Annotated in this window: 44 protein-coding genes, 14 tRNA genes and 1 rRNA gene; 5 read left to right on the plus strand and 54 right to left on the minus strand. The window is 45.4% G+C overall.

The window, feature by feature from the left end:
* The 4 genes from A7K50_RS01085 to A7K50_RS01100 form a co-directional block, all read right to left on the minus strand.
* Window positions 1-232 (minus strand): 16S ribosomal RNA (locus tag A7K50_RS01085); the annotation flags it as partial.
* A gap of 231 nt (window positions 233-463) precedes the next feature.
* Window positions 464-1,063 (minus strand): class D sortase, encoded by a 600-nt coding sequence (locus A7K50_RS01090; protein WP_119774456.1) that lies wholly within the window; start codon window positions 1,061-1,063, stop codon window positions 464-466.
* Window positions 1,064-1,139: 76 nt separating this feature from the next.
* Complete coding sequence (locus A7K50_RS01095) at window positions 1,140-1,874, minus strand: LPXTG cell wall anchor domain-containing protein (protein WP_119774457.1); 735 nt, start codon at window positions 1,872-1,874, stop codon at window positions 1,140-1,142.
* 136 nt (window positions 1,875-2,010) lie between these two features.
* The gene (locus tag A7K50_RS01100) at window positions 2,011-3,042 is read right to left on the minus strand and encodes a DUF5305 family protein (protein WP_119774458.1); all 1,032 of its coding nucleotides are present in this window, start codon (window positions 3,040-3,042) and stop codon (window positions 2,011-2,013) included.
* A 269-nt stretch (window positions 3,043-3,311) separates the two neighbouring features.
* On the opposite strand from A7K50_RS01100, the gene A7K50_RS01105 reads away from it, so the two are divergent.
* Window positions 3,312-3,989, plus strand: coding sequence for a hypothetical protein (locus A7K50_RS01105; RefSeq protein ID WP_119774459.1), 678 nt, complete (start codon window positions 3,312-3,314; stop codon window positions 3,987-3,989).
* 135 nt (window positions 3,990-4,124) lie between these two features.
* Here A7K50_RS01105 and A7K50_RS01110 read toward each other — a convergent pair whose 3' ends face one another.
* The 6 genes from A7K50_RS01110 to A7K50_RS01135 form a co-directional block, all read right to left on the minus strand.
* A complete protein-coding gene (locus A7K50_RS01110; protein ID WP_243103599.1) occupies window positions 4,125-5,180 on the minus strand; it encodes a signal peptidase I in 1,056 nt (351 codons plus the stop codon).
* A 159-nt stretch (window positions 5,181-5,339) separates the two neighbouring features.
* Window positions 5,340-5,609, minus strand: coding sequence for a hypothetical protein (locus A7K50_RS01115; RefSeq protein ID WP_119774461.1), 270 nt, complete (start codon window positions 5,607-5,609; stop codon window positions 5,340-5,342).
* A 25-nt stretch (window positions 5,610-5,634) separates the two neighbouring features.
* The gene (locus tag A7K50_RS01120) at window positions 5,635-6,159 is read right to left on the minus strand and encodes a hypothetical protein (RefSeq protein WP_119774462.1); all 525 of its coding nucleotides are present in this window, start codon (window positions 6,157-6,159) and stop codon (window positions 5,635-5,637) included.
* Between the two features lie 19 nt (window positions 6,160-6,178).
* On the minus strand, window positions 6,179-6,802 hold the full coding sequence (locus A7K50_RS01125) for a response regulator transcription factor (RefSeq protein WP_119774463.1): 624 nt from the start codon (window positions 6,800-6,802) through the stop codon (window positions 6,179-6,181).
* Window positions 6,799-8,448 (minus strand): ATP-binding protein, encoded by a 1,650-nt coding sequence (locus tag A7K50_RS01130; protein WP_158582029.1) that lies wholly within the window; start codon window positions 8,446-8,448, stop codon window positions 6,799-6,801. The genes A7K50_RS01125 and A7K50_RS01130 overlap by 4 nt, the downstream gene beginning before the upstream one ends.
* 274 nt (window positions 8,449-8,722) lie before the next feature.
* A complete protein-coding gene (locus A7K50_RS01135; protein WP_119774465.1) occupies window positions 8,723-9,388 on the minus strand; it encodes an A24 family peptidase in 666 nt (221 codons plus the stop codon).
* Between the two features lie 155 nt (window positions 9,389-9,543).
* Here A7K50_RS01135 and A7K50_RS01140 point away from each other — a divergent pair, with 155 nt between their 5' ends.
* Together A7K50_RS01140 and A7K50_RS01145 are read left to right on the plus strand one after the other, a co-directional pair.
* Window positions 9,544-11,223, plus strand: a complete 1,680-nt coding sequence (locus A7K50_RS01140; protein WP_119774466.1) for a GspE/PulE family protein — start codon at window positions 9,544-9,546, stop codon at window positions 11,221-11,223.
* Window positions 11,224-11,258: 35 nt separating this feature from the next.
* Entirely contained in the window at window positions 11,259-12,335 is a 1,077-nt protein-coding gene (locus A7K50_RS01145) for a type IV pilus twitching motility protein PilT (RefSeq protein ID WP_119774467.1), read from the plus strand.
* A 288-nt stretch (window positions 12,336-12,623) separates the two neighbouring features.
* Here A7K50_RS01145 and A7K50_RS01150 read toward each other — a convergent pair whose 3' ends face one another.
* Both A7K50_RS01150 and A7K50_RS01155 read right to left on the minus strand, forming a co-directional pair.
* The gene (locus tag A7K50_RS01150; protein ID WP_020493038.1) at window positions 12,624-13,835 is read right to left on the minus strand and encodes a hypothetical protein; all 1,212 of its coding nucleotides are present in this window, start codon (window positions 13,833-13,835) and stop codon (window positions 12,624-12,626) included.
* Window positions 13,836-13,848: 13 nt separating this feature from the next.
* Window positions 13,849-16,602 carry a hypothetical protein gene (locus A7K50_RS01155; protein ID WP_020493039.1) on the minus strand — a complete coding sequence of 918 codons (2,754 nt, stop codon included), beginning with the start codon at window positions 16,600-16,602 and terminating at the stop codon, window positions 13,849-13,851.
* Between the two features lie 228 nt (window positions 16,603-16,830).
* Here A7K50_RS01155 and A7K50_RS01160 point away from each other — a divergent pair, with 228 nt between their 5' ends.
* Entirely contained in the window at window positions 16,831-17,223 is a 393-nt protein-coding gene (locus A7K50_RS01160; protein WP_083916834.1) for a type II secretion system protein, read from the plus strand.
* A 355-nt stretch (window positions 17,224-17,578) separates the two neighbouring features.
* On the opposite strand, the gene A7K50_RS01165 is transcribed toward A7K50_RS01160, so the two are convergent.
* From A7K50_RS01165 to A7K50_RS01315, 31 genes are all read right to left on the minus strand, one after another.
* The gene (locus A7K50_RS01165; protein WP_020493041.1) at window positions 17,579-18,292 is read right to left on the minus strand and encodes a sigma-70 family RNA polymerase sigma factor; all 714 of its coding nucleotides are present in this window, start codon (window positions 18,290-18,292) and stop codon (window positions 17,579-17,581) included.
* A 68-nt stretch (window positions 18,293-18,360) separates the two neighbouring features.
* On the minus strand, window positions 18,361-18,894 hold the full coding sequence (locus A7K50_RS01170; protein ID WP_020493042.1) for a type II secretion system protein: 534 nt from the start codon (window positions 18,892-18,894) through the stop codon (window positions 18,361-18,363).
* A 26-nt stretch (window positions 18,895-18,920) separates the two neighbouring features.
* Window positions 18,921-19,247, minus strand: a complete 327-nt coding sequence (locus A7K50_RS01175; protein WP_020493043.1) for a type II secretion system protein — start codon at window positions 19,245-19,247, stop codon at window positions 18,921-18,923.
* 48 nt (window positions 19,248-19,295) lie between these two features.
* Window positions 19,296-20,462 (minus strand): pilus assembly PilX N-terminal domain-containing protein, encoded by a 1,167-nt coding sequence (locus A7K50_RS01180; protein WP_020493044.1) that lies wholly within the window; start codon window positions 20,460-20,462, stop codon window positions 19,296-19,298.
* A 53-nt stretch (window positions 20,463-20,515) separates the two neighbouring features.
* Window positions 20,516-21,349, minus strand: a complete 834-nt coding sequence (gene pilO, locus A7K50_RS01185) for a type 4a pilus biogenesis protein PilO (RefSeq protein WP_020493045.1) — start codon at window positions 21,347-21,349, stop codon at window positions 20,516-20,518.
* On the minus strand, window positions 21,349-21,906 hold the full coding sequence (locus A7K50_RS01190; protein WP_020493046.1) for a PilN domain-containing protein: 558 nt from the start codon (window positions 21,904-21,906) through the stop codon (window positions 21,349-21,351). Before A7K50_RS01190 ends, pilO begins: the two co-directional genes overlap by 1 nt.
* Window positions 21,907-21,921: 15 nt before the next feature.
* Entirely contained in the window at window positions 21,922-23,124 is a 1,203-nt protein-coding gene (gene pilM, locus A7K50_RS01195; protein WP_026156642.1) for a type IV pilus assembly protein PilM, read from the minus strand.
* A 29-nt stretch (window positions 23,125-23,153) separates the two neighbouring features.
* Complete coding sequence (locus tag A7K50_RS01200) at window positions 23,154-24,362, minus strand: type II secretion system F family protein (RefSeq protein WP_020493048.1); 1,209 nt, start codon at window positions 24,360-24,362, stop codon at window positions 23,154-23,156.
* Window positions 24,363-24,776: 414 nt separating this feature from the next.
* Window positions 24,777-24,850, minus strand: a tRNA-Gly gene (locus A7K50_RS01205).
* A gap of 5 nt (window positions 24,851-24,855) precedes the next feature.
* A tRNA-Ile gene (locus tag A7K50_RS01210) sits at window positions 24,856-24,932 on the minus strand.
* A 1-nt stretch (window position 24,933) separates the two neighbouring features.
* Window positions 24,934-25,008, minus strand: a tRNA-Asn gene (locus A7K50_RS01215).
* A 6-nt stretch (window positions 25,009-25,014) separates the two neighbouring features.
* Window positions 25,015-25,105, minus strand: a tRNA-Ser gene (locus A7K50_RS01220).
* A 13-nt stretch (window positions 25,106-25,118) separates the two neighbouring features.
* Window positions 25,119-25,203: transfer RNA gene (locus A7K50_RS01225), tRNA-Leu, on the minus strand.
* Between the two features lie 7 nt (window positions 25,204-25,210).
* A tRNA-Thr gene (locus tag A7K50_RS01230) sits at window positions 25,211-25,286 on the minus strand.
* A 16-nt stretch (window positions 25,287-25,302) separates the two neighbouring features.
* A tRNA-Arg gene (locus tag A7K50_RS01235) sits at window positions 25,303-25,379 on the minus strand.
* Between the two features lie 9 nt (window positions 25,380-25,388).
* Window positions 25,389-25,463, minus strand: a tRNA-Gly gene (locus A7K50_RS01240).
* Between the two features lie 8 nt (window positions 25,464-25,471).
* Window positions 25,472-25,547, minus strand: a tRNA-Lys gene (locus tag A7K50_RS01245).
* 30 nt (window positions 25,548-25,577) lie between these two features.
* Window positions 25,578-25,653: transfer RNA gene (locus tag A7K50_RS01250), tRNA-Lys, on the minus strand.
* 3 nt (window positions 25,654-25,656) lie between these two features.
* Window positions 25,657-25,731 (minus strand) — tRNA-Gln (locus A7K50_RS01255).
* Between the two features lie 35 nt (window positions 25,732-25,766).
* Window positions 25,767-25,843: transfer RNA gene (locus A7K50_RS01260), tRNA-Asp, on the minus strand.
* Between the two features lie 152 nt (window positions 25,844-25,995).
* Window positions 25,996-26,071: transfer RNA gene (locus A7K50_RS01265), tRNA-Val, on the minus strand.
* 42 nt (window positions 26,072-26,113) lie between these two features.
* A tRNA-Glu gene (locus A7K50_RS01270) sits at window positions 26,114-26,189 on the minus strand.
* Between the two features lie 85 nt (window positions 26,190-26,274).
* Window positions 26,275-27,939, minus strand: a complete 1,665-nt coding sequence (locus A7K50_RS01275; RefSeq protein ID WP_026156643.1) for a ribonuclease J — start codon at window positions 27,937-27,939, stop codon at window positions 26,275-26,277.
* A 372-nt stretch (window positions 27,940-28,311) separates the two neighbouring features.
* On the minus strand, window positions 28,312-29,196 hold the full coding sequence (gene dapA / locus A7K50_RS01280; RefSeq protein ID WP_119774468.1) for a 4-hydroxy-tetrahydrodipicolinate synthase: 885 nt from the start codon (window positions 29,194-29,196) through the stop codon (window positions 28,312-28,314).
* 41 nt (window positions 29,197-29,237) lie between these two features.
* Window positions 29,238-30,464 (minus strand): aspartate kinase, encoded by a 1,227-nt coding sequence (gene dapG, locus A7K50_RS01285; RefSeq protein WP_020493051.1) that lies wholly within the window; start codon window positions 30,462-30,464, stop codon window positions 29,238-29,240.
* A gap of 53 nt (window positions 30,465-30,517) precedes the next feature.
* Window positions 30,518-31,513: an aspartate-semialdehyde dehydrogenase gene (locus A7K50_RS01290; RefSeq protein ID WP_119774469.1), complete on the minus strand. Its 996-nt coding sequence runs from the start codon at window positions 31,511-31,513 to the stop codon at window positions 30,518-30,520.
* Window positions 31,514-31,623: 110 nt separating this feature from the next.
* A complete protein-coding gene (locus A7K50_RS01295; protein WP_020493053.1) occupies window positions 31,624-32,220 on the minus strand; it encodes a dipicolinate synthase subunit B in 597 nt (198 codons plus the stop codon).
* Window positions 32,210-33,139 carry a dipicolinate synthase subunit DpsA gene (gene dpsA / locus A7K50_RS01300; RefSeq protein WP_119774470.1) on the minus strand — a complete coding sequence of 310 codons (930 nt, stop codon included), beginning with the start codon at window positions 33,137-33,139 and terminating at the stop codon, window positions 32,210-32,212. Before dpsA ends, A7K50_RS01295 begins: the two co-directional genes overlap by 11 nt.
* Window positions 33,140-33,216: 77 nt before the next feature.
* Window positions 33,217-34,020, minus strand: a complete 804-nt coding sequence (dapB, locus tag A7K50_RS01305) for a 4-hydroxy-tetrahydrodipicolinate reductase (protein WP_119774471.1) — start codon at window positions 34,018-34,020, stop codon at window positions 33,217-33,219.
* A gap of 153 nt (window positions 34,021-34,173) precedes the next feature.
* A complete protein-coding gene (locus tag A7K50_RS01310) occupies window positions 34,174-34,425 on the minus strand; it encodes a YlmC/YmxH family sporulation protein (RefSeq protein WP_020493056.1) in 252 nt (83 codons plus the stop codon).
* A 1-nt stretch (window position 34,426) separates the two neighbouring features.
* Complete coding sequence (locus A7K50_RS01315) at window positions 34,427-34,741, minus strand: hypothetical protein (protein ID WP_020493057.1); 315 nt, start codon at window positions 34,739-34,741, stop codon at window positions 34,427-34,429.
* Window positions 34,742-34,974: 233 nt separating this feature from the next.
* On the opposite strand from A7K50_RS01315, the gene A7K50_RS01320 reads away from it, so the two are divergent.
* Complete coding sequence (locus tag A7K50_RS01320; RefSeq protein WP_119774472.1) at window positions 34,975-36,183, plus strand: OFA family MFS transporter; 1,209 nt, start codon at window positions 34,975-34,977, stop codon at window positions 36,181-36,183.
* A gap of 23 nt (window positions 36,184-36,206) precedes the next feature.
* On the opposite strand, the gene dut is transcribed toward A7K50_RS01320, so the two are convergent.
* The 11 genes from dut to infB form a co-directional block, all read right to left on the minus strand.
* Window positions 36,207-36,671 carry a dUTP diphosphatase gene (gene dut, locus A7K50_RS01325; protein WP_119774473.1) on the minus strand — a complete coding sequence of 155 codons (465 nt, stop codon included), beginning with the start codon at window positions 36,669-36,671 and terminating at the stop codon, window positions 36,207-36,209.
* A gap of 42 nt (window positions 36,672-36,713) precedes the next feature.
* Window positions 36,714-37,982 carry a pitrilysin family protein gene (locus A7K50_RS01330; RefSeq protein ID WP_119774474.1) on the minus strand — a complete coding sequence of 423 codons (1,269 nt, stop codon included), beginning with the start codon at window positions 37,980-37,982 and terminating at the stop codon, window positions 36,714-36,716.
* 41 nt (window positions 37,983-38,023) lie between these two features.
* Window positions 38,024-39,232, minus strand: a complete 1,209-nt coding sequence (locus A7K50_RS01335; protein ID WP_243103600.1) for a D-alanyl-D-alanine carboxypeptidase family protein — start codon at window positions 39,230-39,232, stop codon at window positions 38,024-38,026.
* A 13-nt stretch (window positions 39,233-39,245) separates the two neighbouring features.
* The gene (locus tag A7K50_RS01340) at window positions 39,246-40,001 is read right to left on the minus strand and encodes a polysaccharide deacetylase family protein (RefSeq protein WP_119774476.1); all 756 of its coding nucleotides are present in this window, start codon (window positions 39,999-40,001) and stop codon (window positions 39,246-39,248) included.
* A 400-nt stretch (window positions 40,002-40,401) separates the two neighbouring features.
* Complete coding sequence (locus A7K50_RS01345; RefSeq protein WP_119774477.1) at window positions 40,402-42,540, minus strand: polyribonucleotide nucleotidyltransferase; 2,139 nt, start codon at window positions 42,538-42,540, stop codon at window positions 40,402-40,404.
* A 219-nt stretch (window positions 42,541-42,759) separates the two neighbouring features.
* Complete coding sequence (rpsO, locus tag A7K50_RS01350; protein ID WP_019226874.1) at window positions 42,760-43,026, minus strand: 30S ribosomal protein S15; 267 nt, start codon at window positions 43,024-43,026, stop codon at window positions 42,760-42,762.
* A 95-nt stretch (window positions 43,027-43,121) separates the two neighbouring features.
* Window positions 43,122-44,066 carry a bifunctional riboflavin kinase/FAD synthetase gene (locus A7K50_RS01355; protein ID WP_119774478.1) on the minus strand — a complete coding sequence of 315 codons (945 nt, stop codon included), beginning with the start codon at window positions 44,064-44,066 and terminating at the stop codon, window positions 43,122-43,124.
* A gap of 34 nt (window positions 44,067-44,100) precedes the next feature.
* Entirely contained in the window at window positions 44,101-44,985 is an 885-nt protein-coding gene (gene truB / locus A7K50_RS01360) for a tRNA pseudouridine(55) synthase TruB (RefSeq protein WP_119774479.1), read from the minus strand.
* Entirely contained in the window at window positions 44,969-45,964 is a 996-nt protein-coding gene (locus tag A7K50_RS01365) for a bifunctional oligoribonuclease/PAP phosphatase NrnA (protein ID WP_119774480.1), read from the minus strand. Before A7K50_RS01365 ends, truB begins: the two co-directional genes overlap by 17 nt.
* Window positions 45,945-46,319 carry a 30S ribosome-binding factor RbfA gene (gene rbfA, locus A7K50_RS01370; protein ID WP_015044118.1) on the minus strand — a complete coding sequence of 125 codons (375 nt, stop codon included), beginning with the start codon at window positions 46,317-46,319 and terminating at the stop codon, window positions 45,945-45,947. Before rbfA ends, A7K50_RS01365 begins: the two co-directional genes overlap by 20 nt.
* Window positions 46,320-46,341: 22 nt before the next feature.
* Window positions 46,342-48,582 (minus strand): translation initiation factor IF-2 (gene infB / locus A7K50_RS01375; protein ID WP_199698209.1); only part of this gene is annotated, 2,241 nt, incomplete at its 5' end.

The raw sequence follows: 48,582 nt of genomic DNA on the forward strand, positions 1-48,582 counted from the left end.
GTTACTCACCCGTTCGCCACTATCCAATACCCAACACCGATTTCTCCACTCCTATTTTGCTCCGCCTGTGTTGGCACTTTTTAAAAGTGTGGTGCGCTCTCTTCGTTCGCGCACTCGCAGGCTCCTCAAAATTCCTTTGAAGCGCTCGGTGTTGGATACCGGACCGTTCGACTTGCATGTGTTAGGCACGCCGCCAGCGTTCGTCCTGAGCCAGGATCAAACTCTCCATAAAAACTATTTACGGAGCTTGATTCAAGCTCGTTTGTTTACCAAATTTCATTGACGAGTCTAGCTTTTTATTTCATTCTTGTTGTTCAGTTTTCAATGACCTTTGCGCTTCTTTCAGGCGTTCCCGCCCCGAGACGCTTTATTATAATATCATGCTGTTTCGACACTGTCAACAGCAAAAACTGCGATTCCAGAAAGAATTTATTGCCTAAATTTCGAGATGTTTTATCTCAGATTAATCACCCAATTCTCCTTTTACAATAAAACGCAGATACGGTTTTGTACGATAATCACAAGTGATCAGTGTAATTTGTTTTTTCTGGCCGTCGTTTTGAAGCACCTCGACTTTGTCGGGCTCGACAATCATACTTTCCGTTACAATATAAGTATAGGATTGATTGTTTGTTTCAATTATGATCGCGTCGCCCTTGATCAACTCGTCGAGACGATTAAACTGAATACCATACGTTCTGCTGCGATGTGCCGCAATACAGTAATTCCCTATTTCTCCAGGCTTCCCAGTTCCAATTATACTTGCTGCTGCCTGTTTTAAATTGTGGTCAGTCACGCCAGTCAAAACAGGAATTCGCAAACCGATTTTCTCTATGATCAGCAGTGCTTCCATATCCTCCGTTAGATCTGGTTGCATCGTATTATCCTGATCATCAGAATCGGTCTGTCCAAGTGCTCCATCGCTCACTTGCATGAGACTAGATCGCCATTGATTAATCATATTATTCTGCTGATATTTCAAATAGCCATCCCGAGCCATAGGAAAAATGATGACACTGAGTCCACATAAGATCAAAGTGACTGCGAATACTTTTCTCCACATAATTCCCCCAGCCTGATCTTGTTAAAAAATAGCCGAGAAATCTCAGCTATTTTTTCTCACTTATATAAATGTGTATTTAGCTTTTCTTTTTCTTTATTAAGAAGATTCCTGCAGTGACCACTACTGAACCGACAGCATAGTAAGGGAAAGCACTTGCAACTCCTGTTAATGGTAACATGGTCTCAGTATCTTGCGGAACTTCCAATGCATCAGGTTTCTGTGTTTCGACCGTCGGCGTATTTACCGGTTCTTCCTCTATCGTAGCTGGTTCCACTTCAGTGTAAATCGTGTAATTGCCGCCACCGTTGTTCCCGCCATTATATTCTTCAGCACTGATCAGAAAATCAAAGCTGATCTCTTGTGATTCGTATTCATTTCCACTTTCTGAGGGAAGCCCCAGAGATAAATCAAACGTCTCACTGCCGCCGGGCATCAAAGAACCTAATACAAGATTCAGATCTTGAAGTTTTCCGGCATACAGTGTTTGGTCGGCTTTGGTTACCTTAAAGACCAGGGCCTGATAGAGGATATTCTCTTGATCGTTTGTAATAACCTTCATTCCATACGTGAAAGCCTTTTGCCCCTCGTTGTTGACCGTTAATGTTTGATGATCGGTACAACCGGGAGCCATTCCCGAAATTTGAAAAAGCTGGCCTTCAGGCTCTATGACAATCCCGTATTCATTGCTGTCTGTTTGGATTGCATACGCTACCTGAAATGAGGATGTGCCACCCAGGAGGATCACTGCCGTCATGATCACCAGGATAAAGGGATACTTTACACGGTTAAGGATACCCATCTTCTTGATCAATTTACATCTTCCTCAATAAAGTATTTTATTTGTATGCCGTTTCTACACTGCTAATTGAATTATAACAGGTGTTTTCTTCGTGCACATACTCCTTTGGTACCAATGTATATTCACCATTATGTTAGTTTTTGGGGTTTCATGTTAGATCAAAATAATAGGTGCATTTCTCATCAAAGACATAGAATGTTGTGATCTTTTTCAAATCGGCAAATGTCCTGTAAAGTATCGGCTTCCCGAGTTCATCACTGAGTTTCACCAGGTCGTCCACCGATTGAACCTGATAATTGTCTCCTCTTTGGATAATGTCTGAATCTAATGCAACCATTCGATTGCTAAACTGCTTCATGATCATTTTCAACTTTTTGAGGTAAGGATCTTCTGGTATCTCTTTTGTAAGCAGGATCAAACAAACGAGCCCGGCTAACAAAATGAAACCCAGCAAGGCCAAACCAATAACGGAAAACTTTTGATCGACTGGTACTTGCTTGACATTCTCGATGGCACCAGGCTGATCACCGATACCCATATTTGTGATTTCAAAGTAGCTCGTTTTCAGCGGCAAAAACATCGATGAAGCAACTTGATCCTGAATTCGCCCGTACTCCGTCATACTATCCAAATTCACATTCATCGCGGTGGTTAAGGAAACGTCAGCATCCACTTTTGCTTCCTCCTTGATGGCGTTGGCAAATGCTCTATACTGCTCCAAATTCAGATTGACATCCTTTGTTAGGTTGAATTGTGTATCTTTTTTTTCAAAACTCGTTTTTGGCACGAGGACAACCTGTTTCTTCCAAATAGAAACCCGTTTATTATTTTGAATGCTGGATCCTTCCAGCACAGCGATGATTTCATAATCACCTTGGATGTCGATCTGACTTTTACCTGAAAACGCATACGAAAATGTCGCCGTAATGGTGTCAACCAAATTGGTTAAGTACACCTGACCCTCTTCCTGCGTCGTTTGGGCAAATAGATTATTGGGTTTCAGACTCACTTTATAGTGAATATCCATTTTATTCATATATTCGTACAGTGTCGTCTTTACGACTTGTACTTCCGGTAACGCAATTTTCCGGTACAGCATATAAACATCTGCAATCAGCAATATCGCAAATAGCAAAATAAGGCCAACACGTAGTCTTTTCTTTAATTCTTTTTTTATCATTGAACACGCTCCATCCATCTTTTTTCCCGATATTCTGCAAAGACCCGAGATTTCCTCTGCAGACTGTGAAATATGGTACTTTCGTCTACGTTGTCCTCTACTTTATTACCATAAATACTACCTCCAAATAGATAAAACAAGTATACCAATGAGTGGCTAAAATTGTTTCCGAAGACAGTATACTTAGATCAAAATCCCGATTAAAGGTTTTCAACAGCGCGCATTGAGAACGTATCGGTACAAGAATGAACAAAAGGAGAAAAAATCAAATGAAAAAACATAAGCTTCTAGTTGCCGCCCTGGCAGTAGCCGTCATGTTAATGGGAGCAGGCTACGCGTATTGGACCCAGACCATTACGATCGCGAATACCGTATCCACCGGCTATTTGGATGTTCAGTTTGTGGATGCCGATGAGTCCGACTGGGACGACGGCTATATTGCCCATATTTCCGATGATTTGGTCACTGTTGATTCAGTGATCGCCACAGATAAACAAAACCTAAGCTTCACGGTCGGAAATTTCTACCCCGGAGCCGGTGCCTACCTGAGTTTCGTTGTTAAAAATAGCGGTACCGTTCCTGCCAAAGTTACTTCCGTCACTGGAAGCATTACTGAAAACGCCGATTTGGCTAATGCCTTAAATTATAAATTTGATGCTGTGGTCATCAGAACATTGAACGCTGGTTTCTGGAGCTATCGCTATGAGGATATTGATGCAATCGATGCGAATAACGTTTCCGATCTGGCTACAGGCCTGACTTCCGCATTGCAGAATATCGTTCTCCAGCCTGGCGAGGAACTCATGCTGACGACCCATAACTTTATCTTTAACGAAACGCAGGATCCTGGTTACCAAGTCCTTATGCCTTCGGCAATCACGGGCAGCCAATTTGAAGATACTACGACAAAATTTGATTTAGCGATTGCTTTCACGCAAGTGAACTAGTTATCAAAACACCAATTGGGAAATTAGTCTTTAACATACCCTTCCATAAGGGCGGTATTGCAAAACTACGGAGAAATCGTAGTTGCGCGATACCGCCTTCTTTTACCTATAGAAGAATCCTTTTGAACAGTTTTTCTATATTTCTTTATTCGTCGACCAAATCTCTTGATCACTTTTGAGGAGAAGGGTTGGCCAGCCGATTTTAGGGACGACCTTAACGACTTCTCCCTTGATATCTTCCGGTTTTACCCATTGACTATCCGCGCTGTTATTGTTATCTCCTTTGGTCAAATAATGTTTTGTTCCATCTTTCTCAACGACTTCTCCAATGATCCGGTGTGAGATCAGGATGTCGTCTCTTTGAAACTGAATTACCGTCCCAACACTCATTTTCATCCGGTCCACCCCCTTATCTACTAGGATCACATCTCCTGGATAAATCATCGGAATCATGCTGCCTGTGGCGATCACTGACGGATAAACCGGAAATACCCCCACTGTAAACCAGATAATGGTGATGGAAATCAGTGTGGTTACCATCCACCCCAGAAGGCCCTCCTCACTCTTGAATCGGTGTTTTCGAATCCTGTTCTCCTGCAGATAAATTCTCTCCAACGCACTAAAAAGGAACACAGGGGTTAGGATGCCGATGAGCGCAGCGGTAATCCATTTCAAATTGGGTAGAACCGGAGAAAACCAATGGAAAAAGTCAAGCACTCCCATAAAAATGATCGCTGGAAGCGGTCCACCATAAAAAGCAAAGCATGTTGCTAATAGATTTTTGGTAAACTGCGGTGCAAAATACTGTGCCACAAATTGAACAAGTTCCTGGATATTTTTCAGTTCGGTATACTTAGAGATCGGAAAAACGATCACTGTCATCAGCAAGGCGACTGCAACCAATACCTTATAGTTTTGCTTCCGTGTCCAGCTATTTACCAATACGTGTCTCGTTAGTTCCCGACCTGCCAATGCCGCACAAACCGTGAAAAAGTTAATGAGGATACCCAGAAAAGAGTTGCTATAGGGGCTTTTCCCGAATCCATCTAAAAATCCGGCCAGCACTTGGACGGTGATCATGATGATGGCAAAGTTGATCGCCCATAAACAAAGAGATTTTCGCAATCGGAGCTTTCCTGCCGCCCGGACCACAGGAAACCACCAGATTATTAATCCAACCCCGATCCACATCAAAGGTTGAAACACATTTTGATAGAGGTTTTGTCCCGTGACGGATTTCACCAACGCGTTGTCAGAAAGATAGATAAAAAAAACGAGGCCTACTAATAGAATTAGTCGGCGCTTAAACAGAGTTTGTTTAATTATCTGTAATTTCATTGCATTTTTTCCCTAATTACCTGTTTCCGTTAGAATCTCTTCGCTTCCGGGTTCTTCCGTCCCTGGATTATCTGTCCCAGGATCATCCGTCCCTGGATCATCTGTTCCTGAACCCCTCATTAATGGTTTGACTGCATCTAAATCTTCGGGATCTTCCTCCGACTGCGTGACACTGATATTCCCCTTGATAACCAAATCCTTTTGCCAGTACCCATAGCCTCCGGACGTAAGCAGACATCCAGCCAACAAACAAATGGCTACAACGATTACTTTTTCTTTCATTTCTATGGCCTCCACTCCTGATAATCTAATTTTTGACCCATTGTTCATACGGAATTCTTATTTCGAATTGAACATTCTCTTCGCCAACCTCAACGGCCAGCTTCCCTGTCCCGGTGCCGTTCTGTTTAAGCAAATATGTTCCGTCACCCAGCGCAGTGACCTGTTCACCTTCAAAAGATAACGTGTTGTCTATACCGCCTGAACTTGGCGTATCAGGGCTGAATCTCACCGGAAGTTGACCCTGATTGACAATCGTGTATTCCACGCTTCCGAGATACCCCGGATCCACCGTTCCTTCAATGGATAGCGTCGTTCTTTCCGGGTCATAAGTTACCTGCAAGTTCCCGTTTCCGCTCTCGTTTGTCACCAGATTTGCAGCTTCCTGATCACTGAACACAACATCCAATCCATCCGTTGAGATATTCCCGCTCACACCCAGTCCATTTGTCCAATAGGCATAACTTATGCCGGATAAACCCAGTGTAAATATGCACGTAATAAAGAGTATTCCTTTCCCCAATTGATTCTTTTTCTTTGCTTGCATTGGCATTCTTCCTTTCTCCTTTCTCTTACCTGCTATTCCCGAGCCCATGATCCCTGGCATATAATGCTGCCTGGGTCCTGTCAGCCAGCTCTAGTTTTGCCAGGATCTGGCTTACATGCTTCTTTACTGTAAATTCAGTGATGACCAGCTTTTTCGCAATCTCTTTATTACTAAGTCCTTCACTCAATGTGATGAGTACGTCGCGTTCCCGTGAGGTCAGCTGCTGCATGCTGTTACTCGTTTCTTTTTTCATCATAAATTCAATCACCAGCGGATCATAGAACTTCCTACCGCGATAGATCAAGCGGATCGCCGATATCAGTTCTTCCGGAAAAGCTTCCTTCAGAATATAACCGTCTGCGCCAATCTGATCTGCTGTTTGAAAATCGTCCTGGCTAACTGAAGATGTCAGCACAATATACTTACACGTTGATACCTTTTCTTTGCAGGTTTTTATCACATCCAACCCCGAAGAACCCGAAAGCATTAAATCCACCAGGACAATGTCCGGAAACACAGAGCAAATCAGGTCAACGGCTTCTCCCGCATTTGATGCCTTTCCAACAATGGTCATGTCCGTTTCGGTTGAGAGAACGGCCTCCAATCCCTGTCGAACTAAGGGATGATCATCCACAATCACGATCTTCATGCCACGCCTCCTTTCTGTTCCGTAACGAAATTGGCAATTTGGTAGATCGGGAATTCAAACCGGAGTGTCGTTCCGTGCTCGGGTTCACTTTGAATAGCAAATGAACCGCAATAGGTTTGAGCGATGGCTTTCATATTATGAAGTCCCAAGCCCTTATTGTTTTTATCACACTGTACGTCTTCGTAATTGAAGCCAATTCCATTGTCCTGGATCATCAGTTCACACGTATGCTGATCAATCTTTACCTGCATCTTCAATTCGTCACATTGTCCATGCCACACGGCATTCCCGCAACCTTCGCGGATAATGCGAAACATCGCATGCTTTAACGGATATGTAATTTGCTCTTCCTCACCATGAAAATCAACATGAACATGAATTTCATTCAGTGTTGAGAAATCACTCAGATAATTTCGGATGCTCGTTTCAAATACTTTTTCGCCCCTTTTGCGCGGACTGAGCCCATAAATTGAAGCCCTCAGTTCTGTACTGACATTTTTGGCAGACTGCTCGAGTATTTTTAGTTTTCGTTCAATTTGATCTCGGCTCAAATTGGACCAGTTGCCGCCCAGCGCATGGAGTCCATATACAATGCTGAAAAGAATTTGGGATACGTTGTCATGGATTTCATTGCCGATCCGATTTTGTTCTTCGAGAATCAGCAGTTGTGAAGACATGGCTTCGAAGTGATTTCGTTCCAGGATCATTGTGATAATATCCGCCAAAAATTGAACCAGTTCCTTATCCATTTCCACTTTTATGCTTGCTGCCAGGGAAAATCCCAATATTCCGTAAAGTCTGGAGGCAGATTGCAGCGGAATCAGGTCATTGACCGCGTAAAATATGTGGTTTCTCAGTATTTCATCAACGTTTACTCCATCATTTTCCCATGATTGTGCTTGAAAAAACTGATACAGAATTTCTCTTTCCGCTTCGGAAATATTCGCCGTAACCATACTTGCCGGCACATCCTTACAGGGTACAAGAAAGATGAAAGATGCACGGGACCCGATGATCTCATTGGCAAGCTTGAGCATATTTTCCAGGACATTCCGATTGTCTTCCCTTGCTGAATAAGCTTCGACGATTCGGTATAACGACATGATATGTTCTTTTTGGTTCTTTAAAGCCTCCGCCTGACGATCAAGATGCTGGACTAAAGCCAGCAACAAGCGTATGGCAATCGTAATTAGGATGAAAACCATGATTACATAGATTTTTTCTAAGATAAGCTCATTGAGCCGCAAATGATCGGGATTAAACAACATCTGGCTGGTGATGCTGCCGACGATCAGGTAAAAACAGAGATATACCCAATACGCGGCTCCCAGAAATGTACCCGCAATTAACACAGGGTTGATGGCATACCATATGAACGGACTGTCCAATCCGCCGGTCAGCGTCAGCAAAATGGCAATAACCAGTGTTTCGGCAATATTGACGCGCTGAGTATACGCTTTCGAATGACTCTTCAAGTAGAGATCATTGAGGCTGACTGTGATCACGAGTAAAGAAACAACAACCGCAATGGTGTATTTAAAAATGTTTTCCGGACTTTCCATGATGTAAATCAAAGAAGTCAGAAGCCAAGATATTAATCTGTACGCTGTGATCGCCTTGTGTTTTGCATTCACCACTTTTTTCACATCCACGTTAACATTTTTTCAAGTGTTTAGGCATAAAAAAGCACACTGCATCCAATGCAGTGTGCAGGGTTCACTACTCGCTCCATACAATACACAAGTAACCAAATCAGCACTGTACTTCATCACTTCACACTTTACAGAAATTTTACATATGTAAATTATTTGTAAATTTTGTCTCTTTCTTATTATGCAAGGAATTGGTATTTTTGGCAATCATAAAATTTCACCTTTATTCGACATATTCTTCCATCATTCAACATGCCGCTATCAAGTTCTACATCAGAAACAAATTAAAGTACCATGCAATTAATTCCTGACCAAAAAGAATGCAAAGGAGTATCCCGCAGACCAAAAATGGTCCATAAGGGATCGCCGTTTTCAAATTTCCTTTGCCAGTAGCAAGGATCAATACCCCACAGATACCGCCAATTATGGAGCCGACAAACATCGCCAGCAGCGTCAGCTTCCAGCCCAAGTAAAAGCCGACAGCGGCCATCAGCTTGATATCTCCACCGCCTATGCCGCCTCTCGAGAATATATAGATCAGCAGCAAACCCAATCCAGCTCCAAAGAAGCCAATCAGCCTCTCCAGCCTGGAGACATCCTGATTGAAGAAAGCAAACAAAATACCCAGAACCAGAATCAGGAGAACGCTCCAGTTCGGGATCAGCATGGTCTTAAAATCAATGAACGCAATGAGTAAAAGGACCGATCCAAGAATCAGAAAGCTCAATGTTTCCAAAGAGAAACCATATTTCCAGAGTACAGCGCAGTACAGCAGCGTATTCAGGATTTCCACGACCGGTTTAGATGGGAAATCTCTGTGCTCTTCTTCCATGTTTTTTCTAATTAATACTTTCAAAAATCTCCCGGCAACAAGCCCGACGATAAACAACCCCAAATAGGCCAGCCAAATATGTTCCATAAAAAACGTTTCCATCTCAAACACTCCTTTAACCTTTCTTCCCTCAAGAGTATCCAAATTCGCAGGATTTGTAAATATTAGTAATTTTTCTTTCTTTTTTATTTACACTATAATACAATAAATGAGAATAGCCAAAATATAAACAATAATTTTGCAACTGGAGAAAAAATATGCCGGAAACGATGCGGAAACTGGGACAGCTATTAGTTGAATCAGAGGTGATTACTGCCAAGCAGCTCGAAGATGCTTTGGAGATGCAGTCCAAAACCTCTAAAAAGCTGGGCGAGATCCTGATTGAAATGAAATCCATTACAGAGAAACAGCTACTCAGAGTACTGGAATTTCAATATCATATTCCATACTATGATCTAGGTGAAACTCCGATTGATCCTCTTGCTACGGGACTGATTACAGAAGGAATGGTCAGAAAGCATTCCTTGATACCGATCAAGAAAGAAAATAATGTGCTGATTGTTGCCATGGTCGATCCGCTGGATTTTTATGCCATTGATGATGTCAAACGGGCAACCCGGCTTGATGTCAAGCCAGCCATGGCTACCACGTCCGATATCCTGAATGCCATTGAACGCTACTACGGTAAAGAAAGCGCTGAAAAAGCAATTGAAGAACTTAAACAAACCTATGACCTTGTTGATTTTTCGGGAATTGACGATCAATTTGGCGATGAGGTGACGAATGCCCCTGTCGTAAGACTGGTTAATTCCGTGATTCAGCATGCCATCAAGACCAATGCCAGTGACATTCATATTGAACCGTCTGATGATGAGATGCGGATCCGGTACCGGATAGACGGAGAACTTCAGGAAGCCATGAAAACATCGAAAGCGGCCCACCAGGCCATTGTCACCAGAATTAAGATCATGGGGCAAATGGATATTGCTGAGAAGCGCCTGCCCCAGGACGGCAGGATTGAAGTCAGCATTGACGGCAATAACGTCGACCTCAGGCTTTCCATACTTCCGACTGTCCACGGAGAAAAGATTGTTATCCGCGTGCTTGGAATGAGAAACAGTACCTATACCAAATCTGAGCTGGGCTTTACTGCCGAAAATCTTGAGCTGTTTGACCGGATCATCAAAAGTCCAAATGGGATCATCCTTGTTTCCGGCCCCACCGGTTCCGGAAAAACGACGACACTTTACGCAGTCATGCGGGAATTGAATAAACCAACTGTCAATATCATCACCGTAGAAGACCCTGTTGAATACCGGATGGATGGGATTAATCAGGTCCAAGTCAATACCAAAGCCGGCCTGACTTTTGCCTCGGGACTGCGGTCGATTTTGCGTCAGGACCCCGACATTATCATGATTGGGGAGATCCGTGATTCTGAAACAGCCCAGATTGCAATTCGTTCAGCCATCACCGGCCATCTGGTCTTAAGCACTATCCATACCAACGACGCAGCTTCCTCGATCATCCGGCTTGTCGACATGGGAATTGAATCTTATCTTGTTTCTTCCGCTGTTGTCGGCCTGATGGCCCAGAGACTTGTCCGTAAGATCTGTCCAAAATGCAAAACTTCTTACCGGCCGGAACATTCGGAAATGATGCTGCTCAAACTGCGCGAACCCCAGCCCCTTTACAAAGGGACCGGATGTCCTGCCTGCAATTACACCGGTTATTCCGGACGAACCGCCATCCATGAAATCATTCCGATCAACAAGGATATCCGCGAGATGGTTAACCGGGGAGTAACTCCTGATCAAATAAGACATATTGCCGGCCGTTTCGGCTATATTTCCCTGCGTGATACCTGTACCCGTCTGGTTCTGGACGGAACCACCACCACGGAAGAATTATTAAAAGTAACCTATAGTATTGAATAGACCGATCAAATCTATTTATGTTGAGGAGTGTTTGTATGAATCTAAATATCAGGGACTTACTTTTAATGTCATTGGAACTGAAAGCTTCTGACCTCCACATCACAACCGGTCTTCCCCCAATGTTCAGAATCAATGGTATCTTGACTCCGATGGCAAACGCCAAGTATTTGTCTCCGTTGGACACTAAAGAGCTTGTCGACGAACTGATGGATGAACCCGTGAAAAACCGTTTGCAGCAAAAGGGAGAAGTTGACTTTTCCTATACGATCCCTGGTATCAGCCGTTTCAGGGTTAATGTCTACAGCCAGCGAAAAAGCCTGGCGGCCGCGATCAGGGTCATTGTTCCGGATATTCCAAGCATTAACGAGCTGGGACTGCCTGATATCCTGAAAGACCTCGCGATGAAACCCAGAGGTCTGATCCTGGTCACGGGTCCGACCGGTTCCGGTAAATCCACTACCCTTGCTGCCATGGTGCGCCATATGAATACACACCGCAACAGTCATGTCATTACCATCGAAGACCCGATCGAATATTTGCATGCCCATAATCAATGTATGATAAACCAGCGTGAGATTGGTGACGATACCCATGCCTTTGCAGATGCTTTACGGTCTGCACTGCGTGAAGACCCCGATGTTATCTTGGTCGGTGAAATGCGCGACCTTGAGACGATCAACACGGCCCTGATGGCTTCAGAAACAGGCCACCTGGTCTTGTCCACCCTCCATACTTCATCCGCAGCGACTACCATTGACCGGATCATCGATGTCTTTCCGCCGAATCAGCTGCAGCAAATTAAAGTTCAGTTGGCATCTGTTCTTCAGGGCATTATCTGCCAGCAGCTGCTGCCTACTATGGATGGTACCGGACGTGTTGCAGCGATGGAAGCTCTCATCGTCAATGACGCTGTCCGGAATATGATTCGCGAAGGCAAGACCCACCAGATTGACACGGTTATTCAGACCGGCATCAAAGCCGGTATGGCCCCAATGGATTATTCCCTGGCCAATCTGGTTAAGCGGAAGATGGTAACGCTTGAGGAAGCAAAATCGAGATGCGTGAATTCTGAACTGTTCTCGAAGTATCTTGATCAGCCGTATATTTTTTAAACTATTAGCCGTATTCTAATTTGCGAATCTAGGGTTTACGTCATGTGCCCTAACCGCTCTTCGGCTATTGTGCCCTCCATGCACAAAAAGCCGCGCTTCGCATCGTGCTTCGCTTGGCCGCGGATAGACTACATGACGTTATATTTTGCGTATAAGACATCATATAAGAATAAGAACACCCTATTCGGAGCATCAAAAATGTCTTCGGACAGGGCGTTCTTTTTGATTTGACAGTGATAATCTTCTATCAATGGTGTCTTCTGATTTTAGTAATAATCTTTGATTTAATTAGTAGATCATTTCTTTAAAGCGGGATATCGCATGCTTGAATTTCACCGGCCAGATCTCTTCGCCCCTGCGGAGCAGTTCACTCATCAGCTCCGCAACATATAGCTTACCAACTCCAGTAAGATTTAAAACCAGAATATCTGAACTTTTTTCTTCAATGATAACATCTCTGGCCTCAATATCGGTCTTCCTGTGGATCAAGCGAAGTTCTTCCCCTTTCTGCAGGGTTTCCAGCTCCATTTCCAGTGTTGATTTTTCCATCAGCCAGGAATATTCGGCCATCTCTTTCAGATTTAAAATGCCGAATTGTCCAAAATCAAGGACCATGATCTGATCATCATGGTAGAGACCAATATGTTTCAGCTCCTGATAATACCTGCTGAAAATCAGATATTTCCGGTTATCTGAGCCAAAGAAATCTTCCATCATGTCCAGGAAAATCCATTGGCGGTATTTCGCAATCAAATCAGTACCGATGTCTGCCCAGATCCAGGACTTCTCATCCTCAGGCAGGCCAAATTTCTGGAGCAGTTTCCGATTGATGGACCTGGAAGGAGCCTGCGTCCAGGGCTGATCAAGATAATTAATGACCACAGGCAATAAATCCTGTTCGGAATCAGCATCAATCATTTCTAAAAAATAATCCTCATTTAAGAGGAATCTTTTTTCATTTCCATCCTGAAAAAATCTGCGGATCACCGCTTTGCAAAAAGGGCTCCCTGTAATCAACCTGTATCTCGTGATCATCGGAGAAACCATTTCTTCATTTTGATGAATCAGATTCACCGCAGCTTCAATAATATCCTTTTCCTGGTCAAACAACTCATGCAGGAGCTCGTCACTGCAATCCCTGGAATCTTCTGCAAGCCTTGCTGCCTCTCTCATTTCCGGAAGCTCATAAAAATACTGAGTGAGCGCCCGGATCAAGCCAATCAGCCTTGGACTCATCCGCAGTTTAAGAATCTGAAGGATCACGGACTTCATTTCCGGCCTGTCATCCTGTATCAAAGCGACAAGACAATCCTCAAGGTCCCTTTTACCCAGGGAAAAAGCATAGCTCTCCAGAGAACCCTGAAATCTGCTGAAATTGTCTTTAAATGTTCCAGGCTCCGGATTCCGGCTGACCCGCTCCGCAAACTCGCGAGGCAGTAAAATGGTCTCACGCAGAATATCCATTGTGCTGTTTAATCGCTCCGGGGTAAATCGCTGCATACTATACTCCTGTTTACTGCTTGGTTCCTGTTTTTAAGGCGCTCTGCAGCGCTTCTGCAGAATCTCTGATACTTTCAAGGATGGTGGCCAGTCTCAGGGTTACTTCTCCGAGACCCTTGTCAAAATCTGCAAAGGTTCCGTTGATCCCGCCCTGAATCCGCTCATTAAATTCCTTTACGGACAGCCTGAGATTTGCAGACAGATCGGCCACGTCAATATTAATTTCTTTGGCGTAGAGACCGATACTGCGGGAATTCTCGTCCATATTTTCAACCAGTTCCTTAATCCCTTTATCAAAGAATTCCAGTGCTCCGGAAGAGTTGTTCGTAATTTTGCTGATGATCTCGGCCGTTTCTGACGAGAAAGATGCCATTGTCTTCTGAATGCTGAAATCGAGCTCATCCAGGGTCTTTGAAGACTGCTCCGCGATCCGGGTGAAGTAGTCGTCATACAGATCTTTCATTTCTGCAGTCCTGACTGCCAGCTTCTCCACAATTTCCATGCTTTCACCCATGGCTGCCCGCATACTTACTGCCAGATTTTCGCCCATGGAATCAATAGATTTATCCATCCTGCTAAGCAAATCGCCATAAAGATCAGAAGCCTGACGGCCTGCCTTTTCCAGCATATTTTTGCCTTCGAGCGATACCTCCGTAGCCATATCAGCTAGTTTTTCCGTTGTCTGCAGGTTGGAGGCCATGATTCTGTTGCTGTAATCCGACAGACGTTCATCGGTTGTCGCCATCAGCCGACTGAGCCTTTCATCCAGTTCATAACCATATTTTTCACGGGACTCTTCCATTTTGGTGCTGACTTCTGTGTATCCTTCAACCGCCCTGACAATATCTCCGGAGATTTGCAGACTGGAACTTTCCAGCTTGGTTGCCACATCACTGAACAGCCGGGAAGCGCGTTCGTTGATCTGTTCCAATAAATTGCTGCTGGATAGTGAGAAACCCTCCGCGACTGCCGTCAATTTTTGAGCTGTCAGCGTATGGGACCCCATGATATTCTCCGTGTAGCCCGCCAACCTTTCATCCGTTGCCTTGATTAATTGACCGAGCCTGTTATCCAGTTCTTCGCTGTATCTTTCTCGGGACGCTTCCATTCTGTTGCTGACCTCCGCATATTCCGCAACAGCCCGAGCCAGGTATCCGGAAATCTGCATATTGGAATTATCCAGCTTGCCGGTAATCTCCGCAACCATCTGGGAAGCCTTCTCATTGATTTGCTCCAGCAGCAGACTGCTGGATTCAGAGATCTCCGTTACGGAAGAGGTCAGTTTATCCATTGCCAGCGCACTGGAGTTCAATATCCGGCTGCTGAAATCCGAAAGACGTAAATCTAGGCCCTCCACCATCTGCCCAATTCTTTGATCCGTCTGTTCACCGTGCAGTTTTCTTGATGCCTCGATCTCTGCAAAAATTTCCGCGTATTTTTCGACTGCGCCGGTCAGTGTTTCGGAAATCCTGGTGATGGATTGATCCATATGCCCCTGCAGTGTACCCGTCAACTCTGCAATCCCGTTCTGGACCGATTTCACTTGCGCCACATTCTCTTCGAGCAACTGCAGCGACTGCAGCGCCATGGCATCGGCTTTATCCATGCCTTGAACTGCATACGCCTTCATCTCAGCAGCAACTGCTTCTGCCGCCCTGACGCTGTCCAGAGAGGCCCGCAATGCCTCTGAAACCTGTGTCTGGACTTTACCGGCTTCATTCAATGCATCAAGAGACTGTACACAAAGTTTTTCCTGGGATTTTGCGTTTTGTTCGGTTGCTTCCTGGATCCTGCTCATACCTGATACAACGGTTTCCAGAACCCCGGTAATCTCCGTTGTCTTTTCCGCAAACGTATTCAGCCTGTCGGCCGTAACCGCAGTGACTTTTTCAGTAAAGGTCTGTGCCAGTTCTTTCATCCCGTTTTCCTGCCGGGTGATCAGCGCATCCGAAAGATCGCTCAACACGCCTGAAGTCTGCTTTAATACCGGCGTAATATTCTGTTCGATGGCTTCCCTGAACTTATCTCCAAGCATCGGTGCCATTGTCTCTGTCTCAAAGGTATCCAGTCTGTTTTCCAGCCGCTGCACCGCCTCCTGGAAAGCCAGGGTGTTTTGACGCTGGCTCTCGACTAAGAGACTGATTTCAGTAGGTTCGGAAATCGGATTCAGCCATCCGGAAAGCTTGTATTGATATTCCCATAGCCCTTTCCTGGTTCTCTCCAGTCTGGCTGCATCTGCCACTTTAAACAGAAAGACAATTACGGAGACCACTGCCAGCTCCAAAAGCAGGATGCCAAGGCTCCTGATGATGCCTTCCGGTGTCACCGTCCCGTCAAAACCCAGAAAATACAAGGAGGGATATAGCAGCGACCCGGCAATACCCAGAATAAAAAGAGTCAAACCTGCGCGCTCCATCATCTGCCGCCCGCACGGGATATTGATCATATTGTTTTCATTAAAGTAATACGATATGTCCGGACAGATCTCACCTTTAAGCCGATCTGCATATTCCCGGTGATATTCTCTCCAAAGCGTTTCTAAAACCGGGTTTCCTGTTTTAGAGGCCATATCCAGCAGCGTGTCCATTTTGCCCTTTTGATCAAACGGCAGCTTCTTATCCGCATTACTTATCTGTTTAAGGCCTTTGGCCAATCCACCAAGACGTACGATATCAAATTTTATGTAGAATATGAGTGCTATGAACAGCACCAGCAGCAATGTTCCGCTTAAGACCATTATATCTGTCTGCGTCATCAAAGTAATCATCTTTCGTATCCCCCTAGAGTTTCCATATCTATGGTTAATTATATTGCCCAAATCCTGCCAGGACAATAGATTTTTTTGATTGTAAAATAAATGTAAATTAATTGTATGTATTTTGTAAAATATGTAGAATGATGTCTAAAAAGAAAATCCACAGGTATAATTCAAACGTCTAGACCTTGAGGACGACCTCGAAAAGTTTATGATAATTAAAAAATGGAGGAAAAAGAAATGTTAAAGAAAATGTGTCTTCAAATGAAAAAGAAAAATAAAGGCTTCACGCTGATTGAGCTGATTGTGGTTATTGCGATTCTGGGAATTCTGGCAGCTGTGTTGATTCCAACATTTACTGGATTCCAGAAGAAAGCACAATCATCTCAGGCGTTAGTGGATGCTAAGCAGTTTGCTACAGCCATGGATTCCATAGCCGCTGAAAAAGGAAAAACAGCTGGTGCATTTACACAGACTGATGTAGAAAATATGGCGACAATGTCTTCTGCTTCTTTATGTACAGCATTTAGTGAAACCGCCGGCTCATTTACTATTACTACAACTAATGGCAATACCTTTACTGCTGGCCGAACTGGTTATGGTGTAAAGGTTGAGATCAAGTCCGGATTATAAAAAATTAAGTTTGTTTCTGCTGCTGGTAATAGTCCACATAGACTGTTACCAGCATTTTTTGTGTTAAGCTAAAGTTGATAACATAGTGCCAAACGCTTTTTCGAAAGTAGTATCATTTACTAATCTAAATCTTGGGAGATAAGTAATTTCCAGTAATGCTAGAAGCGGAATGTCTAAGATTCGATATAAATAAAATAAGCATATGCGATTACCTCTGATAGCTCATTGTAACAGACTCTTCACCCGGTAAGGTTCTCACCTATGCTTTTCTACTTTCTGTTTTTTTCAGCATTATTAAATATTAAAACTCAATCTAAAGATAACTCAAGATACTTCGAAATAAGAATACAAATTTCTATTCCTTAGTTATATTCTCCCGCAATATCTCCACACTCCGCTCCTTCACCCTACTAACCTGCCGCTGGGAGATTCCTAGCTGCGAAGCAACCTGCTGCTGCGTCATATCTTTAATAAAAATCATTTGAATTACTTTCTGCTGGATATCTGTAAGCTTTTTTAGCGCATGGTAAAGCGTAAGCTTATCCTCAATCGGGAGTTGAAAGGTCTCGTAGGCTGTACTATGAATCCTAGAAGCGTCGATGTCATCAAAACTTACAAATCCCGCCCGCATGACTTCTATGACGCTTTCTTCCTTAATTTTCAGCTTTTCGGCGATGTATTCGGTACCAGGTACATCGCCGTTTTCTTTTATATATTTCAGGACTTCCTGATCCACCTTGGACTGAAGCTCAACAACGCAGCCCGGGCGGTAGAAAGATGCTTCTTTGCGCGCCAGATGACGAACCTCCCCCATGATACAGTGAGAAGCATAAGTCACAAAGCTAGTCTCCCTATCGGGGTCAAAATTACGCAAAGCTTTCAGCAAACCCAGACTACCAGCCTGAAAAAGATCGTCCTCGCAGCAGCCTCCGCCGTAGAGCCTTGCAAAATATTTGATCAATCCCTTGCCGGCTCCAAGCACCTTTTCTGCTGATTCTTTATCTTTATGCTGATAGTAGTAGGCTGCTGCTTCATTGATCGTTTGATTCACTTGTCCGGTTTCTTCCATACTACACTCTCCATAGGATATGATCATTCAGACTATTTACTTTACTAAAATCAACTAAGCAGGCTGCCCTACAAAGAAGACGGCAAGGAATACGAGAAACCGATACAGGATCCTGAGGCGGTCGGAAACGTGCTTTTATGATAATTCAGCAGAATGACTTCGGTGGTGACGTCATAATTGACATCATCTTTATCGCCAATCGTAAAAATAATCGAATTTGATTTTCCGGTGTTCGTAAAAGAGATTTTAAATTTTTGGGTATTGTCAACTCCAGCCGCAGTGGCACTCGTTCCATTGTTATTGTAGTGGAAGAAACCTGAAGCATCCAGGTAAATATCGTTTCTGCCGGTGGCAGCAGTAGGCGTACTCGTCAGGAAGGTAAATGAATTGGCATAGCGCAGCTGCTTGCTGATAAAATCGGCAGCCATGCGCACCTGGTATTGCTTATCGGCATTTACTTGTCCCTTGTGGAGAGCGGTTGTTCCGAATGTGATCATCGGGTAAATGATCGCTACGACCAAAGCCATGATTGCAGTGACAGCCATCACTTCAAGCAAGGTAAAGCCCTTGCTCTTTTTTTGTGTTTTTATGCTGAATTTCATGGGCTCCCCTCCTAGTCTAAATTCTGTTATTTTCCGGGCTTGAAGTAGTCAATCGAGACTTCTTTTCCGTTCACTGTGGCACTCTGGGCAGGCATCACCGTCCCGCTGGCCGAAATTGTCGTTGCATCAGGCATCGTGATTGTGACCGTGGAAGGCACTGCATTCACTGTATTGAGGTCAGCCTCCACCTGGGACTGGGCAGTATATGCCGCGTCGCTGCGGTCTCTGGCCAGGGCAATGACCTGTATCCCCATTGTAAAAACTGTCAGAAGGGATACGCCAATGATGCCAATGATCCCCAGAGCGACAATGATCTCAATCAGCGTAAACCCTTTTGCTTTTTTTCTAAGCATTCAGGTATCCCTCCTTAATAGCACCTTATTTCGAACATTTATGATTCCTTATTTAAGCCAGACATCGCGTTGGTACGTATCAATTCCAACAACCTTGTTCTCGTCTATCTCTGAATCATCTGTTAATGTTACATGACTGTTTGAAGTATCATCATAGGATCCTATTATCATTTTTCCTAAAAAAGTGCCATTACCGCCACCAGTAATATTGAATTCAGCATTTGGTGCATAAATACTAATATGCGTATACGAAAAATTACCACTAGACTCAGCTAATTGACTAGTGCCGTTATAATACAAATATAAAGTATTACCATCAGGTACGTTAACTGTTTTTCCCAAAGTAAAATCAGGGCTTGTTATTAGTAATTGTAATTCACCCCCCCCGTCCGCAGGCCATTCGATATATTCCATGGCGTCAGATAAATTTGTTACAGCCGTTGCAAGTACTTTGTTACTTTGGTCACTTGGGTTCGATGTAACTACATACGGTGTTATTACAGTCTTACCCTTTACTTTTTTTTCTGTTCCTAAAAACACTTCATTATTTTCTGTTGGAAATAAGGTAGCCTTAGTATCAGGAAATATTATCTTTGAAGTTAGTTTTTGTGGATTTCCAGACATAGCATCCGCGATCGTCATTTCAGCATCACTAGTATCCGGGCCCAGAATAACATCTCCATTTATTGGATTTTTCCCAAAAGTAATACTGTCGCTATTCGTCCCCACATCACCGGTTACTGTTATATTCTTACCAAAACACATACCATCATCCGCAAATACAGCCATATCTAAAGCTATCTTAACTGCCTGTTTTAGTGTCAAATAGACCGTGACCGGAAGATTCCCGGCATCGGCTGTACCTTGTGATTCAATCAACAGGTCCCCGCTGTATGGGCCGCTATTGATATTACTGACCTGTACCGCAAAAGTATTGCTTCCGACTGTTCCTGTTCCCGGATTGGACGAGGTCTTTGTAATAAGATTACTGACGATTGTCGCAATATTACTATTGCTGCTGTTATCAATAATATAGGAAGCCATCGCATCCGCTCCGGAACGGGCGGCATAGTAAGCTCGTTTGTTCTCAACTTGGTTCGCAACCATCTTGCTCTCCCCATAAGCAATACTCAGGATCGCGGTCCCCAGCAGCGACAGCACAACCAGTAAAATCATGGTAAGCACTAATGCATAACCCTCCGATTTTTTCTTCACAAGACTCCCCTCCTTGTATCCATAGAATTGGAAGAAAGAAATCGTTCTTAACCTTAATTAAAAGGATCCGACTTCCCGTAACTGCCTTTTATCGTCCAAGCGTTGAATGAATCCTCGCCGTTATCGACTTTTTCCACCGCATAGAAAGATACGGTCAGTGTGAATTTCAGTCCTGTTTCCTCTTCCTTGGCCTCGACAGCCTCCAACGCAATCGTCCTGTTTAGTTTTTCCAGGCTGCTGACGACTGTCCGGTACTGGGCGTAGCTTCCTGTAAACTCAATTGTTGTAGGTAACCGCAGCACCGCATCGGCAGGTAAAGTCTTTTCTTCACCGGTGGTGGCGGTACTCTGGGAAGTACCCGTAGCAGAAGGTATCTCTTTTGCCGGCTGGTCACTATAAGCCTGGTTAATGGTATCCGCTTCTTGCTGCAAGGAATAAGCCGGAAGCAGATAACGGTTGTCCGCCGGCATCACGACCCCACTAACTTCGGGATCAGAAAACTCAAGATTCGTCAACGTCGCGCCGCTTCCCTTCACGATTTTTTCCACGAGCAGCACGTACTGCTCCTTATACGGGTAGACGCCAGGGAAGAAGGATTCAGAAGCCTCCATTCCGTTTGCTAATTGCGTTTCATAAGCCTTGACGATGCTTTGTTCATTTTCCAGGTCGCTTTTGGCTGCGGCTACTTTTTGTTTCATGACTTCTTTATCGGCTGTTAAACTTTCAAGGCTGGCACTCATCGGAAGGTAAAGGACATAGTAGCTGATTGCGATGATAATCGCAACGCCGAGAACCATCAGAAGCTTTTTATCCCGCTCGGTGATTTTGGCATCGAGTGATAAATTCCCAATCTTTTTCCCCTGCAAGTTTGGTTTCTGCAGCTTCATTATTCAGCCACCTCCTTCAATTCGCACAGAACGGAAAATTCATAGGCGGCTGTTTCTGTACCACTTTGAATAAACTGTACCTGCACCCTGGAAAAAAGCTCTGTTGCTTCCAGGTTATGGGCCAACTCGGCCACTGTTGCCGACGCCGGTACAGTGCCCTGCAAAATCACTTGATAGTCTTTGATTTCCAGAGATTTCAGGCTGACTGCTGCCGGAATCGTCTTTTGAATTGTATTCAGGAATTCACTGCTGACTTTAGTGGCCAGCGTAATTTTTTGTTTAGCTTGATTTACTTGCGCCGTATAGGTGATTAAATTCTCGGTAGCTGCTTTCTTGGCCTGAATGTCTGTCAGCTTTGCTTTGTTTTCCGGAGCATTCAGAAAGGCCTCGCCTTTATTAATCGCGTAAGAACAATAGATCATTCTTGCTCCCACAATGCCGTAAAACAGTACAACAACAAGAATTACGCCGAGAATCGCTCCATAGGATCTTCTGATTTTTTTCTTCTGAGCCAGTTTCTGTTTTTCAAATGTTGAAAAAAAGTTAAAATCATTCATTTTAGTCACCTGCTCTCAAAGCCTGATCAGAGCAGCGGAGGCATTGACATAGTCTCCGGGTGCCTGTTCATGGTCAATATACTGAATGTTACTGATCATCTGAAGCCGGTCAACTTTCAAACCGAGCCCCTGAGACAGGTACTCTGGTATTCCTGTAAGACTGGCTCCTCCACCGATCAGGTAGATTTGGCTCAAATCCTTGGAGCCGCTCCTGTTCGCAAAAAACTGCATGACCTTTCGGATTTCTTCGAGCAATTCTCCGTAAAGGGGTTTCACAGCGGCTAGTGCTTCCTCTTTCGTAAAAACTTTTCCTTGTTCTATGGGCCGAATCTCTTCAACCGTGTTCTCAGCTGCATCAGAAACAGGTTCTTCCATATTTTCGGTTAGACCTTTCTTTTTAATCACAAATGTATGGCCTTTCTTTTTTACGGTAAGGGATCTATTTTGTGTACTTTCAGCCGCCTTTGCTTCAGCAATGCGCTCTTGTTTATCTGAAAGAAACTCCAGTTTCTTTTCTTCAGCCTTCTCTTCGGATAAAGCAAATAGGCCTGCAAGCAGGCGGTCCACCGCTCTTCCGCCGAAACTGATAGAGCGGAAGAAATTCAAGCTGCCTTGAGAGATCAGATAGATCATTGTACCTGAATACCCAATATCTAAAATGATATAGTTGTTCGACAAATTGTTGTTAATCGCAGTCTGTTCGTTGAAAATTTTAGAAATAACATTCGCGTGAATGTCCAGGGCGAGTGGTTTCAGCTTAAGGCTATCAAGAAGGTCGTAATACGCATGCGCTATTTCCTTATTCATGACTGCTGCCCGTACCTTGACTTTTTTCATTCCGCTGGTCTCTGTCTCACCGATCTTGCGGTATTCGACCAGATCGGTATCCGTCATACCAAAAAATTGAATAATTTCATTCTTAATCATTGCTTCGAGTTCTTGCTCATTTCCTGAAGGAACCTCAAATTCACGAATAATCACGCTGTTAGAGTTAAACGTGATCAGGGCATCTTTAGTGGAAGTATTCAGAGAAGCAAGCACTTCCTGCATGGCTGAGGTCAGTACTTCTTTATTCGTAATCAAACCGTCGGAGAGCACGCCTTTCGGAAGCGCGATGCTGGCACTTCGCAGTATTCTGACAGTATTTCCTTCCGCCTGGCCAACAACAGCGTGAATATTTCTTGTTCCAAGATCAAAGGACAGATATGCAGCAGTCAAGTATATTCCCCCTCTAATGTAAAATTCACTTAAATATTCTGATAGGCGCCATACATCGCCGAAACAATCGACAGAACAATAAAGCCGATCACGACCGCCATCACAACGATCAAGGCCGGTTCAAACAGCGCCAGCATACGCTGAATTGCCACATCAGCTTCCTCGTCATAATAGGCAGACGTTCTTTCCAAAATACTCTCAAGTGAGCCGGATTCCTCGCCGATGCTGATCATGGAATAAATCATCGGCGGAAACACCCCGATCTTGCGGATGGACTGCGAGATCGTCGCTCCTTTGCTCATATCCTCTTTGGCAGCTAACAGACCGTCACTGACTACTTTATTCCCAAGCACTTTCGCGGTGATTTCTATACAGTTCAGCAAAGGAATCCCGCTGCTTAACAGCGTGGAAAGGGTACGGGCCATCCTGGCGGACATGATCTTGATAGAAGTCGACTTTACAACAGGTATTTTCAGTTTCATTCCATCCCATTTCAGTCTTCCGGAATCGGTCTTAATGTATTGTCTTGTTGCAAAAACGATCGCTGCAATCACAATAATTAAAATGTACCAATAAGACCTCATAAAGTTACTGATTCCCATAAGGATTCTGGTTGTCAGCGGCAGGGTTGTGCCGGTCGATTCAAACATGGCGGTAAACGTCGGCAGCACAAAAGTCATCAATATAATAACCACAATGATCATTACGCCGGTTAAGATGGCCGGGTATGTCATAGAAGAAATCATTTTTGTCCGAAGCTTTCGTTCCTTTTCAAAATGCTCGGTCATTTTAGCCAGTACGAGATCGAGTTTTCCACTGGCTTCTCCAGACTCAATCATATTAATCAGGATTTCAGGAAATGCCTGCCCCTGCTTGCGCATAGCTTCGGAAAGCATATCACCTTTTTGGACTGCTTCATAAACTCTGAGAACAACCGCTTTGAGCTTTTTGCTTTCCGTTTGCTGATAGATTACATCGAGTGCTTTGATGACTGTTACCCCGGCTGTTAATAGTGCATGAAACTGGTTGCAAAACACGACAAGGTCTTTGACTTTTAGCTTGATCGGCTTATCCTTGCTAATCGCTTTTTGCGCGCTTTGTTTCTTTTCACTGACTTCGATGCAAAAAAGCTGTCGCTCTTTGAGCTGGCGGTAAAAGTTCTGAATACTATCGGCTTCCAGAACGCCTGTCGATCTCTGGCCGGAAAAATCTTTAGCAACATACGAATATAGAGGCATATTTTCACTCCCTCTGCATATTTTACATTTAATTTACATTAATTTTACATAATTTTTACATTTATTCGCTTATCTTATATTTCATTTTTAGAAATGAAAATACATTTTAATTATACTACTAAATAGCATAAATTGTAATATTTTTCTCAAATTGTCATTGACAAAATCTTGACAAGTTTTATTTCTTTCTAATACTAATTATATTACTTCAAAACTTGAATCCCATCACCTAGTTTATTATGCACGTTCTATTTTACTTCTTCGTCCATCAACTCCGCGGGTGATGGGAATCGCTCCGCTTCACTAATTGGCCTCTGCCAATTCGCTCGCTATCACGCCGGGGTGGGAAAATGCTTCCATAGGTCGCATGCTCCATAAAAAAATCCTGCGCTGTGCGCAGGATTCTATTTTCTTTGGAGCGGGTGATGGGAATCGAACCCACGTAACCAGCTTGGAAGGCTGGCACTCTACCATTGAGTTACACCCGCATGTTTGGTAGCAGGGGGGGGATTTGAACCCTCGGATGAGCGGGTATGAACCGCTTGCCTTAGACCACTTGGCTACCCTGCCATGGCTCCCCGAGCTGGATTCGAACCAGCAACCTATCGGTTAACAGCCGATTGCTCTACCGTTGAGCTATCGAGGAATATGCTGGCGGAGAAGGAGGGATTTGAACCCTCGCAGCAGTTACCCACTCTAACGGTTTAGCAAACCGTCCTCTTCAGCCACTTGAGTACTTCTCCGTAAACTACTGATTGGTGCGGAAGGCGGGACTTGAACCCGCACGGTGTTAACCACACGCCCCTCAAACGTGCGCGTCTGCCAATTCCGCCACTCCCGCATAAAACTGGAGCCGTTAACCGGGATTGAACCGGTGACCTTATCCTTACCAAGGATACGCTCTACCTACTGAGCTATAACGGCGAATGCCTTTGAAAGATGGTGCGCTCGGAGGGATTCGAACCCCCGGCCTTCTGATTCGTAGTCAGACGCTCTATCCAGCTGAGCTACGAGCGCATATTTTTTTGGAGCGGGTGACGAGATTCGAACTCGCGACTTTCACCTTGGCAAGGTGACACTCTACCACTGAGTTACACCCGCATGATAGATGGTGAGCCATCCGCGGCTCGAACGCGGGACACCCTGATTAAAAGTCAGGTGCTCTACCGACTGAGCTAATGGCTCGGAAGTGATACCGTTCAAATGGTTAAATGGTGGTGGGCCATCAGGGGCTCGAACCCTGGACACCCTGATTAAGAGTCAGGTGCTCTACCAGCTGAGCTAATGACCCGTCTGGCTGGGGTGGCTGGATTCGAACCAACGTATGCCAGAGTCAAAGTCTGGTGCCTTACCGCTTGGCGACACCCCATCGGTTTCAGGATGAATTCAGAACCTGATGAATAATGGCGACCCCGATCGGATTTGAACCGACGATCTCCTGCGTGACAGGCAGGCGCTTTAAACCACTAAGCTACGGGGCCAATTCGATATTCGAGGCACGACGTTCGATATTCGAACCTTCGTATTCCTCTGCAGTAAGTTTCCCGATGTTCAGTTCGTACCTTCCGCTCTTCAAGCAATATCTTATATATGCTTTTTCAAACTTCGCGCCTCGAACTTCGAACTTCGAGTTTGGTGGGCGATGACAGGATCGAACTGCCGACATCCTGCTTGTAAGGCAGGCGCTCTCCCAGCTGAGCTAATCGCCCTTATCTGATGTTCAGGGAAAACCCCAAACGTCGGATTTGAAATGGTGACCCGTACGGGATTCGAACCCGTGTTACCGCCGTGAAAGGGCGGTGTCTTAGGCCGCTTGACCAACGGGCCAAAATTGCGAGAACATTTGATAGTATAGCTAAATGCGAAAACATTGTCAACCCGTTTAGGAAAAAAATGTTGGAAGTTATTGAACTTATTTCACTTCTTGAATAATTGGCAGAATGACCGGTTTTCTTTTCGTTTTTTCGTACAGATGCTTGCCTAGAACTTCTTTAATCTGATTTTTGAGTGTGACCCATTCAATGATACCGTTCTCGAGGCAGCGCTCAGTGGTCTGTCTGATTTTCTCTTTGGCCTCATCCAGCATCGATTCGGATTCTCGGACATAGACAAATCCCCTGGTCACGATATCGGGTCCGGCAACGATTTCATTGGTGGAGCGGCTCAGCGCAATAACTACAATTAAAATACCGTCCTGAGACAGCTGTTTGCGGTCGCGCAGCACAATATTGCCTACGTCCCCTACGCCCAATCCATCCACTAAAATTCTGCCGGATGGCACTTTCCCGGCAATACCTGCTCCATTTCTGGTGAACTCAATGACACTTCCATTTTCAGCAATAAAAATATTTTTGTGCGGAATGCCAAGTTGTTCGGCAATCTGGCCATGCTTAATCAGCATGCGATACTCACCGTGTACAGGGATAAAATACTGCGGTCTCACCATATTCAGCATCAACTTTAATTCTTCCTGACTGCCATGACCGGAAACATGGACGCCCGATGCTTGTTCGTGGATCACATTAGCGCCAAGTTTAAACAACTGATCGATGGTCCGGGCAACCGATTTCTCATTTCCGGGAATCGGACTGGCGGAAATAATCACGGTATCACCGGGCAGGATTTCGACCTGCTTATGATCGCTAGAAGCCATACGGGAAAGCGCCGACATCGGTTCTCCCTGGCTCCCTGTTGTAATAATACAGGCCTGATTCGGTGGCAGCTGAAGAACCTCTTCTACATCGACCAGCGTTCCTTCTGGAATGATCAGATAGCCATATTCAGCAGCGATTGAGGCGTAATTCTGCATGCTCCTGCCGACAATGGCAACCTTCCTGTTTGTTTTGAAAGCAGCGGTGATGACCTGCTGCACGCGATGGATATTCGAAGCAAAGCTGGCTAAAATGATCCTTTCCTTGGCGGTGCGGAATACATCGTCAAACATCTGACCGACCACTCTCTCCGACATCGTGAAACCAGGCCTTTCTACATTCGTGCTGTCGGACATTAGGCAGAGTACGCCTTTTTCACCCAATTCGGAGAATTTATAGATATCCAGGATCTCTGAGGTAACGGGAGTATGATCTAGTTTAAAATCTCCGGTATGAACGATCACACCAAGGGGTGTATGGATGGCCAGACTCACAGAATCAGGTATACTGTGGTTGACCCGGATAAAATCAATTTTAAAAACGCCAAGCTTGATACTCTCTCCAGGATTGACGACAGTCGATTTAAACCGGTTGACATTGCACTCCTTTAATTTGGCCTGGATCAGTCCCAAGGTAAGTTTTGGCGCAAATACAGGCGCGTCTATGTCCTTTAGAAGATACGGGAATGTCCCGATATGATCTTCATGGCCATGGGTCACCACAATCCCTAGCAACATGTCCTTGTTTTCAATGACATAGGAATAGTCAGGGATGACCAAATCAATTCCGGGCATGTCATCTTCAGGAAAAGCCATACCGGCGTCAATCATGATCATCTGGTTGTCATACTTTACCAGCGTCATGTTTTTTCCGATCTCACCCAACCCGCCTAAAGGGATAATTTGCAGTTTGTGTTCTTTTGGCAAAGGCAATACCTCCATTAATTTATATATATTTCACTTTATTAATTTCAATTGTAATCCTATTAATTTGTAAACCTAGAGAATACAATAAGATACCCCGAAGTACCTGAGCAGGATAAAAAAGACTAAAACAAAAAAACACAAACAAAAATAGAAACAGGCAAAAATACCTCTTGGTTTCTTTGATTCCATTATTCGGTTAGCCGTACAACACCATTGAATTTATTATAGTACTTGAATATCAGATATGCAAGCTGGGTGAACCGCTTCCAACATTATTGTTCCCCATTCGCGAATAAAACTAAAACTTCGGCATAGCCAAAGTTTTAAATTATTTATTATTTTTTTGATTTTATCTGAAAGCAATTTCTGAGATTAGACCTCTTCAGGCAGATTCCGGATATTCGTGAGCAATTCTTTTAAGAAAGCCTGTTCCGTCTGGGTCGGGCCAACGATGGGCAACCGGTAGCCTCCGGCTTTGATGCCGACTTCATTCAGCAGATACTTCACAGGCACTGGATTTGTTGCCACGAACATCCCTTTAAAAATCGGGAACAGTAGTAGATGCCATTTTAAAGCTTTCTCCATATCGCCGGCCTTAAACGCAGCAACCATTTTTTGCATCTGGGTACCGATCAGATGCGAAGCGACACTTACAATCCCTCTCCCGCCTAAAGACAGCATCGGCAAGGTCAGTGAATCATCGCCCGAATAAATCGCAAAGGTCGAAGGCAGTTCCTTTTTCAGTTCACTGACCTGATCCATCGATCCTGCTGCTTCTTTAATGCAGACAATATTTGGGGTTTCAGCTAGTTTGGCGACTGTAGAAGGAAGAAGATTGATGACTGTCCTTCCTGGTATGTTATAAAGCATCACAGGCCGGTCTGTAGCCGCTGCAATGGCTCTAAAATGCTCATAAAGACCTTCCTGAGAAGGTTTACTGTAATACGGAACTACTGCCATAATGCCATCGAGCTGATTTGAGACTTTCTCGGCAAGTTCAATACTTTCACGGGTCGAATAGGTACCCACGCCTGCAATGACTTTACACGTATCCCCAACCGCCTCTTTCACTGTCATAAAAAGCTTAAGCTTTTCTTCACCGGTCAGATTAGGGCTCTCACCGGTTGTTCCGGCTACGACGATCCCTTCTGTGCCGTTTTCAGCCAAATATCTGGCCAACACTGCGGCTGCAGGATAATCAATCTCCAGCTTATCGTTAAATGGTGTGACCATAGCGGTTAAAACGCTGCCAAACATTTCTCTTTCCTCCATAAACTATTTTATGCACTGCCAGGCTGTCAAATGCCAAGCTCAAATTTTTTGTGCAAAGACTGAACAGCCGGAACCATATGTTCCTTTCTGACAAGCACCCAGATCGTAGTATGGGAGTCAGCGGACTGAAGAATCTCAATGCCGCTCTCAGCAAGTGCTTCTGCCATATTGGCCATGACGCCGGGCACATCGGCAATCCCCCCGCCAACAAGCGCGATCTTAGCACATCCTGGTGCGGATTCAGGGTTGAAACCCAGATTCTTTAAAATATTGATGGCTTTCTTTGCCAGCTCATCACGAACGGTATACAGGACAGTTTCCGGCTGAACGCTGATGAAATCGACACTAATATCCGCTAAAGCCATCCCCTTAAATATTTTGGTGATCGCTTTGGGTTTATTTTCTTCTTCTTGAATGTGGATCTTGATCTGGGTGACATTCGGGGTATGTGCAATCCCGGTAATAATCCTGTCACCGATCATGTCCGAACCCTCCGCGAGGTCGGGCTGAACATTGGTGACCAGCGTTCCTGGAGCATCGGAAAACGTACATTTTACCCGCAGTGGGATATTCTTCTGCATCGCGATTTCCACGGCGCGCGGATGGATGACTTTAGCTCCCTGATGCGCCAGATGGCAGATATCATTATAGGTGATCACGTCAAGGATTTTGGCATCCTGGACGATTCGGGGGTCTGCAGTCATAATACCTTCGACGTCCGTATAAATATCGATTGCTTCAGCATTTAGTGCGACACCAATCGAACAGGCCGTCGTATCGCTTCCGCCTCTGCCCAGGGTTGTAATTTGTCCGTCTTCGGTCATACCCTGGAAGCCCGTAACGACAACAACTTTGCCTTCTTTCAGCTGTTCCAGGATATTTTCCGGTTCGATTTTGACAATTCTTGCATCGCCAAAACTGCTATTGGTGATAATGCCGGCCTGTCCACCCGTTAAAAGAATAGCTTCCAGCCCGAGGCCCTGCAGGGTGCTAACCATAATGCTGCCCGAAATGATTTCTCCACAGCTTAAGAGCAAGTCCATTTCTCTTTTGGGCACTTCGGAATAAATGTTTGAGACCATCTTAATCAGCGTATCAGTCGCATAGGGATCTCCCGAACGCCCGATTGCAGAAACAACAACTACAGGCGAATATCCTTGATTAATAGCCTCGGAAACCTTAGCCGCGACCTGCGCTCTTCTTTCCGGATTGGCCAGGGAAGTTCCGCCAAATTTTTGAACCAATATCCGCAAGATAATTTCTCCTTCCTCTACTTTCTTAACTTGTTCTGATTTTGCTTTCCTTACTATGATAACAGCAATTCTGCAATCTGGACCGCATTTGTCGCTGCACCTTTGCGAATCTGATCACCCGCAATCCAGAGATTAATCCCCTGATCAATGGTTTGATCTTCCCGGATTCTTCCGACCAGAACTTCATCCCTGTTCGAGCTATCGAGCGGCATCGGATAAATATCTTTCGCCGAATCGTCTTTTAAGATTACGCCGGGAGCCTGGGCAAGCGCAGCCTTGACCTGATCAATCGTGATTTTTTTCTCAGTCTCAATATTGATGGATTCACAGTGGGAACGAAAGACTGGAACACGGACACAGGTAGCCGTAATACGCATATCATCCCTGTGGAAGATTTTTTGGGTTTCCTTGACCATTTTCCATTCTTCCTTTGTATAGTCACCCTCCTGGAATACATCAATTCTGGGTATCAGGTTAAAGGCGATCTGATATGGAAAGGTATCGATATCCGTGATCTTTTCCCCGTTGCTCCACGACTTCACCTGTTCCTCCAGTTCAATAATCCCTTCTTTTCCCGCGCCTGAAACTGCCTGATACGTCGATACCACAATGCGCTTGATTGGCGAAAGAGTTTCGAGTGGTTTCAGTGCCACGACCATGATAATCGTGGAACAGTTCGGATTGGCAATAATCCCTTTATGCCATTTGACATCTTCGGGGTTGACTTCAGGCACAACCAGAGGAACATCCGGATTTAGCCGAAAAGCACTGCTGTTGTCAATAACGACTGCTCCGCTCTGGACTGCGGCCGGCACATACTCCGTACTGGCGGAACCACCCGCAAATAAGGCGATATCAATGCCTTGAAAGCTCTGATTCGTTGTTTCTTGTACTTCTATTTCTTTTCCCTGCCAGGAAATCCGTGATCCACTTGATCTTTTCGTCGCAAGCAAGCGAAGCTCATCCACCGGAAACTTCCGTTCTGCAAGAATTTTCAAAAATTCCTGACCAACGGCACCCGTTGCCCCGACAATTGCAATATTTGGCATTGAGATCCTCCTAAACATGAATATTCAATAATTCTGACAATTCACTTTCGACAACTAAGTATTAATATAGTATAAATCATTATTCTCTCATAGGATACTAAATATTTTGGCTACTCAGAAGAAGTAATTTCTACCAAGAGCGGTTCGATTTGCTTTCCCTGGCAGGCCATCAATATCGTGTCCGGTATTTTATTCATCTGGGCAACGAGAGAATTGGTTTTTTTGAGCGGGCTGTCCTGACCAAAAGGCACCAGATAGATATTCTTTGCTAAGAGTAAAGCTCCAATATTTTTAGCGTTAACCCCTAACCCGTCATTTGTAGATATAGCAATTACCACAGGTCCTAAGTTGCGCAAATGTGCTTTGGTAGCCATTAAGACGGGTGTATCGGTGATTCCGTTAGCGAGTTTGGCAAGTGTATTTCCGGTACAAGGCGCAATAACCATGCAATCAAAAAACTTGCCCGGCCCGATCGGTTCTGCTTCCGGAATAGTTCTGATCGGGTCTTTCCCTGTAATCTCTTTAAGTCTAGCTTTCCAGTACGCTGCTTCTCCGAATCTCGTATCCACTGTATTAACGGACTCCGAAACAATCGGCGTTATATCTGCTCCTTCTTCGACAAGCTGTCTGATCACCCCCATGACCTGGCCAAGGGTACAATGGGAACCGGTCAGCGCGAAACCGATGTGCAGCTTTTCAAATCTCATTTTTGGGCACCCCCCTCCGGACTGCAGCAGCAGGTGCAAGGTGCTCAAGAATCAGAGGTGGATAAAGCTTCGCCAGCATTTTTCCGGCAGTCTTTGGCGCAACAATACCTGGCAGGCCAGGGGCAAGCTGAGCCTTAATACCAAGCATCTGGGCATATTCAAAGTCAATACCTCCCGGAATAGAGGCAATATCAATAATGACGGTTTCCCGGGACATTTTGTTCAGCAGATCTCTGCCAAGAATCAGGGCTGGTACGGTATTGAAAACAATTTCCGCCCTGTTGATTTCCTTTTCAAGATCAGAAAAACCGATTGAACGTACTCCCATCTCTATAGCCCGGGCCTGGTCTGAGGGCTTACGTGCAACACACGTAACTCTTGCTCCCATTCCCTTCAGTAGATTCACCAGTGTCATGCCGCAGCGTCCAAGACCCAAAACAAAGCTTTCACTGCTGTGAATGGTGATCGTGGTGGCCTCCATTGCCATCTGAACCGCCCCCTCGGCTGAAGGTATCGAATTCAAAATGACCATTTCATTACGGTTTGCTATTTCCACGAGGTCTATGTTCATCTTTTCGGCTGCACTGATTAGGGCAGGACGGGCCCAGCCTATAAACAGCGGAACACTAGGCGGAATCGATTCCAGAACTTCATTATTTAAGATGATCGGAGAATTAGAATACTTTGCTTTGATCAGGCCCCGCTCATCTGTCCCAAACATAGGTAAGATAAGCGCATCTGCTTTAGCAATAATCTCGGTAAAAGATTTGGCATGCTCAATGCTGTCTCCAAGCGGAGACTTTTCCAGACCGAGCCCGATGATCTTCGCCCCACACTTTTGCAGCTCAGGGACAAGAAATATTTCTCTATCATCCCCGCCGATTACTGCCAGGCGAACTCCTTCAAGTACCGCATTCATGTTTATGCCTCCTTACTGGATAGTGTCCAGTTAACTACTATCCAGTATATGAGCAGCCGAGAAACGCGGTGCTTAAACTAATCCAGGAAATTCTCGAGTCCGACAACAAGTCCGGTCAAATTACATGCTTTACGAATGGCCAGCATCACCCCGGGCATGTAGGTTTCCCGTGTATATGCGTCATGACGGATCGTAAGTGTCTGTCCAAATCCTCCGAAAATGACTTCCTGATGGGCAATCAGTCCCGGTAAACGGACGGAATGGATGTGAATGCCATTCAGGTCTCCGCCCCGCGCACCGGGTATTTTTTCATATTCATTCGGATGTCCCTGGATGATCGGTTCCCGGATCTCAGAGATCATATCCGCGGTTTTCAAAGCAGTACCGGAAGGTGCATCCAGCTTCTGATCATGATGATATTCAATGATATCGACGTGATGAAAGTATTTTGCGGTTTCTTTTGCAAACTTCATCATCAGGATTGCGCCAAGCGCAAAATTTGGTGCTATAAAAACTCCGGTGCCGGCCTCTTTGGACAAATCTTCCAATTCGCTAATTTCATGGTCGTCCAGCCCAGTCGCTCCAATAACAGGAATAACCCCCGCCTTAATTGCAGTTTTGGCATTGGAAAACACCGATTGGGGATTCGTAAAATCAACGAGAATATCTACATGCAATTCTTTTAATTTTTCTATTTCCATCTGTCCGGAAATCTGTATGTCAAATGGTGGCTGTCCAAGGACTGATCCAATATCCTTCCCTTGATTCTGAATATCTGATACCCCTACAAGCTCCATATCCTTCTGCAGACGTATTGTCCTGACTGTTTCCATGCCCACTTTGCCACATGCTCCGGCAACAAATACGCGTATTTTGTTCAAATATACCCCTCCTGAATACGGTAACGCAAAACCCCGCGCCAGAAGCCTTTCGGGGTTTAATACTCTTCTTATTCTATTATATCAATAGAAACCTGTCAAATGACGGCCACGGATGGCCCAATGCCGCGATGCCATGGACGGTAAGGAGCGGTCCTACATATCGATATCTACGATAATCACTTCGCTGCCTACTTTTTTGATGGCTTTCCAGGGGACGACCACGTACCCGCTTTCTTTTTCACTGTTTTTATTAAAAAACCTTCCGTACCCCGCTCTTGAATCAATGATAATTGCCTCAATTTTTCCTTCGGGGCTAATTTTTATATCACTCTCGCCAATTGAACCGAGCTTCGCGCCATCATGAAGATTGATAATTTCTTTTCCTGACAGTTCACTTAAAAGCATATTACACACTCCTGCCCCGGAACGTTTCCCATAGTTTTTGACCATAGGGCTGCAGTATCGCAATGATCAGCGAAAAAACAGCCAGTGGTTTTATAAAATAAACTGATGAAGGATTCCAGATGTTTTCGGGTATCCCTAGAAAGGTCAGCAGCAGTTCCAAAGATATATAAATTCCGCCCGCAGTCCCGACCAGCTGGGTAATGGCTTTGGCCAAACGGTTAGGCGCCTCAGGAGACCTCCACATCATGACTTTTACTCTTGTTCTCAATGATACAGCAATCCCGAGTGCCAGCAGAACACTATATAGAATACTCATAAACACTTCAGGGCTTTCATTTGGAATCCCCCCTAAGCATATCTATGAGGGAAAAAACGGCATTATTCTTTCGTAAACGGGTAACGCTTTATTATCTTCCGTTGACGTGCTGAATACTGCTTTTGCAGTCAGAATCACAAACCTTTGATCTCTTTTCTGATAAGATACGTAAAAAGATAACGCTGGCCGGATTCTATCAGGATCGATGGACAGATAAAGAAAGGAAGATAATGATGAACAGAGCGAAACAAGGTTGGACAGTTACTTTGGCCGGAACAGGTATTAATTTAGCTCTTGGTGTCCTTTACACCTGGAGCGTCTTTGCAGCTGCTCTGATTGAGCAATTCCACTGGACTAAGACAGCGGCTTCTGTTCCGTATATGGTCGCCTGCGCAGTGTTTGCCTTGATGATGGTTCCCGGCGGATATCTTCAAGACCGGTACGGCCCCCGCTGGATTGCTGCCCTTGGCGGAATCATGGCAGGCAGTGGCTTAATCCTGAGCAGCTTTACGCACTCACTGACCATGCTGATCGTTACTTTCGGTTTAATTGCCGGGATGGGGATCGGGCTCGGATACTCGGCTGCGACACCTGCCGCAGTCAAATGGTTTCCCCCAGAAAAAAAAGGTCTGATCTCGGGTGTGGTTGTTGCCGGTTTTGGTTTAGCTTCTCTTTATATCGCACCATTAACCAATGCTTTGCTGAGAAGGTTTGACATAGAGAACACCTTCCGTATTGAAGGGATCCTATTCTTACTAATTATTGTTTTACTTGCCCAGCTGCTGACTGTTCCTTCCACTCTAAGCGGCCAATCTCGAAGTAGCACAGCTTCCCCTTCAGCTTCTACTGCCCCGACAGGAGGCCTGAACTGGCGGCAAATGCTTATAAGACGGGAATTCTATCTGCTTTGGGTGATGTATGCGGCAGGCGCCAGCGCCGGGCTGATGATCATCAGCCAGCTTTCTTCAATTGCCAAGACGCAGGCCGGCATTTCCTGGGGGTACGCGATGGTCGCTTTACTGGCCGTTTTCAATGCCTCCGGCAGGGTTATTGCCGGTTGGCTTTCCGATAAAATAGGGCGTTCCTGGTCGATGCGTATTTTCTTTTTGATACAGGCGCTCAACATGCTTGCTTTCAGCACTTACAATACTCCGGTATTAATTGCGTTAGGTGCAGCCATTGCAGGATTAGGCTACGGTTCTTTGCTTTCACTCTTCCCATCAGCAACCTATGACTATTTTGGTACAAAACATGCCGGAGTAAATTATGGTTTTGTCTTTACTGCCTGGGGTGTCGGCGGCGTCTTTGGCCCCCTGATGGCAGCTCAAATCGCGGATGCGATGAAAAGCTATTCACTTGCGTTTACCATTTCGTGTATCCTATGTTTGTTAGCAGTCTTTTTGACTTTCTTTTTGAAAAGGCCGAAAAGACTTGGACAATAAAATGAATCAGCTTAACTGACTTTCTATAAGCCAGTCGAGCCGAATCCGCCTTCCCCCCTGAGCGTGTCACCCAGATCTTCAACCTCTGTAAAAATGGCCCGGCAGACGGGCATAAACGCAATCTGGGCAATGCGGTCACCATTGCTGACGACAACGTCTTCTTTTCCAAGATTAATCATCAGCACTTTGATTTCACCCCGGAAGTCGGAATCAATGACACCGACTCCGTTGCTTAAAGCAAGACCTTTTTTATCTGCCAGGCCGCTGCGGGCGAACACAAAAGCTGCCACCTGCGGGCCTGGCAGTTCTATGGCTATTCCGGTAGGAACACGGACCCTTTCCCCTGGCCTCACAACCATGTCCTGGTCCAGAGAAGCAAATAGGTCTGCGCCTGCGGCTCCTGCCGTTGCATAAAAAGGTACATTGGATCTGTCCGCATCTCCGTCCGAAATCTTCTTTATCTTGACTCGAATCCTCTCTTCCAGCATCGTTCTCTTCTTCCTCCGCATTTTTTCTTTGCCTTTATGGCATCATGTTTCTGCAAAAGCTTCCTCAATAATCCTGTCAAAATCTGTATTATAATCCTTTTGTCCCAGCGTAAGGATGCTGATTTTTTCTTTCTGCCAGAGACGCTCCATCACTCTCTTGACATCGGCCGTGGTGACCTTTTCCAGTTTTTCAACTGCCTCTTCCGGTGTTTTTACTTCGCCAAAAGACAGCTCTGTTTTGCCGAGCCTGCTCATCCTGCTGCTAACAGATTCTAGTCCCAGATAAAGGTTGCCCTTGATCTGGGCTTTCGTTTTCATGAGTTCCTCTTCAGTTAATCCTTCTCTTTTTAATTTATTCAATTCATCGAGGATACATTTGATGACTTCATCCGTATTTCCAGGGCTCGTGCCTGCATACACCGCAAACAGACCGGTGTCGACATAGGTGGAGTGATAGGAATAGACAGAATACGCCAGACCTCTCTGTTCCCTGATTTCCTGAAAAAGGCGCGAACTAAGCCCTCCACCTAAAATGCTGTTGATCACATGCATCACATAGATATCCTCATGATCCTGTCCAAGCCCCGGCACCCCGACAATCAGGTGCATCTGCTCGGTATCTTTGCCAACCGCTTTTCTACAGGTCGTCCCCTGAGGGTTTTCCTTGATGGAATCTGTTCTTTGTCTCTGAAAATCACCGAACATGGCTAGCTGGCGGATGATATCCTCATGCTTGATTTTTCCGGCTACCGCAATGACGACCTGATCAGGTGTATAGTGCGTCTCTAGATAATGCCTGACCTTCTCACTGCTTAAATCATGAATGGTTTCTTCCATACCAAGGATCGGTTTGCCCAGCGGGTCTTTATGCCAGACATATTGGGAAAAGAGATCATGGATCAGCTCATCCGGAGAATCCTGATACATTTTGATTTCTTCAATGACAACATTTTTTTCTTTATCTATCTCCTTCGGATCAAAGAGAGAGTTAAAAAACATATCACTTAAGACATCAACCGCGAGAGAAATGTCCTCATCCAGCACTTTGGCGTAATAACAGGTAAGTTCCTTCGTTGTAAACGCATTGATCTGACCACCGACAGCTTCCAGAGACTCGGCTAGCTGACGGGCACTTCGTTTTTCGGTTCCTTTGAAAAACATATGTTCAATAAAATGTGAGATCCCTTCATACCCTGCCGTTTCGTTGCGGGACCCTGTTCCGACCCAAATCCCGATTGCCACGGAACGGACAAAATCTATCTCTTCGGTAATGATACGGACTCCGTTAGGCAATACGTGTTTTCGATGCAATGTTCTTCCCCCTTAAGCACATAGATAACGCTCTATTTAGTTTATCCTTTCTTAGCAAAGAAATCCAGTAAATCGTCCACAAAGATTCGGACTCTTCCGGGAAGATTGTCCGGGTTTTTCCCATCATGCTGTGCCAGGAGTGGTACTTCTTTAAGAAGCTTGTCCCCTGCATAAATTTGGTAATGACCTAGAATGTCTCCTTCTTTAATTGGATAGTCAATCTCCGTCCTTAAGTTTATCTGCATCTTAAGACTTTTAATCGTGTCTTTTTCAAGACAGAGCCGGATATCTTTGCTTAGAACCAGCGGAAGTTGCGTATTTGAAATCGCAAAGTTGCCTGCAACGTCCCCTTTTTTCCCTATTTCAATGATTCCGGTATAATCAAAGCCCCATTGCAGAAGTCTTTGGGCATCTCCGAAACGATCCGGTGCATTCAGTACAACGCAGATCAGTCTCCGCCCGTCTTTACTGGCTGACGCGACCAGGCATTTCCCTGCTGCATTGGTCGTTCCCGTTTTTACACCATCCGCCAAAGGATAATTCCACAGAAGTTTATTGGTGTTTTTGGCATTTTGAGACTTACGGGGCTCCTCAAAGTTAATGACTGAATATTTTTGGCTTACGATTTCGGCAAATTGAGAGGTATTCATCGCATATCTGGTGATAAGAGCCAGGTCATATGCCGTGGAATAATGATTTGGATCGGGCAGACCGTTTGGATTGATAAAATTTGTGTTATAAGCACCCAGCGAGACTGCTTTCTGATTCATTAGCCGGATAAACTCATCCTGACTTCCGGCGGTCTTTTCAGCAAGCGCGACACACGCATCATTACCGGAGCTTAAGAGCGCTCCTTCCAGTAATTCTCCAATCTTAATCTTGTCTCCCTTGTCCAGATAAATAGAGGATTCCCCAACATTGCCAGCTTTCTCACTGACCGTGGCTATCTCCTCCTGATCTGTCAATTCCAGAGCCAGGATTGCGGTCATAATCTTGGTAGTGCTAGCGGGCGGCCGCTGGGCATTTCCGTCTCTGTCATATAGCAGCTCTCCTGTTTCCGCGTCAAGCAGCACTGCCGAATGCGCTGTTACATATGGAAGCGTCCATTTTCCGCTTGATAAACTGGACGTCTCGATCGTCATTTCTCCGGACAACCTGGTATTTTGGGCATATAGAGGACTGCCTGCTGTCAGCATCATGGTCAGCAAACTCAGAATGATGCCCAAGAATCTTTTTTTCAATTGTACCACCCCTTCATTTTGCTCAAGGAGTAGTATTTCCTGTTAATCCAGTTGTTATTAATTTTTCTATCGTTACGAAACTAAAACCTTCATTTTTTAAACCGGCTAAGATATCGGGCAACGCCTTGACGGTATTCTCCTTTGGATGCATCAGGACAATAGCACCTTTTTTCTCCGGTTTTACGCCATATCGTATTTTAGGATCCAAAATTCTCTGGGCTATCAGTTCCGGCGTGCTCTCCAGCTTCCAGTCAATCGTGTCCAGCGTCCAGAGGATGGTCGTATAACCCAGCTCATCTGCTGCCTGAAGTCCGTTTTTCCCTTTTTCCCCATATGGAGGAGCATAGTATATTGTTTTGCACCCGGTCGCTTCTTTAATTATATTTTCCGTCTTGCTTAACTCTTCTTTATTTTGAACCACAGTCAGATTGTCTGGATGCGGATGGGAATAGCTGTGATTGCCAAGCAAATGTCCTTTTGCTGCAATCTGCTGAATAAGTTCGGGATGCTTGGCTGCCCATTTACCCGTCACAAAAAACGTTGCCTTGGCCTGATAGCGGTTGAGAATATCCAGTATTTCCGGGATATACTCTTCTCCCCAGTCGACATTAATGGTAAGCGCAATCATCTTTTGGTCCGTCTGGACCTGATCAACCAGAACGGGCAAATTAGGGTTGTCGACTCCGACGACTCGGGTTTGCATCAGGGTTAGACCGATAAAAACAACGAACAGGGTAATTGCTTTGAATTTAATCTTCGTCAGAGGAAAAAATGACATATGCATCCCCTCCCCTACATTAATATGACGATGAGAAGTAATACAGACGTCATTTTATATTGACTATTCAATACTTATTTAAGGCGGGTCTCCATAATACATAACCGCTTTCGGCTATTGTGCCATCCATGGCACAAAAAGCCGCGCTCCGCATCATGCTCCGCTTGACGCTGGCTATGCATTATGGAGACACTAATTTCAAGTACCATAACGTATTAGAGTAGGCCCAGAGGTTTTGGCGTGTTAGCGAGGATTCCTGTTTGTAGCTGCGGAAACGTGTGAGCGGAGTATCTGTGCAATGCTACACTGCCCAAGAATAGAAAAAAGACGCCTCAATTATATATGAGACGCCTTCTGTGAGCTGAGTTTAGTTAGCTCCATTAAAGCTCGCAAAAATTTTTTATTCTTTCCGGCCCTGGCTCTGTCCGAGAGCGTCTTTACGGGACAGGTTCAATCTGCCCTGCTTATCGATGCCGGTAGCCTTGACGATGATCTCGTCGCCAAGTTTGACGATATCTTCTACTTTGTTCACACGGTTCACATCGAGCTGGGAGATATGCACGAGACCGTCCTTACCCGGAAGTCCAAGCACCCCGGGAATCACTTCGACGAAGGCACCAAAATCCATGATCCGGACAACTTTACCCTTGTAAATTTTCCCAACCTCAATATCCTGCGTCAAAGCGCGGATGATTTCAGCTGCCTTGTCTCCGGCTTCACCATCCACTGCAGCGATAAATACCTGACCGTCGTCTTCAATATCGATTTTAACTTTGGTCTCTTCGACGATCTTCTTAATGATCTTGCCGCCTGGTCCGATGACATCCCTGATTTTGTCAGGGTGAATCGAGAACGTAATAATCCTCGGTGCATAGGGTGAAAGATTCGGTCTGGGCTGCGGCAAAACCTGCAGCATTTTGTCCAGGATGAACATCCTGCCGGCCTTGGCCTGAGCCAGAGCCTGTGTGAGGATCTCACGGTTGACGCCTTTGATCTTGATATCCATCTGCAGTGCTGTAATGCCCTCGGCAGTACCGGCTACTTTAAAGTCCATATCACCATCGTGGTCTTCTAAACCCTGAATATCGGTAAGAATCGCAAAATGGTCTTCTTCTTTAATCAATCCCATTGCAATCCCAGCTACCGGGGCCTTAATCGGAACCCCTGCATCCATTAGAGCGAGTGTGCTGCCGCAGACGGAAGCCATGGAGCTCGACCCGTTGGACTCCAATACTTCGGAAACCAGACGCAGCGTATACGGGAATTCACTTTCCGGAGGAATCATCGGCAGCAAGGCGCGTTCTGCCAAAGCGCCGTGACCAATCTCACGTCTGCCCGGTCCCCTGTTTGGACGGACTTCGCCGACACTAAAGGCCGGAAAATTATAATGGTGCATATAACGTTTAGAGTCTTCCAATCCCAAACCGTCAATAATCTGCTCATCACCGGCAGCTCCTAATGTCGCAACCGTGAGTACCTGTGTCTGTCCGCGCGTAAACAGACCGGTACCGTGTGTTCTCGGCAGACGTCCGACTTCAATCGTGATTGGTCTGATCTCATCCAGAGCACGGCCATCAGGCCTGATATGTTCGTGGGTAATCAGCTTACGGACAATTTTATGGGTCAGGTCATCCAATATTTTCGTAACTAATTTTAAATCCTCAGGAAATTCCTCGGCAAAAACTTCGAGCGCGTCTGCTTTGACCTTTTCAACAGCTTCCTGGCGGGCCAGTTTTTCTTCAATACGGATAGCCTGATCGAGCTTGTCATAACCCCAGGCCAGGACCTTGTCAGATATTTCCGCAGGGATCTCGACCGGAGTGACTTCTCTTTTGGCTTTGGCAAGTCCCACTTCCAGGGCTGCCCCCCTGTATCTCTCAATAAACTCTGCTATCTTTTTAATTTCTTCGTGCGCAAACATGATCGCTTCAAGCATCTGATCCTCAGGGACTTCCTTGGCTCCAGCCTCGACCATCATAATCGCATCTTTGGTTCCAGCAACAGTCAGATGCATTTTACTGATTTCCGCCTGAGCTACCGTTGGGTTAACGACAAACTCTCCGTCGACAAGTCCGACAACCACGGCGGCAATAGGACCCAGAAAAGGAATATCGGAAATCGTGAGCGCAGCCGAAACTGCGTTGATAGCCGTTACGTCCGGTGCACAGTCCTGATCGACGGACATGACCATCGCACTGATCTGTACATCGTTACGATAACCGTCCGGGAAAAGCGGACGGACCGGTCTGTCTATCAGTCTTGACGACAATATGGACCTCTCACTAGGTCTGCCTTCTCTTTTGATGAATCCACCGGGAATCTTTCCTACGGCATAAAAACGTTCTTCCAAATCAACAGTCAAAGGGAAAAAGTCGATCCCTTCCCGTGGTTTAGAACTGGTCGTTGCAAATGCAGATATGACTGTGTCTCCATATCTGGCATAAATTGCCCCTCCGGCTTGACGACCTATGATACCGGTTTCAAACGACAGGTTTCTGCCTCCAACCTGTAGCGAGCGTTCCAAGACTTCTTGAGTCACTTTGGAAACCTCCTTAAATACGCTTCTTTTATTCACAATTTTTTATTATCCGGAGTGTGTTCGACATATTATTTATTATTTCCTGCACCCGAACAAAAAAAACAATCCGGACAATTTTTCTTAAGATAAATACCCTAATACATAAATACAAAGAGCGCTGAACACGCTCCTGTAAATATCGACATATAAATTGAATGACCAAAATATTTTCGATGGTTTTTAGTGACGTAAGCCAAGTTCTGTTACTACTGTGCGGTAACGATTAAAATCGGATTTCTTGAGGTAGTTCAGCATTGCACGGCGTTGTCCAATCAATTTAAAAAGACCCCGGCGGGAATGATGATCTTTCTTATGGGTCTTGAAATGTTCTGTCAGCTCATTGATTCTCGTAGTGAGAAGAGCGATCTGAACCTCGGGTGAACCTGTGTCTCCTTCATGCTGCTGAAACTTCGCAATGATATCCTTCTTTTTCTCCGGTGTAAGCATTGGTTCTGCACCTCCATATTTTTTAAGCGCCTGCTGCCAAGTAAGACGGTGGAGATTCGTCGAACCCAGTCAGCGGTTATCCTTGTCATTTTAACTTATTCCATAAATTTTGTAAAGTTTTGTTTTTGCAGCTTTTGTTTTGCGGCTTTCATGTCTTTACCGAGTTGCTCCGTGATTTCCTTGACTCCATTAAATTTCTTCTCGGAACGCAATCTGGCCTGAATATCTATGAATAAGTCCTTCTGATATAAATCTCCGTGAAAATCAAAAAAATGAATCTCCGTGGTCTTCTCTAGGCCGGTTTTAAAGGTCGGTACAATCCCGATGTTCATCATCCCGCCGTAGATCCTGCCGTCAATTTTTGCAGTAACGACATACACACCATTTTTGGGGATTAGCAAGTCCTCATACGTCTCTATGTTGGCTGTCGGAAATCCAATATCCCTACCCCGCCCGTCACCGTGAACCACCGTTCCGATAATCGTAGGTGCGCGTCCCATCATCAACTTGGCTAGATCGATATCCCCGTTCAGAAGTGCACGTCTGATTTCGGTCGAAGAGATCACTCTGTCGTCAAGCATCTGGGCTTGGACAACACTTACCCCAAAATTGTAAGTTTCACCAAACTTTTCGAGGTCGCTAGGTTTTCCTTTGCCATGACAGCCAAAGGAGTAGTTGAAGCCAACAATAACATGAACGGCCCTGATCTTCAGCAGAATATTTTCAACGAATTCCTGCGGCGTTGTCTCGGCAAATCCCGGAGAGAAAGGCAATAAGAGCACTCTGTCTACGCCAAATTTTTCAAATAGCATGATTTTCTCATCCTTGCCGGTAATCAATTCCAGTTTTCTATCTGGATGAAGTACTTTCAGCGGATGGGGATCAAAAAGCAAAACTGAAAACAATGTCTTCAGTGAACGTGCTTTCTCTAAGCCGTGCTTCAACAGCTCCTGATGTCCTAGGTGTATACCGTCAAAATTCCCCAGAGCAAGCACAGTCGGCTCAAATTTGTATCCCGGAATCAGAGTGCAAACTTCCAAAAACCTTTACCCCCTAGTACCTTGTTGACCTTTGCTAACCCATGACCTTATTGGGGCATAAACATCCGTTTTCCCAATTCCCTATGCCAATAAAACGTCCCTCACAAAATACCTGAACAGGAAGCTGTTCCGCGTACACTTCAGCATCAACAAGATCCCCTCCGGTAGAAAGCCCGTTTCGGAAAGCGGCAAGCCGATAGGCCGGTATACTTGCCTTTGGCAGTGTGAGCCCCCATTCCGGGGCCAGGAGCATGTGTTCATCGCCGTCGGCAAGCGCCTGATCAATCTCTTCCAGTGTGTAGGTGGAATCCAGCGTAAACTTGCCTGCGCTTAATCTGAGCAAAAAGGACATATGTGCACCGCAACCCAGGGCAGCGCCAATATCGTGACATAAAGTGCGTATATACGTTCCTTTGGAGCATTCCACATCGAATAGAACTCTTGGAAACGTCTCTTCATGCCATTCCACCAGATCCAGCCGCTTGATCTCCACCTGTCTTTTTTCTCTTGCAACATCGATCCCCTGGCGGGCATATTCGTACAGACGCCTGCCATTTTTTCTGACAGCGGAATACATGGGCGGTTCCTGTTCAATGACACCAAGAAAATTCTCCAGTGTATTTGCAAATTGTTCTCGTGATACCATAGGCACAATCCTCGATCGTTCCTGTCCGAAAGCATCCTGCGTATCTGTCGTGATTCCGAGTGTAATCTCAGCTCTATAACTTTTTCCCTGGTCGCTGTGGTATTCTGCCAGCCGCGTTGCCTTGCCAAGGCAAATCGGAAGCACCCCGGCAGCACCGGGATCCAGCGTCCCAATATGGCCTGCCTTGCCGGCCTGTGTTTTCCGAAACAGCCACCTAACAACGTCTGTGGAAGTCATGCCAACAGGTTTTAAAACATTAATGATCCCGTCCAACGTTCAGGGCCTCCTCAAGTGCAGATACAATCATTTGCCTGGCTTGACCCATTGTTCCATTAATAGAACAGCCTGATGCCCGCCGGTGTCCGCCTCCGCCGAACCGGCTGGCAACTTGGTTTACATCAAGCCAGGTATTGGATCGGAAACTGACTTTGATTTCATCCGGGGCAATTTCTTTTAACAGCGCAGCAGCTTCCACCTTTTCGATATTGCGTGCATAGTTCACCAAGCCTTCACTTAAGCTCTCATCTGCACCTGTTTCTTCAAAGTCTTCTCTGGTCAGAACAATGACAGCCATCATTCCCTGCTGATGAAGTTCCAGGTTCGTCAGCGCTTTTTGCAGCAGTCTGGTCTGAGCCAAGCTTTTCTGTTCAAACAGTATATTGTTGATCTGAACAAGATCAAGGCCTGTTTTGAGCAATTCCGCAGCAATCCTGAAGCTTTCGACTGTGGTATTGCTGTAGCTGAACCTGCCTGTATCCGTAATAATCGCAGTATAGAGATTCTCTGCAATTTCCTTGGTCATGGAAACTCCCATTTCACCCAGCAGGTGAAAAATCATTTCACCTGTGGCGGCTGCGCCGGCATCAATCCAATTAACCGTACCGAAACCGTTATTGGAAATATGATGATCAATATTAATCACCGTTTTTCCCTGAAGAAACTCCGGGCAAAGAGTGCTATACGCTCTTTCCGCTTCAGCGCAGTCAATAAAAATAAGGGTTTCTGGAAACTCTTCCGGAGGCAGAACAGAACATATCTTGTCCACACCCGGAAGAAACTTCAAATTTACCGGCAGAAACCCAGGATTATAATAACATATTTTTTTGTTCAGACCTTCTAAGGCAATCCCCAAAGCAAGCATTGAACCTATGCAGTCCCCATCCGGGGATATATGCGTAAGCAGTGCAGCCTCGGAGATTGTATCCAATTTTTTGGCCAGTTCTGAGATCACCTTATTCGTCGTCTTGTCCATCGCTGGATTCACCTTTCGCGCCAACCTCACGAAGCAGCTTGGAAATATGGGCGCCATGTTCAATAGACTGATCATACTTGAAAGTGATCTCGGGAAAATAGCGCAGGCTGATGATTTTACCCAGTTCGCTGCGCAGATATCCGGATGCTTTATTTAAAACATCCAAACTGCTTTTCATTTCCTCTTCTGTTCCCAATACGCTGACGAATATTTTGGCATGCCGCAAATCGTCAGCAACCTCCACATCCGTGACGGTCACGAATCCGAGCCGCGGATCTTTGATATCCTCCCGGATCATCTGTGCCACTTCTGCTTTGATCGATTCTGCCAGGCGAAAAGCCCTGTGTTTAGCCATTCAGAAAACCTCCAATGCTAGTCTAGAGCTCTCTTTTAACTTCCTCCATCGTAAAGGCTTCCAAGATATCTCCTTCTTTAAGATCATTGAAGTTCTTTAAGCCAATCCCGCATTCGTATCCTTCCGCAACTTCCTTGGCATCATCTTTGAAACGTCTCAGAGATTCCAGGTCTCCCTCGTGGATGACAATTGCGTCTCTGATAACCCTGATCTTATCCGATCGATGAATCTTACCGTCGGTTATATAGCTGCCGGCAACAGTTCCAGCCTTTGGCACCTTGAAAATCTGGCGGACTTCCGCTTTACCCTGAATGACTTCCTTAAAATCAGGATCGAGCATACCTTCCATAGCGGCTTTGATATCATCAATCGCATCATAAATGACTCTGTACATTCTGATATCGACACCCTGGAGTTCTGCTGTCGATTTCGTATTGGAATCATGTCTGACATTAAAGCCAATGATGATCGCATTGGAAGCAGCAGCGAGCATCACATCGGATTCACTGATCGCACCCACTCCGCCGTGAATGATGTTTACCCGGACTTCCGAGGTCGTCAGCTTGGCCAGAGACTGTTTAATCGCTTCGACAGAACCCTGAACATCAGCTTTAATAATGATGTTCAAATCTTTGACTTCGCCTTCTTTGATCTTATCAAAAAGGTCATCGAGGCTGATCCTGGACTTTTGCTTGACTTCTTCGGCCTTTTTCTCATCGACGCGCGCATCGGTAATACTGCGGGCAAGTTTCTCGTCGTTGACAACATTGAAGATTTCTCCGGCCGGTGGAACTTCAGACAACCCTTGAACCTCTACAGGCATGGAAGGGACGGCTTTTTTGACCCTGCGGCCTTTGTCATCAACCATAGCTCTGATCCGGCCAAATGAATGCCCAGCAATAATAATATCACCAATATTCAGCGTACCTTTGGAGACCAGAACCGTTGCCACAGGCCCCTTACCTTTATCAAGTTTCGCTTCGATAACGGTTCCGGTTGCCAGTCGATTCGGATTAGCCTTTAGATCTTTCATCTCCGCAACAAGCAGGATCATTTCCAGCAGGTTGTCAATGTTAAGTCTGGCTTTGGCCGAGACCGGCACGGTGATCGTATCCCCGCCCCATTCTTCAACAACCAGGCCGTACTCGGTCAGTTCCTGTTTAACACGGTCCGGATTAGCGTTTTCTTTATCAATTTTATTGATCGCTACGATAATCGGTACATTGGCCGCTTTGGCATGATTAATCGCTTCCACGGTCTGGGGCATAACGCCATCATCCGCAGCCACTACCAGTATGGCAATGTCCGTGACCTGAGCCCCTCTCGCTCTCATAGCTGTAAAAGCCTCGTGACCAGGAGTATCCAAAAAAGTAATCTTTTGGTTTTTAATTTCCACCTGATAAGCACCGATATGCTGGGTAATCCCGCCGGCTTCAGATGCTATGACATTGGCGGAACGAATCGCATCGAGCAAAGATGTTTTTCCGTGATCGACGTGACCCATGACCGTCACAACAGGAGGACGGAATTTGAGCGTGGACGCATCATCTTCTACTTCCTCAATGACTGCCATGGATTTCTCAGCTTTAACCTCAATCGTCATACCCATTTCGGTAGCTACAATCGTCGCTGTATCAGCATCAATTTCCTGATTGATGGTCGCCATAACACCAAGCTTCATTAATTCCTTGATGACCTCACCGGCTTTGCGGCTCATTCTGAGCGCCAGCTCCTGAACTGACAAGGACTCAGGAATAATAATATGCTTGGGGACCACTTCTTTAACCATCTTATTGGGTTGGTTCCGGTTTGGTTGATTCCGGTCATTTTTTCTTAAGATGGAAGAAAAATCTTTTTCATCATTACGCCGTTTATCAAATAGAAACTCTTTATTTTCATGGGCTTTCTTTTTCTCCGGCGGCTGGCGTTTTACTGGCTGCTCAGCGACAGTAAGCTCAACGGATTTTCCTTCAATCTTGATCCTTTGAGTTTGGGGGGCTTTTTTATCTGTCCCTGGGCGCTGTCCCTGGGAAGGTCTTCTTCCGCTATCGGAGAACGGGCGTCCGCCGCCTTGTGGTCTCCGGTCATCACCTGCAGGACGATGTGATGGACGAAAATCACCCTGCGGTCTTGGCGCATACGGCCGATCGCCGCTCATCGGTGGTCTTTGACCCTGCGGTCTAAATTCACCAGGTGGTCTTTGTCCCTGCGGTCTAAATTCACCAGGTGGTCTTTGTCCCTGTGGTCTGAATTCACCAGGCGG

The organism is Dehalobacter sp. MCB1, from assembly GCF_003590275.1.
Lineage (GTDB): Bacteria > Bacillota > Desulfitobacteriia > Desulfitobacteriales > Syntrophobotulaceae > Dehalobacter.

Coding starts and splice junctions, on each gene's coding strand:
- A7K50_RS01090 (WP_119774456.1), bottom strand. CDS start 1,063: ATGTGGAGAAAAGTATTCGCAGTCACTTTGATCTTATGTGGACTCAGT.
- A7K50_RS01100 (WP_119774458.1), bottom strand. CDS start 3,042: ATGATAAAAAAAGAATTAAAGAAAAGACTACGTGTTGGCCTTATTTTG.
- A7K50_RS01105 (WP_119774459.1), top strand. CDS start 3,312: ATGAAAAAACATAAGCTTCTAGTTGCCGCCCTGGCAGTAGCCGTCATG.
- A7K50_RS01110 (WP_243103599.1), bottom strand. CDS start 5,180: ATGTGGATCGGGGTTGGATTAATAATCTGGTGGTTTCCTGTGGTCCGG.
- A7K50_RS01115 (WP_119774461.1), bottom strand. CDS start 5,609: ATGAAAGAAAAAGTAATCGTTGTAGCCATTTGTTTGTTGGCTGGATGT.
- A7K50_RS01120 (WP_119774462.1), bottom strand. CDS start 6,159: ATGCCAATGCAAGCAAAGAAAAAGAATCAATTGGGGAAAGGAATACTC.
- A7K50_RS01125 (WP_119774463.1), bottom strand. CDS start 6,802: ATGAAGATCGTGATTGTGGATGATCATCCCTTAGTTCGACAGGGATTG.
- A7K50_RS01135 (WP_119774465.1), bottom strand. CDS start 9,388: ATGGAAACGTTTTTTATGGAACATATTTGGCTGGCCTATTTGGGGTTG.
- A7K50_RS01140 (WP_119774466.1), top strand. CDS start 9,544: ATGCCGGAAACGATGCGGAAACTGGGACAGCTATTAGTTGAATCAGAG.
- A7K50_RS01145 (WP_119774467.1), top strand. CDS start 11,259: ATGAATCTAAATATCAGGGACTTACTTTTAATGTCATTGGAACTGAAA.
- A7K50_RS01150 (WP_020493038.1), bottom strand. CDS start 13,835: ATGCAGCGATTTACCCCGGAGCGATTAAACAGCACAATGGATATTCTG.
- A7K50_RS01155 (WP_020493039.1), bottom strand. CDS start 16,602: ATGATTACTTTGATGACGCAGACAGATATAATGGTCTTAAGCGGAACA.
- A7K50_RS01160 (WP_083916834.1), top strand. CDS start 16,831: ATGTTAAAGAAAATGTGTCTTCAAATGAAAAAGAAAAATAAAGGCTTC.
- A7K50_RS01165 (WP_020493041.1), bottom strand. CDS start 18,292: ATGGAAGAAACCGGACAAGTGAATCAAACGATCAATGAAGCAGCAGCC.
- A7K50_RS01170 (WP_020493042.1), bottom strand. CDS start 18,894: ATGAAATTCAGCATAAAAACACAAAAAAAGAGCAAGGGCTTTACCTTG.
- A7K50_RS01175 (WP_020493043.1), bottom strand. CDS start 19,247: ATGCTTAGAAAAAAAGCAAAAGGGTTTACGCTGATTGAGATCATTGTC.
- pilO (WP_020493045.1), bottom strand. CDS start 21,349: ATGAAGCTGCAGAAACCAAACTTGCAGGGGAAAAAGATTGGGAATTTA.
- A7K50_RS01190 (WP_020493046.1), bottom strand. CDS start 21,906: ATGAATGATTTTAACTTTTTTTCAACATTTGAAAAACAGAAACTGGCT.
- A7K50_RS01200 (WP_020493048.1), bottom strand. CDS start 24,362: ATGCCTCTATATTCGTATGTTGCTAAAGATTTTTCCGGCCAGAGATCG.
- dapA (WP_119774468.1), bottom strand. CDS start 29,196: ATGTTTGGCAGCGTTTTAACCGCTATGGTCACACCATTTAACGATAAG.
- A7K50_RS01290 (WP_119774469.1), bottom strand. CDS start 31,513: ATGCCAAATATTGCAATTGTCGGGGCAACGGGTGCCGTTGGTCAGGAA.
- A7K50_RS01295 (WP_020493053.1), bottom strand. CDS start 32,220: ATGAGATTTGAAAAGCTGCACATCGGTTTCGCGCTGACCGGTTCCCAT.
- dpsA (WP_119774470.1), bottom strand. CDS start 33,139: ATGAATGCGGTACTTGAAGGAGTTCGCCTGGCAGTAATCGGCGGGGAT.
- A7K50_RS01310 (WP_020493056.1), bottom strand. CDS start 34,425: ATGCTTTTAAGTGAACTGTCAGGAAAAGAAATTATCAATCTTCATGAT.
- A7K50_RS01315 (WP_020493057.1), bottom strand. CDS start 34,741: ATGAGTATTCTATATAGTGTTCTGCTGGCACTCGGGATTGCTGTATCA.
- A7K50_RS01320 (WP_119774472.1), top strand. CDS start 34,975: ATGAACAGAGCGAAACAAGGTTGGACAGTTACTTTGGCCGGAACAGGT.
- dut (WP_119774473.1), bottom strand. CDS start 36,671: ATGCTGGAAGAGAGGATTCGAGTCAAGATAAAGAAGATTTCGGACGGA.
- A7K50_RS01340 (WP_119774476.1), bottom strand. CDS start 40,001: ATGTCATTTTTTCCTCTGACGAAGATTAAATTCAAAGCAATTACCCTG.
- rpsO (WP_019226874.1), bottom strand. CDS start 43,026: ATGCTTACACCGGAGAAAAAGAAGGATATCATTGCGAAGTTTCAGCAG.
- A7K50_RS01365 (WP_119774480.1), bottom strand. CDS start 45,964: ATGGACAAGACGACGAATAAGGTGATCTCAGAACTGGCCAAAAAATTG.
- rbfA (WP_015044118.1), bottom strand. CDS start 46,319: ATGGCTAAACACAGGGCTTTTCGCCTGGCAGAATCGATCAAAGCAGAA.